The organism is Streptococcus suis (assembly GCA_002831545.1).
Classification (GTDB): Bacteria; Bacillota; Bacilli; order Lactobacillales; family Streptococcaceae; genus Streptococcus; species Streptococcus suis_P.
The window spans coordinates 519,043-576,713 of record CP025095.1 but is presented as its reverse complement, the minus strand read 5'-3'; the positions used below and the strand labels follow the sequence as shown (position 1 = coordinate 576,713).

General features: G+C 39.6%; 52 protein-coding genes (2 of these 52 only partly in view). 9 read left to right on the top strand and 43 right to left on the bottom strand.

The window, feature by feature from the left end; all coding sequences use genetic code 11:
- A protein-coding gene (locus tag CWM22_02940; protein ID AUC90937.1) for an exodeoxyribonuclease VII large subunit crosses the window boundary here: on the bottom strand, positions 1-1,212 show its 5' portion. 132 nt of this gene lie to the left of the window's left edge; the window shows 1,212 of its 1,344 coding nt (coding positions 1-1,212); it begins with the start codon at positions 1,210-1,212; its stop codon lies off the left edge, out of view.
- Between the two features lie 165 nt (positions 1,213-1,377).
- Between CWM22_02940 and CWM22_02935 the strand changes: the two genes are divergently transcribed.
- Positions 1,378-2,286, top strand: a complete 909-nt coding sequence (locus CWM22_02935; GenBank protein AUC90936.1) for a neutral zinc metallopeptidase — start codon at positions 1,378-1,380, stop codon at positions 2,284-2,286.
- 208 nt (positions 2,287-2,494) lie between these two features.
- Here the strand turns inward: CWM22_02935 and CWM22_02930 are convergent, their stop codons facing one another.
- Positions 2,495-3,046, bottom strand: a complete 552-nt coding sequence (locus tag CWM22_02930) for a hypothetical protein (GenBank protein ID AUC90935.1) — start codon at positions 3,044-3,046, stop codon at positions 2,495-2,497.
- A gap of 388 nt (positions 3,047-3,434) precedes the next feature.
- Here CWM22_02930 and CWM22_02925 point away from each other — a divergent pair, with 388 nt between their 5' ends.
- On the top strand, positions 3,435-3,668 hold the full coding sequence (locus CWM22_02925; GenBank protein ID AUC90934.1) for a hypothetical protein: 234 nt from the start codon (positions 3,435-3,437) through the stop codon (positions 3,666-3,668).
- Here the strand turns inward: CWM22_02925 and CWM22_02920 are convergent.
- The gene (locus CWM22_02920; protein ID AUC90933.1) at positions 3,652-5,022 is read right to left on the bottom strand and encodes a sensor histidine kinase; all 1,371 of its coding nucleotides are present in this window, start codon (positions 5,020-5,022) and stop codon (positions 3,652-3,654) included. The two genes, CWM22_02925 and CWM22_02920, sit on opposite strands and share 17 nt — an antisense overlap.
- Before the next feature lies 1 nt (position 5,023).
- Positions 5,024-5,674 carry a DNA-binding response regulator gene (locus CWM22_02915; protein AUC90932.1) on the bottom strand — a complete coding sequence of 217 codons (651 nt, stop codon included), beginning with the start codon at positions 5,672-5,674 and terminating at the stop codon, positions 5,024-5,026.
- 228 nt (positions 5,675-5,902) lie between these two features.
- On the opposite strand from CWM22_02915, the gene CWM22_02910 reads away from it, so the two are divergent.
- Positions 5,903-6,604, top strand: a complete 702-nt coding sequence (locus CWM22_02910) for a CAAX protease family protein (GenBank protein ID AUC90931.1) — start codon at positions 5,903-5,905, stop codon at positions 6,602-6,604.
- Positions 6,605-6,855: 251 nt separating this feature from the next.
- On the opposite strand, the gene CWM22_02905 is transcribed toward CWM22_02910, so the two are convergent.
- The 3 genes from CWM22_02905 to CWM22_02895 are packed head-to-tail and all read right to left on the bottom strand — an operon-like array spanning position 6,856 to position 8,268.
- Positions 6,856-7,548: a hypothetical protein gene (locus CWM22_02905; GenBank protein ID AUC90930.1), complete on the bottom strand. Its 693-nt coding sequence runs from the start codon at positions 7,546-7,548 to the stop codon at positions 6,856-6,858.
- 53 nt (positions 7,549-7,601) lie between these two features.
- On the bottom strand, positions 7,602-8,096 hold the full coding sequence (locus CWM22_02900; protein ID AUC90929.1) for a hypothetical protein: 495 nt from the start codon (positions 8,094-8,096) through the stop codon (positions 7,602-7,604).
- Between the two features lie 31 nt (positions 8,097-8,127).
- Positions 8,128-8,268 carry a hypothetical protein gene (locus CWM22_02895; GenBank protein AUC90928.1) on the bottom strand — a complete coding sequence of 47 codons (141 nt, stop codon included), beginning with the start codon at positions 8,266-8,268 and terminating at the stop codon, positions 8,128-8,130.
- A gap of 145 nt (positions 8,269-8,413) precedes the next feature.
- On the opposite strand from CWM22_02895, the gene CWM22_02890 reads away from it, so the two are divergent.
- Positions 8,414-9,449 (top strand): IS630 family transposase gene (locus tag CWM22_02890; GenBank protein AUC90927.1). Its coding sequence is split into 2 segments (ribosomal slippage): positions 8,414-8,910 and positions 8,909-9,449, totalling 1,038 coding nucleotides; the frame shifts between segments, so codons are not numbered across the junction.
- Positions 9,450-9,615: 166 nt separating this feature from the next.
- Here the strand turns inward: CWM22_02890 and CWM22_02885 are convergent.
- The 4 genes from CWM22_02885 to CWM22_02870 form a co-directional block, all read right to left on the bottom strand.
- Complete coding sequence (locus CWM22_02885) at positions 9,616-10,464, bottom strand: bifunctional methylenetetrahydrofolate dehydrogenase/methenyltetrahydrofolate cyclohydrolase (GenBank protein AUC90926.1); 849 nt, start codon at positions 10,462-10,464, stop codon at positions 9,616-9,618.
- A gap of 233 nt (positions 10,465-10,697) precedes the next feature.
- Complete coding sequence (gene glnQ, locus CWM22_02880; GenBank protein ID AUC90925.1) at positions 10,698-11,432, bottom strand: amino acid ABC transporter ATP-binding protein; 735 nt, start codon at positions 11,430-11,432, stop codon at positions 10,698-10,700.
- Complete coding sequence (locus CWM22_02875) at positions 11,425-12,114, bottom strand: amino acid ABC transporter permease (GenBank protein ID AUC90924.1); 690 nt, start codon at positions 12,112-12,114, stop codon at positions 11,425-11,427. The genes glnQ and CWM22_02875 overlap by 8 nt, the downstream gene beginning before the upstream one ends.
- Positions 12,115-12,239: 125 nt before the next feature.
- Positions 12,240-12,470 carry a DUF1797 domain-containing protein gene (locus tag CWM22_02870; GenBank protein ID AUC90923.1) on the bottom strand — a complete coding sequence of 77 codons (231 nt, stop codon included), beginning with the start codon at positions 12,468-12,470 and terminating at the stop codon, positions 12,240-12,242.
- Positions 12,471-12,693: 223 nt separating this feature from the next.
- Here CWM22_02870 and CWM22_02865 point away from each other — a divergent pair, with 223 nt between their 5' ends.
- The 3 genes from CWM22_02865 (at position 12,694) to CWM22_02855 (ending at position 15,931) form a co-directional block, all read left to right on the top strand.
- Positions 12,694-14,922 (top strand): ATP-dependent Clp protease ATP-binding subunit, encoded by a 2,229-nt coding sequence (locus CWM22_02865; protein AUC90922.1) that lies wholly within the window; start codon positions 12,694-12,696, stop codon positions 14,920-14,922.
- A gap of 178 nt (positions 14,923-15,100) precedes the next feature.
- Positions 15,101-15,568, top strand: a complete 468-nt coding sequence (locus CWM22_02860; protein AUC90921.1) for an NUDIX hydrolase — start codon at positions 15,101-15,103, stop codon at positions 15,566-15,568.
- Between the two features lie 54 nt (positions 15,569-15,622).
- Positions 15,623-15,931, top strand: coding sequence for a DUF1827 domain-containing protein (locus CWM22_02855; GenBank protein AUC90920.1), 309 nt, complete (start codon positions 15,623-15,625; stop codon positions 15,929-15,931).
- 492 nt (positions 15,932-16,423) lie between these two features.
- Here the strand turns inward: CWM22_02855 and CWM22_02850 are convergent, their stop codons facing one another.
- From CWM22_02850 to CWM22_02805, 10 genes are all read right to left on the bottom strand, one after another.
- Positions 16,424-19,213 (bottom strand): isoleucine--tRNA ligase, encoded by a 2,790-nt coding sequence (locus CWM22_02850; protein AUC90919.1) that lies wholly within the window; start codon positions 19,211-19,213, stop codon positions 16,424-16,426.
- 10 nt (positions 19,214-19,223) lie between these two features.
- The gene (locus CWM22_02845) at positions 19,224-19,664 is read right to left on the bottom strand and encodes an N-acetyltransferase (protein AUC90918.1); all 441 of its coding nucleotides are present in this window, start codon (positions 19,662-19,664) and stop codon (positions 19,224-19,226) included.
- Positions 19,665-19,897: 233 nt separating this feature from the next.
- Positions 19,898-20,587, bottom strand: coding sequence for a cell division protein DivIVA (locus CWM22_02840; GenBank protein ID AUC90917.1), 690 nt, complete (start codon positions 20,585-20,587; stop codon positions 19,898-19,900).
- Positions 20,588-20,595: 8 nt separating this feature from the next.
- Positions 20,596-21,387, bottom strand: coding sequence for an RNA-binding protein (locus tag CWM22_02835; protein AUC90916.1), 792 nt, complete (start codon positions 21,385-21,387; stop codon positions 20,596-20,598).
- 2 nt (positions 21,388-21,389) lie between these two features.
- Positions 21,390-21,653 (bottom strand): YggT family protein, encoded by a 264-nt coding sequence (locus tag CWM22_02830; GenBank protein ID AUC90915.1) that lies wholly within the window; start codon positions 21,651-21,653, stop codon positions 21,390-21,392.
- A gap of 4 nt (positions 21,654-21,657) precedes the next feature.
- Positions 21,658-22,224, bottom strand: coding sequence for a DUF552 domain-containing protein (locus CWM22_02825; GenBank protein ID AUC90914.1), 567 nt, complete (start codon positions 22,222-22,224; stop codon positions 21,658-21,660).
- 16 nt (positions 22,225-22,240) lie between these two features.
- Positions 22,241-22,912 (bottom strand): YggS family pyridoxal phosphate-dependent enzyme, encoded by a 672-nt coding sequence (locus CWM22_02820; protein AUC90913.1) that lies wholly within the window; start codon positions 22,910-22,912, stop codon positions 22,241-22,243.
- 6 nt (positions 22,913-22,918) lie between these two features.
- Complete coding sequence (locus CWM22_02815; GenBank protein ID AUC90912.1) at positions 22,919-24,148, bottom strand: cell division protein FtsZ; 1,230 nt, start codon at positions 24,146-24,148, stop codon at positions 22,919-22,921.
- 25 nt (positions 24,149-24,173) lie between these two features.
- A complete protein-coding gene (ftsA, locus tag CWM22_02810) occupies positions 24,174-25,553 on the bottom strand; it encodes a cell division protein FtsA (GenBank protein ID AUC90911.1) in 1,380 nt (459 codons plus the stop codon).
- A gap of 510 nt (positions 25,554-26,063) precedes the next feature.
- The gene (locus tag CWM22_02805; protein AUC90910.1) at positions 26,064-27,227 is read right to left on the bottom strand and encodes an IS30 family transposase; all 1,164 of its coding nucleotides are present in this window, start codon (positions 27,225-27,227) and stop codon (positions 26,064-26,066) included.
- A gap of 332 nt (positions 27,228-27,559) precedes the next feature.
- Here CWM22_02805 and CWM22_02800 point away from each other — a divergent pair, with 332 nt between their 5' ends.
- Positions 27,560-29,167 carry a transposase gene (locus tag CWM22_02800; protein ID AUC92827.1) on the top strand — a complete coding sequence of 536 codons (1,608 nt, stop codon included), beginning with the start codon at positions 27,560-27,562 and terminating at the stop codon, positions 29,165-29,167.
- A 147-nt stretch (positions 29,168-29,314) separates the two neighbouring features.
- Here the strand turns inward: CWM22_02800 and CWM22_02795 are convergent, their stop codons facing one another.
- From CWM22_02795 to CWM22_02750, 10 genes are all read right to left on the bottom strand, one after another.
- Positions 29,315-30,397 (bottom strand): cell division protein FtsQ, encoded by a 1,083-nt coding sequence (locus CWM22_02795; GenBank protein ID AUC90909.1) that lies wholly within the window; start codon positions 30,395-30,397, stop codon positions 29,315-29,317.
- Between the two features lie 5 nt (positions 30,398-30,402).
- On the bottom strand, positions 30,403-31,467 hold the full coding sequence (locus CWM22_02790) for a UDP-N-acetylglucosamine--N-acetylmuramyl-(pentapeptide) pyrophosphoryl-undecaprenol N-acetylglucosamine transferase (protein ID AUC92826.1): 1,065 nt from the start codon (positions 31,465-31,467) through the stop codon (positions 30,403-30,405).
- A 2-nt stretch (positions 31,468-31,469) separates the two neighbouring features.
- Entirely contained in the window at positions 31,470-32,819 is a 1,350-nt protein-coding gene (locus CWM22_02785) for a UDP-N-acetylmuramoyl-L-alanine--D-glutamate ligase (protein ID AUC90908.1), read from the bottom strand.
- Positions 32,820-32,979: 160 nt separating this feature from the next.
- Positions 32,980-34,356 (bottom strand): IS5/IS1182 family transposase, encoded by a 1,377-nt coding sequence (locus CWM22_02780; GenBank protein ID AUC90907.1) that lies wholly within the window; start codon positions 34,354-34,356, stop codon positions 32,980-32,982.
- Between the two features lie 121 nt (positions 34,357-34,477).
- Positions 34,478-34,768, bottom strand: coding sequence for a DUF3165 domain-containing protein (locus CWM22_02775; protein ID AUC90906.1), 291 nt, complete (start codon positions 34,766-34,768; stop codon positions 34,478-34,480).
- Between the two features lie 17 nt (positions 34,769-34,785).
- Positions 34,786-36,633 carry a translational GTPase TypA gene (gene typA / locus CWM22_02770; protein ID AUC90905.1) on the bottom strand — a complete coding sequence of 616 codons (1,848 nt, stop codon included), beginning with the start codon at positions 36,631-36,633 and terminating at the stop codon, positions 34,786-34,788.
- Between the two features lie 133 nt (positions 36,634-36,766).
- Complete coding sequence (locus CWM22_02765; GenBank protein AUC90904.1) at positions 36,767-37,759, bottom strand: aspartate--ammonia ligase; 993 nt, start codon at positions 37,757-37,759, stop codon at positions 36,767-36,769.
- Between the two features lie 83 nt (positions 37,760-37,842).
- The gene (locus CWM22_02760) at positions 37,843-38,901 is read right to left on the bottom strand and encodes an MmcQ family protein (protein AUC90903.1); all 1,059 of its coding nucleotides are present in this window, start codon (positions 38,899-38,901) and stop codon (positions 37,843-37,845) included.
- Positions 38,902-38,921: 20 nt separating this feature from the next.
- Complete coding sequence (locus tag CWM22_02755) at positions 38,922-40,412, bottom strand: DNA mismatch repair protein MutH (GenBank protein AUC90902.1); 1,491 nt, start codon at positions 40,410-40,412, stop codon at positions 38,922-38,924.
- A 196-nt stretch (positions 40,413-40,608) separates the two neighbouring features.
- Positions 40,609-42,330: an IS1634 family transposase gene (locus CWM22_02750; protein ID AUC90901.1), complete on the bottom strand. Its 1,722-nt coding sequence runs from the start codon at positions 42,328-42,330 to the stop codon at positions 40,609-40,611.
- 199 nt (positions 42,331-42,529) lie between these two features.
- Here CWM22_02750 and CWM22_02745 point away from each other — a divergent pair, with 199 nt between their 5' ends.
- Positions 42,530-43,795, top strand: a complete 1,266-nt coding sequence (locus tag CWM22_02745; protein ID AUC90900.1) for a DNA (cytosine-5-)-methyltransferase — start codon at positions 42,530-42,532, stop codon at positions 43,793-43,795.
- Positions 43,796-43,973: 178 nt separating this feature from the next.
- Here CWM22_02745 and CWM22_02740 read toward each other — a convergent pair whose 3' ends face one another.
- The 12 genes from CWM22_02740 to CWM22_02685 all read right to left on the bottom strand — a co-directional run.
- Positions 43,974-44,825, bottom strand: coding sequence for a hypothetical protein (locus CWM22_02740; protein AUC90899.1), 852 nt, complete (start codon positions 44,823-44,825; stop codon positions 43,974-43,976).
- Positions 44,826-44,828: 3 nt separating this feature from the next.
- Positions 44,829-46,967, bottom strand: a complete 2,139-nt coding sequence (locus tag CWM22_02735; protein AUC90898.1) for a molecular chaperone Hsp90 — start codon at positions 46,965-46,967, stop codon at positions 44,829-44,831.
- Between the two features lie 10 nt (positions 46,968-46,977).
- A complete protein-coding gene (locus CWM22_02730; GenBank protein ID AUC90897.1) occupies positions 46,978-48,141 on the bottom strand; it encodes a DNA cytosine methyltransferase in 1,164 nt (387 codons plus the stop codon).
- 203 nt (positions 48,142-48,344) lie between these two features.
- Complete coding sequence (locus CWM22_02725) at positions 48,345-51,044, bottom strand: DEAD/DEAH box helicase (GenBank protein ID AUC90896.1); 2,700 nt, start codon at positions 51,042-51,044, stop codon at positions 48,345-48,347.
- A 95-nt stretch (positions 51,045-51,139) separates the two neighbouring features.
- A complete protein-coding gene (locus tag CWM22_02720) occupies positions 51,140-51,946 on the bottom strand; it encodes a cell filamentation protein Fic (GenBank protein AUC90895.1) in 807 nt (268 codons plus the stop codon).
- Between the two features lie 81 nt (positions 51,947-52,027).
- Positions 52,028-54,679, bottom strand: a complete 2,652-nt coding sequence (locus tag CWM22_02715; protein ID AUC90894.1) for a valine--tRNA ligase — start codon at positions 54,677-54,679, stop codon at positions 52,028-52,030.
- 59 nt (positions 54,680-54,738) lie between these two features.
- Positions 54,739-54,936, bottom strand: coding sequence for a hypothetical protein (locus CWM22_02710; GenBank protein AUC90893.1), 198 nt, complete (start codon positions 54,934-54,936; stop codon positions 54,739-54,741).
- The gene (locus CWM22_02705) at positions 54,923-55,954 is read right to left on the bottom strand and encodes a hypothetical protein (GenBank protein ID AUC90892.1); all 1,032 of its coding nucleotides are present in this window, start codon (positions 55,952-55,954) and stop codon (positions 54,923-54,925) included. Before CWM22_02705 ends, CWM22_02710 begins: the two co-directional genes overlap by 14 nt.
- Positions 55,955-56,055: 101 nt before the next feature.
- The gene (locus CWM22_02700) at positions 56,056-56,445 is read right to left on the bottom strand and encodes a bleomycin resistance protein (GenBank protein AUC90891.1); all 390 of its coding nucleotides are present in this window, start codon (positions 56,443-56,445) and stop codon (positions 56,056-56,058) included.
- Positions 56,446-56,685: 240 nt separating this feature from the next.
- A complete protein-coding gene (locus CWM22_02695; GenBank protein AUC90890.1) occupies positions 56,686-57,072 on the bottom strand; it encodes a helicase in 387 nt (128 codons plus the stop codon).
- Between the two features lie 14 nt (positions 57,073-57,086).
- Positions 57,087-57,341: a DUF1912 domain-containing protein gene (locus CWM22_02690; protein AUC90889.1), complete on the bottom strand. Its 255-nt coding sequence runs from the start codon at positions 57,339-57,341 to the stop codon at positions 57,087-57,089.
- A 121-nt stretch (positions 57,342-57,462) separates the two neighbouring features.
- Positions 57,463-57,671, bottom strand: partial view of a galactose-1-epimerase gene (locus CWM22_02685; GenBank protein ID AUC90888.1) — the end only. 793 nt of this gene lie beyond the right edge of the window; 209 of the gene's 1,002 nt are visible here — the last part of the coding sequence; the start codon falls outside the window, past its right edge; it ends in the stop codon at positions 57,463-57,465.

The following is a 57,671-nucleotide window of genomic DNA, read 5'->3' as shown; positions in this document are numbered from 1 at the left end:
GGCATAACCACGGGCTACGATGCGACTGGTATCCAGCATAGTCAAGGCCTCAATCAGCTTGTCCGCCTTGGCCATCTTATTGTCATAGATATTAGCCATATTGCTCTTCAAGAGTCGTTCCTGCTGGATAATTCTCTCTTGGAAACTCTCTACTTTACGACCTGGATGCACACCTTGTAATCGTTGCTGTAGTAAGAGACTAGCCTGTTTCTGCTGGCTGTAGAGTTCTTTCATCCGTGTCTGCAATTGATTGGTCAAGCGGTCTAATTTTTGTAAATAACCATCATACAAGCGTTCAGGCTGGCGGAACATGACTGACTGGCTAATTTTCTCAAGCTGACCTCTTAGGAATTTCAAACGATTGGTCATAGCCTGATAGGCTCTATTTTCCTGCTGATTGAGGTAGCCCAGTAAGTCTGCCTTGGTCACAGGTGTTGCTAATTCTGCGGCAGCTGTCGGAGTGGCTGCCCTACGGTCTGCCACAAAGTCTGCCAGAGTCGTATCCGTTTCGTGACCCACACTGGAAATGATAGGAATACGGGATTCAAAAATAGCCCGAACCACAATTTCTTCATTGAAAGCCCAAAGGTCTTCGATAGAACCACCGCCACGACCAACAATCAGAACATCCAAGTCATCCCGTTCATTGGCTCTTTGAATATTAGTAACAACCTCCTGAGCAGCACCATCTCCTTGCACCTTGGTCGGATAGAGAATAATCTCTACGCCTGGAAAACGTCGGCTAACGGTTGTAATAATATCCTGAATAACGGCTCCACTTGGACTAGTAATGACACCGATTTTCTTGGTAAACCGTGGCAAGGCTTGCTTGAATTCTTCTTTAAATAAGCCTTCCTGTGTCAGAGCTTGTTTGAGCTGTTCAAACTTGATTGCCAAGGCTCCAATACCATCTGGCTCAGCTTTTTCAATGACAATGGAATAAGAACCATTTGGTTCATAGAGCTGAATGCGCCCAATGACATTGATTTTCATTCCCTCTTCAAGTTCAAAGCCCAGATTCTTATAGACTCCCGCCCACATAGTCGCCTGGATGACTGCCTTGTCATCCTTGAGCGAAAAATATTGATGGCTAGGGCGTTTACGGAAGTTGGACACTTGACCTGTCAAATACACCTTCTCCAAATACGGATCGCGGTCAAACTTTAATTTTAAATACTTAGTTAGATGACTAACCGATAAATATTCAACCATGTCCACTCCTTCTATATTGTATCCCTACTATTATACCAAATTTTGCACTTTTATACAGAACTATGCCTATTATTTCCGATAGCTTTCCTGTGTTTTTTCAACAATTTGCTATATAATAGTTTGTGAGAATATAAGAACTTGTTGACAGGTTCTAAGGAGATTTATATGAAAATTGATGATTTACGAAAAAGTTCTAACATTGAGGACCGCAGGGGACAATCCAGTTCTAACTCATCTTTCTCGTCTGGTTCATCTGGCGGAAATGTTCTATTGGGACTACTCTTTTCACGACTTGGTTGGAAAGGAAAACTACTTGTTCTTGTCCTTTTATTAGCCTTCGGAGGCATGTCAAACCTTGGTGGGCTGCTTTCCCCATCAACTGGGACTAATCCTTACCAATCGAGTCAAGTCACAAGGACTGGTACAGATGTGTCTGATGCAGATGCTGAATTCATGAGTACGTTTTTAGGATCGACAGAAGATTTTTGGGTCCAAGAATTTAAAGCCAATGGTTTAACCTACAATGCACCGACTATGGTTTTCTATACTAACCAGACCCAAACTGGATGTGGAGTGAGTTCCGCCCAAGCCGGTCCATTCTATTGCTCTGCTGACCGCAAGATTTATATTGATACTTCTTTCTATCAAGAATTGTCTAGCAAGTATAAGGCTGCTGGTGACTTTGCCACGGCTTATGTCATCGCTCATGAAGTTGGTCACCATGTTCAAAATGAATTAGAAGTTCTTGGGGCCTACCATCAAAAACGGGCTCAACTATCCGATAAGGAAGGCAATGCGCTAAATGTTCGCTTAGAATTGCAAGCTGACTATTATGCAGGAGCCTGGGCCAAATATGTTGATGGACAAGGCATCTTGGATGCTGGTGATATTGACGAAGCCATGAATGCTGCCCATGCAGTTGGTGACGATACTCTTCAGCAGGAAGCCTACGGCCGTACTGTTCCAGACAGTTTTACCCACGGCACTTCTGAGCAAAGGAAAAAATGGTTTAACCTCGGCTATACCTATGGTGACCTTGCCCACGCCGATACATTCTCCGTAGAGAAACCGTAAACATCCATAGCCTCTCGTAGCAATAAAGAAACTCTTACAACATACACTTTTGCAAGAGTTTCTTTATAATATACAACTGACAGAAGCCAATTTACACATACGGTACCACTTTTAAATATGAAAACTGAATCATGTAAACTTACTCATCAACTCTAATTAGAGCGGTATCCTAGTTTCAAACAATATCACAATTATTATTTAGCAAACTTTAATTATTTCCAGTTATCTCTGCTGCAGACTGCACAGTTCCGTTTGGAATAATCACTGTTTTCAACAAGTTATTTTCCTCGTGAATACGTCTGTATAAGATAACCATGTAGACTGGAAATAAGATGAGAAAACTATATTTTGCATGACACAATAAAGCTAAACCGATTAATTCTGGTATAATATTTAGGAAATAGTTAGGATGCTTTACAACACGAAACAACCAATGATCAACAAAACGATGATCTTTTACCAACATGAGCTTAACTGTCCAAATATCACCTAACAATCGTGTTACCCAAAATAACATTCCCATTGAAAACAGCAAGAATATCAAACCTAAGCTACTAAGCGTATCAAACTTGGCGTGTCGCACTACTGCCTCAACCAAACATGATAAATAAAATAGAATATGTACAACTGTTAATAATTTAGTATTTTGAACACCAAATTCTGAACCGCCGTTTTTCAAAATCCGTTTTTCGTTTTTAATGGAAATCTTCAAAAAATAGATTCTCACCAAAAAAATACAAATAACCAAAAAAACAACCATAAATCCCTCCTGTATTTTAATAGATTTTATCAAACACATTCATTATACAAGGTTAGACTGTCGCCATTCTATTCCTCTCCTGTTTTTTTCCTATTTTCCATTTTTCCATTTGAGACTACAATAAAAGAGACCTGTTTTCAAAAATGGATGAAATCATGTCTCTTTTATAGTCTTTTAGTTTACTTTTAGTACTCGCTCCAAAGGTTTGGGGAACCTTTGGAGGTTGGAGATAGGGCGAAGCAAGTTCGCTTCAATAGCTGCAGACAGCTTGTACAGTCGAGTGACTGTGCAAGGTTGGAGATAGCACTTGCGGAGCAAGTCACCCCTGCAGAGTACAGCAAAGCGAGTTCAAACAATCCAGTGGAATGTTTTAAGTTGGAAATAGGGAGTGGGAAAGAACTCGACCATCCATAGAAGAGTTCGTTTTCCCACCCCCGCACAGTTGATTAGGTCAGATTTGGAGTGTAAAACACGAACAAATCTGCCAATCAACCACTGCGCTGAGATGTTGACACAAACCCTGAGAAGTGGCGCTGGACTTTTTGCCCAGCCTCCTTACGTCGAAGTAATAAAAGAAAAACTAAATGTCTATATTATAATTTTACCTATATCAATTCATTAGATTGCAAATGAATCATAAAGCGCATAGTTTGTGTATCAGAAGCATAAAAAGTGTACGGAAAGCCGTGTTTTTCCAATATTTTCTGTACAATAAACAAACCAATCCCTGTACCACCATCTTTCTTATCACGGCTGTAGTCTGGACGATAGAATGGACGAAAGACTTGATCCAATTCCTCGTCACTTAAAACACGTTCAACCTGATTTTCGATTATTAATTGATTTTGGCGCAGTACTACACGAATAGTAGCTTCTTTACATGAGTACCGAAAGGCATTATCTAAAATATTCTTAATAGCTTTTAAGAAATAATCAGGATTTCCTTCAATGAGAACCGGTGATAGTTCTACTTCAAATTGATATCCCTTAACCTCTGCCAAACTCTGATAACTTGTTAAAGAGGAATCAATCAACTGATCTAATCGGATTTGTTCTCTGCTTTCCTTTAAAGCCATATCAAGATTTGTAGCTTCTAAAATAGAATGAACTAGCTCAGATTGTTCCTGCAAGATTTCCTTGCATTTTTTTAAATATGTATCATGGTCCTTAAATGGCCCCACATTATAAATCATGCCTTCGACTAACCCCAACATACTAGCTATTGGAGTTTTTAATTCGTGTGATGTGATACGGAGGAAATCAGACTTCTCCTTCTCACGTGCCATAGCACGTTCATTTTCCGTTCTTAATTCATCGATACTTGACAATAACTTGCTATACAGGCTGTTAATATCCTGAGCCAATGCTGTTATTTCATCTGTTCCTACAACAGCACAACTGATTCCAGACTCTAACGATTGCATCCGTCTTGTTGTTTCTGAAATTCTTGCTATTCTACGAGTGGACAGCCTACTGTAAACAAAAGCTACCGAAACTGCCAGAACAATAATCAACAGCAATATGAATGGATAAAAAGTTACCAATGTTTGACTGACATCCGATAATGAGTGGAATCCATAATTAAATAACAGATAATATGTAACTCCTTCTGCCGATGTTATCTCGACGCCCCCAGAACCAATTTCATCAAAATCTCCATTTTCTAAATACTCTTTCTCATACTTTTTGGCCATTTCATCATTGGGGTCTGGATAAATAATTTCTCTATCACTCGAAAAAAGACTAATAATAATCTTCGGAGTTTTTCTGTCGTAATCATCAATCTCAGATATAATCTTAGCTTCTGGCATCCCATCCAATTGTTTAGCCACAGTCATATAATCATGTCTCAATTCCTGTTTCTTAACCTGATTATAATATATAGGCATAGCATAATACAATAACCCTAACAATGTTACAGAGATGAAAGAAATCATCACAGCAACAACTATGAAATTTTTTCTAGCAATCCCCATATCAAGTATCCTCTATTTGATAACCACGACCAACAACTGTCTTCAAAGGAAGTGACGGCAATTTTTTACGTATATTCTTGATATGATTATCTAAGACACGACTATCCAATTCCGTATATCCCCATATTCCCATCATCAAGTTATCACGACTAACAATTTTCCCACGTCGTTTAGCTAAATATAGTAAAACTTCATATTCTTTTTTTGTTAATTGAACTTCTTCTTCTTCCATATAAACTGCCCCACTAGTTGGTTGAATAAGAATTGTTCCTATCTCAATGCTATCTGTATCTCCTTTTCCTCTCAAAATATTCTCAATCCGTTTTACCAATATAGTTGGTGAAAATGGTTTAACAACATAATCACTTATAATCTGATTAAAACTAATAAGCTGTGTATATTCGTCACCCATGGCTGTCAGCATCAAAATTGGAATCTGAGAAGTTTTGCGAATTTCCTTCAGTACTTCCAAACCTGTCATAGACGGAATCATGATATCTAAAACAATTAAATCGAATTGTTCTTCTTGAAACCTTTCTAAAGCAACCTTTCCATCAAAAACAGATTCTACCTGATAACCATATTCTTTTAAAAACTCACAAACAACTTGACTAATAACTATGTCATCCTCGACAACCAAGATCCTTGACATTTTTATACCTCCTCGTAAAGTTCTATTATAAAATATTATTATACAATTATATACCGATTCGTACAATGGTGCAACTCTATCATAGATAAATAGAGCATCATGTTCTGCTATTTCAGCTTTCTTTTGACTTCTTCTGTTTAAAACAGATAAAAAACAGATGAAACCAAGGACATATATAGATTTGTTTGATAAACTGAACTAAACAAAAATGAAAGGAGCTATCCCATTATGTGGAGTCCAAAAAAATTAACCGTATTAAAATGGTTTGATATTCTCATTCTAACAATTATTTTATTTGGAGATGGAATCATCAACTCTACTCTCCAATACATAGCCTTACAAAATCAAACTACAACTCTTCAAGAAAATTTGACATTTTCAACAATGGACAATTATAAGGCTTTGGCTCTACAGTTAGTTTGGCTCACAATAGCCATCTTCTATCTATTACTCCGAAATTTTGATTTCTCAATTTGGAAAAAACATATTTTTATTACTCCTTGGGTTCCATTACAAGCTGTTGCCTTATTCATTTTCTCTGCATTATGCTTGGATATCTATCATTTAGTATCCTATCAGTTTCTAGCTTCCAACACTCCATCCATGTTTCAATTATTTCCTAACATTGATTTATCACTGATTTTGTACTCATTGTTGAACGGATTTTATGAAGAAATTTTCTTCCTTAACCTGTGCTTACTGGTTAACCCTAAATATGCAAAATGGGCATTTTTATATTCATTAATTATTCGATGCAGTTTCCATACCTATCAAGGTTTAATTAGTGCACTCGGTTTAGGCTTAATTCTAGGAACTATTTTCTATCTACTTTATCAAAAAATAAAACCTAAAAATTTATTACCATTTTTCCTAGCACATGCGGTGGCTGATGTTATCGGTTTAACTATTCTATCATATATTCTATACTAGTTATCTAACAGATAATTTGAACACAAGCTATCCTCATATCACCAAAGACTGAGTGGATACCTACTAGTCATGACCACCCGTGAAAACGGGTGGTTTATTTTATGTAATTTAGAGAAAAGAGTGCCAAAAAACGCATAAAATCGTGTTGCTAAGAACGTTGATTTTATACATTTTATTATCAATATTTTTTTGAAATTTATATTTATGCCCAACTATACTTCTCAGAATCAATATCCATATCTCATCTCAGCCTATAGATTGACAGACTCTAATTTATAAGTAACGGTCTGTACATCTCTGCGGTAGTCTCGAAAGAGAATTTTTGAGAAACGATTTTCTTCCTTCCATTTATTAAATATAGCATTGTCCATAAACCCTGCAGACCGACCCCATTGCGCATCAAATTCTCCCTTTCCATTTTCAAACGCCCTATACTCATCCCCACCAGCACCTTCTGACTTATAGTGATTTAAAATATCCGTGTTACTCTGATCTACTAACTTAGTTAGTTTTAAGCCATCTGGAATGATAAAATAGTATCCACCAATTGATTCATAAAATGCCCAATCTCTAGATTTGAAAGTCACTTTCCACTCAATTTTTTTATCGGTTACGGAAGTTGCTTCTATCAAAACGGATTGCTGTACTTGAAATGGTTTGCCTGGATAGTTTGTATCTTGGATGTAAGCCAGTTGTTTCTCATTCGGCAATTCTGGAGTAACAGGGAGGGATTCCATATCCAAATTATTTTCAGCTGACCTTACAGCACGCGGTGTAAATTCAGAAAGGGTTGAATCCTCAACCTTTGGCTCTGGGGTTGCTTCAGCCTTTGGCTCAGAAATGACATTCTCGATTTCCTCTAGGTTAGCAGACTGGTTTGGAACTTTATCGGCTTGATTTTCTCCATTCTCAGCTCCTTTTATATCTTGTTCTTCAACTGTCAATGGCTATTCTTCTAACGTTTGGTTAGATTCTATTGTCACAAGGCTTGCATCGGTTAATGCCTCCGTATCCGCCTTGATATTTGATCTGATTGTATTACATTATTCTTATCATCTACCCATTTCGAAACCCTGTAACCTTTTTTTAGAATAACATCATTCGGTTTTCGATCATTATCAAGCGGAGCTTCTTTAATAGCAATTTCTTTCAAAAATTCTGCTAACGTTGTCCCTGCAGAAATTGTTCTTTGGAAATTACCTTGATAAATATAATAATAGAAATCCAAATCCGTAATTTCTGAATTTTCCCCTCCTTTAACTGTAACGGTAATCTTATCTTTTGATTTTAAACCTTCTATAGGAGCTTCAGTTTCTTTGTCTACCTCAGGAACTGAAGGTGCTTTCTTTTCTGGTTTCTCAGTGTTTGGATTTCTAAAATCTAAATTATTCGACTTTGGATTTACCTGCTCTAACTTCTTAAGAGTCAATTCTAAACTAGCAACCGAAACGATTTGCTTAAATAGATGATTCTGATGATCAAAATTTTTCATTACTGCAACTAGTGAAATATTTTTCAGTGACCTATCTAAAATCTTTCCTTTTAACCGATAAGTTACTTTCATCAACTTTTACAACTGTTCCAAACCACATAAGCGCAATCATAACAGAAGCTAATCCAACCTTACTCTTTCTCAACGAAAAAATTTCAGTCTGTCTATTCATTTTTTCTCCTTGTTTTCTATCATTTAATACTCAACACACACAGTGCCTACTCTAATTATAGAAAACCAATCTCACATAGTATTATGTTTCGTTTGTTTTTTATCTAATACTATTCAAAAAACAAAAACTAACCTATAATAGATTTATGAAACTTACTATCGAACAAACGAAAGAATTAAAAACTTATTTGAAAGATAAAACCTATTCTCCATTTCATAGACGACTTCAAGTTATCTTGTTCAGAGCAGAAGGTCTTAGCTATAAGGAAATCACTAACCTCATCGGCTATTCAAAGTATACAATCTGGTCCTTACAGCGCAAGTACGAACTTGAGGGGATTTCAGCTCTAGTAAGAGAAACGCGAGGTGGACGGAACCGTCAATATTTAACCCTTCAAGAAGAGGAAGCGTTTCTAAAAGAACAGTTAACAGCCTCACTAAATGGCGAATTTGTGACGATAAACTCTCTCTATGAAGCTTATCAGAAACGGGTTGGACACCCTACGACCAAGGAAGGATTCTATGCCATTCTTAAACGCCATGGTTGGCGCAAAGTGACGCCAAGACCAGAACACCCTAAAAAAGCAGACGCCGAAACGATTCTAGCGTCTAAAAATAAAATCTTCATTCACGAAAACAGGAAAGCGCTTCAAGAATAGTCGTCGCTATCATAAAGTCAGGCTAATGTATCAAGATGAGGCGGGTTTCGGTCGGATCAGTAAAATTGGGAAGGCCTGGGCACCAAAAGGGGTGAGACCGCATGTACATAGTCACTATATTCGTGAGTATCGCTATTGCTATGGTGCTGTTGATGCCCATACAGGAGAGTCCTTCTTCATTATCGCTGGGGGCTGTAATACAGATTGGATGAATGTTTTTCTCAAACAACTATCTGAAGCTTATCCTGACGATTATATTTTATTAGTGATGGACAATGCCGTTTGGCATAAATCAAGTACCTTAGAGAAACCACATAATATTGGTTTTGAGTTTATTCCTCCCTATACTCCTGAAATGAATCCAATTGAACAAGTTTGGGCTGAGATTCGAAAGAGAGGGTTTAAGAATAAAGCTTTTAAAACACTAGACGATGTGATAAACAAGCTTCAAGAAGTAATACGAGAGTTAGATTGGTCTATTTTAAAACCAATTGTTAGTAGACAATGGTTTAAAAACACTTGACTGGTTTGCTTTTGATTTTTGTTGAGTATAATCTGCCCATGCTCATTCCTAAGAATATGCCTCAAAACAAAGCTGGGCTCAAGCCCAGTACCACTTCTCTGATTTCGGCTTCCCGTTCCCAAAATAAAAAATACCAGCTACACCACATAGCTGATATTTCAAATAATTATTTTGCACTTCTGACACAAGCCTCGTAAGTCTGCTCCATGAGCATGGTAATGGTCATCGGACCAACTCCACCTGGAACAGGGGTAATATGACTAGCAACTTCTGATACCTCATCGTATTTGACATCACCGATTAGCTTGCCATTTTCATCACGATTCATACCAACATCAATCACCACGGCACCTGGCTTAACAAATTCCTTGGTCACAAAATGACCACGACCAATGGCAACAACAAGAATATCGGCCTGACGAGCAAGCTCTGGCAAGTTTTTGGTACGAGAATGCGCAATCGTTACAGTAGCATTGGCATCCAACAGCAGCTGTGCCATCGGTTTACCAACAATATTAGAACGACCAATAACTAAAGCTGACTTCCCTTCCAGCTCAATCTGATATTCCTTGAACATTTCCATAATTCCTGCTGGGGTAGATGGAATCATAACAGGATGACCTGACCAAAATTTCCCCATGTTAGTCGGATGAAAACCATCCACATCCTTATCTGGGTCAATGGCCAACAAGACCTTCTCCTCGCTGATGTGGGCTGGTAAGGGCAATTGCACCAAAATACCATGCCATTCATCATCCTGATTATAGCGCTCAATCAAATCCAACAAGTCTGACTCAGAAATCGTATCTGGAACGCGAACAACCTCACTCTTGAATCCAGCAGCCAGAGCTGACCGCTCCTTATTCCGTACATAAACCTGACTAGCAGGATTTTCGCCAACTAAAATAACTACAAGACCTGGTACCAACCCCTTTTCTTCTTTTAATCGAGCAGTTTTCTCCGCCAAGGCAGCCTGCAATTTTACACCTAGTGCTTTCCCATCAATGACTGTCATACCTACACTCCTTTTGTTTTTTCTATTATACCCTAAAATTCTCCGACTGACTATACTTGTACAAAGTAGACTATAGCATATAGCAAAAAACTCCGAACAATGTCGGAGTCGTACTTATTTGTTCATTTACAGTCATTTGAATTAACTTTGATACATCGTCACTTTCGACTTGCCGTACTTTAGTACAGCCTGCGCCTCAGTTCCTTGTCTGAAAGCTAATTCATTCGACTATATTACAAGACCTTAGACAAGAAATCCTTGGTCCGTTCTTCCTTGGTATGTTCAAAGACTTCTTCAGGCGTTCCATCCTCCACGATGACACCGCCATCCATAAAGATAACCCTGTCAGCTACCTCACGCGCAAATCCCATCTCATGAGTCACGATAACCATGGTCATCCCCGACTTGGCTAAATCCTGCATAACAGCAAGAACTTCACCAACCATTTCAGGGTCTAGTGCAGAGGTCGGTTCATCAAAAAGTAGGACATCTGGGTCCATAGCCAGACCACGTGCAATAGCGATCCGCTGTTGCTGACCACCTGAAAGACTTTGTGGATAGGCATTCGCCTTATCTGGCAATCCTACCTTTTCAAGTAATTCCTTAGCCTTCTTCTCAGCCTCATCCTTTGCAATTCCCTTTGTCTTAATAGGTGATAAAGTAATATTATCTAATACCGTCATATTTGGAAAAAGATTGAACTGTTGAAAAACCATTCCCATCTTTTCACGCATCTTGAAAATATCATTTGACTTGTCAGTAATATCAACACCTTCAAATGTAACAGTTCCCTTGGTTGGCACTTCTAAGAGGTTCATTGTACGTAAGAAAGTCGATTTCCCTGACCCTGATGGACCGATAATAACAACCACCTGACCTTGTTGAATATCTAAATCAATTCCTTTTAGAACCTCATTCTTTCCGAAGTACTTATGTAAATCCTTGATAGAAATAATCGCATTAGACATGGAACTGCCCTCCCTTGTTCAACTTTTTCTCAAACGACTGAATAATCACTGTTAGCACCGTTGTCATAATTAGATAATAGCTCGCTGCAAATACAAGTGGTGTTAAAGGAATATAAGAAGTGGATTGAACTGTCTGAGCACCGTTCCATAATTCCATCACACCGATGGTTGACAAAAGTGAACTATCCTTAACAATAGTCACAAATTCATTTCCCAAGGCTGGAAGGATATTCTTGATAGCCTGTGGCATGATAACGTAACGCATCGCCTGCTTTGGTCTAATACCAAGCGAATAAGCTGCTTCCAGCTGTCCTTTTGGTACAGCATTAATACCTGCACGAACAGTTTCAGATACATAGGCACCCGAGTTCATCGAAATAACAATGATACCTGGAATCAAGCGCGTCAAATCAACCGTCAAAATTCCTAGCTGAAAAGTTGGTGCTACAAAATGTGTCATCGCAAAAGCAATCATAATCTGGACAATCATCGGTGTCCCACGGAAAATCCAGACATAGATATTGGCAGTCCAAGCTAAAACTTTATACTTACTACGCTGAGCAAAGGCAAGCAACACACCTAAAATACTACCAAAAAATACTGAGAAAAATGCAATAATGAGGGTAACAATTGCCCCGTAATTAAAATAAGCCCAATACTCAGGCAAAAAAGAAAAATTCATTCATCTTACTCCAATTCTGTCATTTAGAGTCTATTATATCATTTTTGAATATTTATGCAACACTTTTGTTTATAATATTCAATTTACACAAGAAAAAAGCACCCTTAGGTGCCTCTCACTTCTTCTTAGTACAATAGCTCATAGATTTCCATTGCAATCAAGTCGATGCTGTCAAACGCGTACGTTTCACGAGCAGCAACATCACGCAAGGTAAATACTGAACCATTTTCCTCGTCATAGCTATAAGCCACTTCTGCAACAACAATACCATCACGTTCGAAATTACGTTTCAACGTACCGCCGTCATTAGCCATAGCCTCCAGACGATTGATAATTCTCACCAAATGTGATTCCATATTCGTTCTCCTAATCCTTTTTATAGGAATATTTTACCACATATTGCCAAAAAAGTCTTATTTTTTCCCTATTTTCTTCCTATCGTCCTATTTTTCATAGAAAGTTTTTCCAAGCGTAGCAGTTTCTTGATTTTTCTATGAATCTTGTTATAATAAAGCTAGAACTGACCTTTTTTGACTATTTAACAATAGGTCACATTTTTTCACAGAAAGAGGTAGAATTATGCTCTGCAAAAATTGTAATATCAACGACGCAACGATCCATCTCTACACCAACTTAAACGGTAAACAGCAGCAGGTAGACCTCTGTCACAACTGCTACCAAATCATGAAAACAGACCCTAATAATGCCATCCTACGTGGGTTGGGAGATTTAACAAATCCTAACAATATGGATCCCTTTAGTGAATTCTTCAATCACCTAGGTGGCTATCCTGGCAATACCCCTGCTGGAAAAAATCGCGAACAGACTCCTCCCACTCAAGCCGGTGGGCATAATGGACGTGGTGGACAGACCCCTCCTCCGCAACAACCCCAACAACCAAATGGGCTCCTTGAAGAATTTGGTATCAACGTTACCGAAATTGCCCGTCGTGGGGATATTGATCCAGTAATCGGTCGCGATCAAGAAATTACCCGTGTCATCGAAATTCTCAACCGTCGTACAAAAAACAACCCTGTTCTTATCGGTGAGCCTGGTGTAGGTAAAACAGCGGTTGTTGAAGGCTTGGCTCAAAAAATTGTCGATGGCGATGTCCCACAGAAATTACGCGACAAGGAAGTCATTCGTCTGGATGTTGTCAGCCTCGTACAAGGAACAGGTATCCGTGGACAATTTGAAGAACGCATGCAAAAACTCATGGAAGAAATCCGTAATCGTCGCGAAATCATTCTTTTTATTGACGAGATTCACGAAATTGTCGGTGCTGGCTCTGCAGGCGATGGTAACATGGATGCAGGCAATATCCTCAAACCAGCCCTCGCACGTGGTGAAATGCAGCTAGTCGGTGCAACAACGCTCAACGAGTACCGTATTATCGAAAAAGATGCCGCCCTAGAACGCCGTATGCAACCTGTAAAAGTTGAAGAACCAAGTGTCGAAGAAACCATTACTATTCTCAAAGGTATCCAAAATAAATACCAGGATTACCATCATGTTAAATACTCCGATGCTGCTATCGAAGCGGCCGCAGTACTGTCCAACCGCTACATTCAAGACCGTTTCCTACCAGACAAAGCCATTGACCTTCTGGATGAAGCTGGTTCAAAAATGAATTTGACCCTCAACTTTATTGATCCAAAGGAAATTGACCAACGCCTGATTGATGCTGAAAATCGGAAAGCACAAGCTACACGGGATGAGGACTATGAAAAAGCGGCCTATTTCCGTGACCAAATTGCTAAGTACAAGGAGATGCAAAAGGCAACTATCAGCGAAGAAGATATTCCACTCATTACTGAAAAAGAAATTGAGGCCATCGTTGAGCAAAAAACAAATATCCCAGTTGGTGATTTAAAAGAAAAGGAACAGTCCCAGCTTGTGAACCTCGCTAGTGACTTAAAAGCCCATGTTATCGGACAAGATGAAGCAGTTGACAAGATAGCTAAAGCCATCCGCCGTAATCGTGTCGGTCTCGGTGCTCCAAATCGTCCAATCGGCTCCTTCCTCTTTGTCGGACCAACCGGTGTCGGTAAAACAGAGCTGTCCAAGCAACTAGCGATTGAACTCTTCGGTTCGGCTGACAGCATGATCCGCTTCGACATGTCCGAATACATGGAAAAACACGCTGTCGCTAAACTCGTCGGTGCCCCTCCAGGTTATGTAGGCTACGAGGAAGCCGGTCAGCTAACGGAAAAAGTCCGTCGTAATCCTTACTCACTCATCCTCCTTGACGAAGTTGAAAAAGCCCACCCAGATGTCATGCACATGTTCCTTCAGGTCTTAGACGATGGGCGTCTGACAGATGGACAAGGTCGGACAGTCAGCTTCAAAGATACCATTATCATCATGACATCAAATGCTGGTACTGGAAAAGTTGAAGCAAGTGTCGGTTTTGGTGCGGCTATAGAAGGGCGGACTCAATCAGTCCTTGGCCAACTTAGCAATTTCTTCACACCTGAATTTATGAACCGATTTGACGGTATTATTGAGTTCCAACCACTGAGCAAGGAAAACCTACTTGAAATCGTCAGCCTCATGCTAGACGATGTAAACAAACGCCTTTCTCACAATGGCATCAGCCTCCATGTAACAGATAAAGTTAAGGAGAAATTAGTGGATCTTGGCTACGATCCAAAGATGGGAGCTCGTCCACTACGCAGAACCATCCAAGATCAGATTGAAGATGCTATCACCGACTTCTACTTAGAACATCCAGCAGAAAAAGACCTACGTGCTGTCATGTCAAGTAAAGGTACAATTCAAATCAAGGCACAAACAAAGACAAAATAAGAAAATAGAGCTGCTCTCTACGAGTAGCCTATTTTACTGTTTTGATATTCTATTTTTCTAAATTTTCCCCATCTCCATCCTATAAAAAAACTTTACTTTGTAAAGCCTATCACAAGGAAAAATAATAAAAAAGTGGTATAATGTATACAACTCATTCCAATTATGAAAGAGGATAGAATTGCCTATGGAGAAAATTGCTGTATTTGGAGAAAAGAAGGCTGGCGTCAGCTACCAGAGTCGCTTTGGTGTTTACGCAGTTATCCCAGATGAAAAGAAAGAACAGATTATACTCGTTCAAGCACCAAACGGAGCTTGGTTTCTTCCTGGTGGAGAAATTGAAAAGGGAGAAAATCACCTCATTGCTTTGGAGCGCGAATTGATGGAAGAGCTTGGATTCACCGCTGAAATCGGAAAATACTTTGGTCAGGCTGACGAATACTTCTACTCTAGCCACCGCGATACCCATTTCTATAATCCAGCCTACATCTATGAAGTAACTAGCTACCATCAAATAGGACAACCACTAGAAGATTTCAACCATATTGCCTGGTTCCCAGTCAATGAAGCCATCGATAAACTCAAACGTGGTAGTCACAAATGGGGCATTGAACAATGGAAATTGCAAGAAAATTCATTCAATAACTAGTAAAAACACTCTAATCGTGCTATAATGTAGCCAAAGAGATAGAGGAGGTTCCACATGAAAATCATTAACACGACAAATAGTCATCCCAATCTTGTCCAAAGCCAGTTGGCTAATACTGATGCTTTCCTAGTAGAGACTTATTCTGCAGGTAATACAGACGTTATTTTCACACAGGCACCCCGTCATTATGAACTCTTGATTAGTAATAAATACCGTGCAGTACAACAAAATGAAATCGAGCAAATTCGTGATTTCTTCCTTCATCGAAAAATTGATGAACGAACTATTAACAAGGCTGCCATTCAAACGATTCACACAGACCGTTTGATTGAAATGTCTATTCCCATTATCGCAGAAGTGTAAGAAGCCAGATGGCTTCTCAGATTGAAGAAAAGGTCCATTTTGGACAATTTTCTTCAATCTTTTTTCTTTATGTTGAAAATAAAAAACTCTCAGAAACACCGCAATATCAATGGTTCTAAGAGTTTAATATAGTCGAGTGAATTAGAAACAGGACATATCTAAGTTTGTCAATTTAAGAACTCTAAAGTTATTTTAGGAGTTGGTTATTAACACTATAACTTAAAACTGTCCTTTTCCTAATTCAAACCACTATAACTTGCTATCTTTCGCAAACCTCTTCAATTTTTTATATTTTTAGAAGTTTGTCTACGTTCTGTAAGAATCCAGATGGCTTCTTTTTTTCTATTTATATCAAAAGTAGCCTAGGAAACGAAGCCGAAGATAGAACTGGAGTTCATCAAGGCTCTTGACAACGAATAATTTTGATTTTCGAAGAGTATTACAAAAAAAAGCCTATCGCTAGATAGACTTTAACAAATGTATTGTGATTGCTTAGGCTTCAAAACCTTGAGCTACTGCTTCAGCAAAGTTTTCTTCCACTACGCTTGCACAGTGGTCACAGATTGTCGCACCATAGCTGCGCTTTGCAACACTAGTATCAATACGGCGGCAACGGTCACATACTTCACCGCTTGCACGCTCTACAGTAAAGGCAACTTCTTCTACCAAAACAGCACTTTCAGGAGCTACTTCCGTGGTTACTGTCAAGTTTGAAACGATGAGCAACTGAGCAAGGTCTGCATTCAAGCTCTCCAAGAAGGACTTGGTTTCAGCTGAGACATAGGCAGTCAAATGAGCTTCAAGTGACTTACCAATCACTTTTTCATTACGCGCTTCTTCCAAGGCTTTTTGTGCTTGAGTACGGAAGTTCATAAAGTTTTCCCAGTCAGCCAAAAGCTGCGCTTCATTAGCAAAGTTTTCCACCTCTGGCATTTCCGCCAATTGTACAAACTCTTCTGCTTCGTGTTCCAAGTATGACCAGATTTCTTCTGCTGTATGTGGCAAGATTGGGGTCAAGAGCTTGGTAATTTTCACCAAGATGTCATAGAAGACAGTTTGCATCTGACGACGAGAAAGTGATTTAGCACCATCGATATAGACAACGTCCTTGGCAAAATCCAAGTAAAAAGCTGACAAGTCAAGTGTTACAAAGTTTACGACAGACTTGTAGATAGCCATGAAGTCATAGTTGTCGTAGGCTTGACGGATTTGAGCTACCAATTTATTGAATTTCACCAAGAGATACTGGTCAACAGAACGAAGTTCTTCGTATGCCACCGCATCACTTGCAGGATTGAAATCAGAAGTGTTAGCAATCAAGAAGCGAAGAGTATTACGGATTTTACGGTAGGTTTCAGAAACCTGTCCAAGAATATCCATAGACACACGTACGTCGTTTGAAGTATCCACAGAAGTTACCCACAGACGCAAGATTTCTGCACCAAATTGTTTCTCAACATCACTTGGTAGAATGGTATTTCCTAGAGATTTAGACATCTTCATACCTTTGCCATCTAAGACAAAACCTTGTGACAAGACAGCTTTATATGGCGCATGACCATTTACGGCTACAGAGGTAATCAAGGATGAGTTAAACCAGCCACGGTATTGGTCTGAACCTTCAAGGTAGAGGTCTGCTGGGTAGGCAAGGTTTTCACGAGCGTTCATGACACCATTCCAAGATGAACCAGAGTCAAACCATACGTCCATGATGTCTGTTTCTTTGGTAAATTCGCCATTTGGTGAACCTGGATGAGTGAAACCAGCTGGCAAAAGATCTTTGGCTTCAGATTTCCACCAGATGATAGAACCATGTTCTTCAAAGAGAGCTGCAACGTGGTCTGTCACTTCCTTGGTCATAATCGCTGTACCATCTTCTGCATAGAAGATAGGGAGTGGCACACCCCAAGCACGTTGACGAGAGATGACCCAGTCACCACGGTCACGGATCATGTTGTAAAGACGCGTTTTACCCCAAGATGGATTGAAAGTTGTTGCTTCGATTTGGTCCAAGATTTCCTGACGGAATTTGGAAACAGAGGCAAACCATTGCGGTACCGCACGCCAGATGATTGGCTTCTTGGTTCTCCAGTCAAATGGGTAGGAGTGATTAATCACTTCACTAGCAAGGAGCAAGTCGCCTAATTTTTCCTTAACCGTTGGTACAACCTTGTCATAGAATTGCCCTTCAAAATCAGGACCCGCAGCTTCATTCATCAAGCCACGCTCGTTGACAGTTACCGCAACTTCCAAGTTATATTTGACGCCGACATTGTAGTCATCCTCACCAAAGCCTGGAGCCGTATGGACGATACCAGTACCTGAATCCGTTGTAACATGGTCACCCAAGATGACCAATTCATCCACTTCTCTATCCCATGGGTGTTCGGTCACAATATATTCAAACTCAGCACCCTTGTGTTTTGAAATCACTTCGAAGGATTCCCAACCGAATTTGGCTGCCAAGCTATCAACCAAGGCTTCTGCCAAGACATACTTACGGTCAGAGCCAGCAGGTTGAACCAAGACATAGTCAATGTCTGCTCCCATTGTCAAACCGCGAGAAGCCGTTACCGTAAATGGAGTGGTTGTCCAGACAACAATGTAGCTATCCGTATCCAAGAGCCCCTTGCCATCTTTGACCTTGTTAGCATAGTAGAGAGATGTTGAGTCAATGTCGTGGTATTCGATTTCAGCTTCTGCAAGGGCAGACTCAGATGACCATGACCAATAAACAGGCTTAGCACCGCGGTAGATATAGCCCTTGTCTGCCATAGCACCGAAGACACGGATTTGAGCTGCTTCGTAGTCTTTAGTCAAGGTGATATATGGATTTTCCCAGTCTGCAGAAACACCCAAGCGTTTAAAATCATCACGTTGCTTGTCAACTTGGCTAAGAGCATAATCACGACACATTTCAAGATATTCAACTAGGTCCATTTCCTTGCGTTTAACACCTTGTTTTGCCAAGACTTGCTCAATAGGAAGGCCGTGTGTATCCCAACCTGGTACGAATGGAGCACGGAAACCAGACATTGACTTAGAGCGAACGATAATATCTTTAGAAATCTTGTTCAAAGCATGTCCAACGTGGATATTTCCGTTTGCGTATGGAGGGCCATCGTGTAGGTGGAAGGCTGGCTTGCCTGCGTTGAGTTCTTGACGACGAGCATACAAGTTTGCTTCATCCCAAGCTTTTTGCCATTCTGGCTCACGAGTTGGCAAACCTGCACGCATTGGGAAGGCTGTCTTACCTAAATTGAGTGTTTCTTTTAGTTTCATCATAACTCCTTTATCTTATAATTAATTCCATTTTCATTTCTTGACCTTCTAAACCAACGGATTGAAAACCAAGTTTTTCTAAAATGTACCTCATTTTATGATTGCCGATTACATAATTCATGGTAATTGTGTGGCAACTTGGATCTTCCTTAGCCAGACCAATCACTTGTCGGATGACTTCCTTACCATAGCCTCTATTTTGATAATGTCTGTCTATTAACAAACGCCACACATAGTAGCTCTTGTCTTCTTGTATAGACAACAATACAAAACCTACGATTCTCTGCCCTGATTTGACAGCATAAGGAAGCAGATGTCCCTCCTCCCGATAGAGCCATGCCTGAGCTAAAGAATATTCAACCGATGCTACTCGGCGTTGGTCCTCAGGTGCAAGTTGAACTTGTAACACTGCTTCAAAGTTGTCCTTGTTTACTAATTCTAATCGTATCATAAAAAATATAAAAAAACTCCCGCCAAATAAGGACGAAAGTTCGTGGTACCACCTTAGTTTAGATAGAGTTTCCCCTATCCCTCTATGTTCGTAACGTGAACGGGCGTCTTTCCTTACTATTTTCAGGAAAAATCAAACAAAGTGATGATCCATAGAAAGAGATTGTAGGGCTTCCACCATCTCCTACTCGCTATAAATATTTCTACCGACCGTGTCTCTGCTTATGATCTTTATTATTCTTCTATTGAAATTTCTACAGACTCTCCACTCTCAAAAGCCACTGCCTGACGAGTTAATTCTGCAATTTCTTCTGGTGTCAATTGACGTGTATAATCCAAACTTTCTTCTTCAACAGGTAATTCTTCATCCAAAGCCTTATGAAGAACATCACGAAAGGCTTCGTCACTTGTTTGAATGTAACTTGCTGTTGGGCGGAGGATTTCCTCCCATTCAGATGAATTAACCAATGATAATTGGCTTTCTACTGTTGATTTCAGACGCTGATGGAAAATACGTGTCTTGTTTTTTAATTCTTCAGTCTCAATGACAACTTTTTTCGCGTTGTCAGTCGCATTACGAAGAATTTCATTTGCCTTATCTTTAGCTTCATGTAACAATGTTGCCGCATCATAGTCAGCTTGTTTAATAATATTTACCGCTTGATCTTCGGCCGCAACCTTTACTTTCTCAGCTGTATCTTGAGCTAAAAGAACTGATTTACTCAATGATTCTTTCATCTCATCAAAATAAGCCAAACGTTCCCGCAAATTTTTCAATTCTAACTCTTGGTCATGATTTTTACGAATTAAATCCTCATAATCACGTGTTACAATGTCCAAAAAGTCATCAACTTCATCTGCGTCGTATCCTCTAAATTTTGTAGCAAAGGTTTTATCTTTTAATTCTAATGCTGTAAGTGCCATCTTTCCTCCTAAGTTTTAACAATGTCTAACTTTAATTTTATCTTCCCTTGCTTAGAAAAACCTAAAAATTCATTTAGGCGAACTCTACCATATCTCCTAACACTAATTAATTGCCCTATTTCAACTAATTTACTGGTTTGTTCTGTCAGAACATAATCCAACTTCACATGTCCAGCCTCAATCAACTTATTTGCAGTTGCCCTTGAAAGATTAAATGCGACCGAAATCAATTTATCCAATCTCATACTGGAAACCAACACATCCTTTGAACGCCATTCCTGTCCAATCGGTAATCGAACAGTCGTCCATTCTTCTTCCTTTCCCTTAACAGGGACACGAGCAACTTTAGTGATAGATTGTAAGGCAATCTGCCCAAATTTCTGATCGATAAAGACAATCAATCGTTCATCATCAATCAAAATATCACCCAAATACTCCCTTTTAATCCCTAGTTGATTGAGAAAAGTTCCAAGAACTTGTGAATGGGATAAGGTGTGAAATTTTCTAGCATAGGACAAATGAAGAGCAGTTAACTCAAAGTCCTTGATGTCCAACTCATAATAAGCCGGGGCAATAATAACCCGCGAATGTTCAGTCGAAACAAAGTCCCGACTAGAAAATGTTTGTAACTGGTAGTAGTTAGCAATTTTGCATACAATTTCATCTTGTCTAGGATGTAAAAACTGAGTTAATCTGTATGAATACGTATCTTCAACTTGCTGACACATATCCATTATTTTCTCTACAAACTCTCTTTCTTCCCTAGAAAAATGTTGCAATAAGTTTTTGTCATTTTTCATAACTATGCTAACAGGAGCAATAATTGAACCAAGAAGCGTGTTCCCATATTAAGCGCAATCATGGCTGCCATTACGGTCCAATCCAACCCCATAAATTGCAGATTAAATCGCCTAAAGGGTTTTAAAATCGGTGCTACCAGCCATTGAATCAAACGTCCAATCGAGCTTGTGTATAGGCTAGGAAACCAACTTAGCAAAGCGTATGCCAATAAGAGATAGGAATAAATTTCTACAATTTTTAATAGTAAAAAAATCAAAATTTGCATAGCGTTACCGTTTTATATCAAAGTCAAAATTTGAATCAGCCACACCAGTAGTTGTTCCAGCATTGCGCAATTCTTCAATATTGACTGTGACATTTACTGGAGTTAACAGCCACATGGTATTTGAGACCTTTTTCAAATTTCCAGATAATACTGAACGAGCACCATCCAAGTAGTCTAGGCAACGTCTAGCTTGTTGCTCCGACATATATTGAAAATCAATGAGAATACTCGCATTATCTAATAAAAGATTTACCATCTCTGGTGCATCTTCATAACGTTTTGGAAACTTAATATCAATTGTAGTTTTGACAATCTCTTTTTCGTTATTATTAGTCATCAATTCTTGCTGCCTTTCATGTAGGCGTTGAAGTTGACTTTCTGAACGTGCTTCCCGACGCGTCTCTACTTTTGGCTGCTGTCCGCGCACAGGTGCAACTGTAGTGGTATTGGCAACACGCATTTTAGGACGATCATTAGGCATTGAATAGGCATCTGCCTGTTCTTCAACTTCATTGACTTCGTCAACTTCAAAGTAATTAAATAAGTTCTTAAATGTATCTTTTAATGCCATATTTTCCTCCTCTCCATTATTCAAAGAATGCTGAGCCAATTCTCACATATGTAGCTCCGTGAGCAATGGCGCGTTCAAAGTCCCCACTCATTCCCATACTTAACTCTGTAAAGGGCATACGTGGTAAGTTCCTTGTAGCTAGTTCTTCTTGGATTTCCTGCATTTTAGAAAAGATCTCATCTAATTCATCATCTGTAGCATCAATCGGTGCCATCGTCATCAATCCAACAAGTTCAATGTTCTCCAATAAACTAATTTCAGCAAGTGCCGCATCAATCTCAGATACTGCAAAGCCATGCTTACTCTCCTCACCGGAAACGTTGACTTGGAGGAAACACTTGACTATTTTAGTCGCACGTTTATCTATTTCCTGAGCTAGTTTGACAGAGTCTAGGGCGTGGAAATAATCAACAAATGGAATAATGTCCTTGACCTTTCTTCTCTGTAAAGTCCCTATCAAATGCCATGTCAATTGTTTGTCTGCTAGGGCACTATACTTTTCTAAGAACTTATCGACTCGATTTTCTCCAATATGGGTAATCCCAGTATTCACTAGCTGATTAGCAATAGAGCTGTCAACATATTTGGTGACAGCTATTACCTTTACTGATTCACTCGGACGACCTGCCTTTTCAGCAGCTTTTGCCACTGCTGAAAAGATAGCATCCTTATTCTTTTGAAAATTCATTTTAGTTTAGCGATTACGGAAGAATGGTGGTGTATCCAATTCATCCTCATCTTGATCCATTGTAAATTTTTCGACTGAAACAGTGGAAGTTGGTTCTGTGTCAGTTGGACGAATCAAGTTTTCGCGACGCAAATCCCACTCTCCGAAGGCAGAAGCTTTCGGTGCTTCAGTTTGTTGTGCAGCACCACGAGTTGGTGCTGATGCTACTGAATGATCAAAGCGTTGAGAAGGGCGTGGTGAAACAGCTTCCGTACGATGGCGGGCTGGTTTATCAGCAGTATCTTGACGAACACCCGTAGCCACAACAGTCACACGAATCTCATCTTTCATTGTTTCATCAATAGATGTCCCCAACCAAATGTTAACACCTTGACCCGCAGCCTGATTAACGATTTCTGAAGCATCTTCTGCTTCTGTCAGAGTCATGTCATAACCACCTGTAACATTGACAATGACATCCTCTGCACCATCAATTGTTGTTTCAAGAAGAGGAGAATAAATCGCCTTACGAGCCGCCTCAATCACTCGGTCCTCACCAGTACCGATACCGATACCCATCAAGGCGTTTCCTTTGTTTTCCATAACTGTCTTCACATCTGCAAAGTCCAAGTTAATCAAACCAGGATTTGTAATCAAGTCTGTAATTCCTTGAACACCTTGACGAAGAACATTATCAGCTTCGCTTAGTGCTTCTAAAAGCGGTGTTTTCTTATCAACAATTTCAAGAAGGTTGTTGTTTGAAATAATTAAGAGTGTATCTACTTGTTCGCGAAGACCTTCAATTCCCTCAATCGCAAAGTTTCCACGTTTATTACCTTCAAAACCAAACGGACGAGTCACAACTGCGACAGTCAACGCACCCAAGTTTTTAGCAATACGTGCAATAACAGGAGCCGCACCAGTCCCTGAGCCACCGCCCATACCAGCAGTGATGAAGACCATATCTGCACCAGTTAATACATTAGTCAATGCTTCTTCGCTTTCCTCAGCAGCTTTACGACCAACCTCAGGTTGACCTCCAGCACCCAAACCACGAGTCAATTTAGGACCTAGTTGGATAACTGTTTCAGCTTTAGAGCTACTTAGCGCTTGTACATCTGTGTTTGCTGCAATGAACTCAACCCCAGCAACACCTTCTTCAATCATACGGTTGATCGCGTTCCCGCCACCACCGCCGACACCGATTACTTTAATGACAGCACCATGACTAGCTGCTGCTTCAAATGAAAATGCCATAGTTTAAATCACCTTTTCTTTTCTCTTATTCAAACATGCTGCCAAACAAACCACGAATGCGATCTGTGATGTTTCCCTTAGCAGCTGGACGAACTTCTTCTTCCTCATCATGGTAAGTAGGAGCAACTTGTTCCTCTACCTGATCAACTGTGTTCAATTCGTTCACGATTTCTCTTTGAATTGGCTGACTAATCCGAGGACGAGCAACAGGAATTTCAACTGGCTTATGTCTCAAGGTAGTTTCGCCATTTACTGCATGTTGGGCAATATTTTCTACATCTTCTAACTCACCAACATACTCAACAAAGCTAATCACACTTGCAAATGCTGGATTGCGGATACCAATTTGATTTGGAACATAAAGTTTAGTGTTAACACCAAACACTTCTTGGGCCAATTCTGTAATTCCTGGTAAGATAGCACCACCACCTACAATAACAATGCCTCCTGGTAAATCTAGAGCACGTGTACGCTCCAAATCTTGTTTCACACGGTCAAAAATCTGACGCAGACGTGCCGCTATCACTTCTGAAAGGTAGCGCTCGGTCACTTCAACTGGAGCGTTTTCTCCAATCACGTCAACAGTGAATTTTTCCTTATCACTTGCATCTTGCGGATAGGCAATGCCGTAGTTGTATTTCAAGTTTTCAGCAATACTCTTTGAAGTTGTCAATACTTTTGAAATATCGTTTGTGATATAATCTCCACCTTCTTGGTAGATGTTTGTGTATTGCAACTCTTGGCCACGCATAACAGCCACAGTCGTTTGACCACCACCAAGATCAATGACAGTCGCACCAAACTCACGTTCACCTTCATTCAATACAGAGCGAGTTAGTGCCAACGGAGAAATTACAATATTTTCAACTTGGACACCTGCACGCTCCACCGTTTTACGAAGATTGTGAAGAATGGTACGTGGTCCTGTGTACAGCATACCACGCATTTCCAAGCGAATTCCCATCATTCCACGAGGGTCCTTAATGCCTTGGAATCCATCGACAGTGAACTCTTCTGGAATAAATGAAATCACTTCACGTTCCGGAGTCATACTCTTTGTCAATGCTGATTTTACAACATTTTCAACATCTAAGTCTGTAATTTCTTGTGAATCCGTTGTAACAGGAATCATCCCTTGAGTCGGTTCAATCTGAAGAAGGTTGGCAGGTAATCCAACATTTACCTTTTCAATGCGGATACCTGACTTTTCTTCTGCCTGCTCGATTGCTTTTTTAATCGCTCCAGCAGCCACCTCAATATTTACAATAATTCCATCTTTGACACCAGCACTTTTTACATTGCTGACCCCAATCACATTCATTTCGTTATCAATATATTCTGCAACCAAGACTTTAACGGAGCTTGTACCAATATCTAATCCCGTAAAAAAGCCGTTCCTAGCCATTCTATCAGTCCTCTCTTACTTCCAACTTTAACAAATCATCTTCCATTTTGAAAAATAGTATAATTAGTCATCATTCATTATACCATATTATATCGAATTATGGTGTTTTTAAAGGATTTTTTTATTACTTTTTCTTTACAAAATTATCTATTTCAGCTTGCATATCTATAAATACCCGGGAGTTTGACAGTTTGAAACCACCAAAAGTGTCACAAACGTTGATGTGACGCTATTTTTTTGGTAAATTCTCAAAGTAAGTTCTAGTTCCCGTCCTTCCAGAAGTTACTCTGAGAAAACTGCATAAAACCAACAGAATTTAGTCTCAGACTAAGTTCTGTTTTTGACTAAAAATGTTGATAATAGTGAGTTTTAAGGTTGAAAATGTTGAAAAAAAGGGTACACTAAAGTTACTGGCTCTGAGACGTCTCAAAGTAAGTTCTAGTTATCTGGAATTTGGGATGGGACAAGTTCCTTTCTATTTTGAAATTATTTTCTGATAAAAACTAGCGATTACTTATCTAATAATCGAGGTGATTGGATGACGTTTTCAGGGTCAATTTTAGAGATACCCAAAAGTGTTGCCAATTCTTCACCGTAGGTAAATGTAAAGAGTTCATAGGCCGATTTTCCGTTGAAAGAAGCCCGTTTGACGCTGTTGACATGCGAACAAACTAGGTTGATATCCTCCTGTGTCAAGTTGTCAAAACTAGTTCCCTTAGGAAGAATGTCTCTGATAAGTGTGTGATTCTTCTCAATTCTCCCCTTCTGGTCAGAACGATTTGGGTCACAGAAGAAGAGTTTAGATTCTCCCCGAACATCCATTTCGATGTCGTCCACTCTGGCGAATTCACCGCCATTATCGGTCAGAATGACAGGAAATAGTTCGCAGAAGTCCATCTCTTTCTGATGTAGGTCATTCTTGATAGCGTAGAGATGTTTAGCGACCTCATTAGCTGTTTTATTATCAAGTAATCGAGCGAAGATAAAGTTACAGAAGGAGAGGTTAAAGGTGAGAAGTACCTTTCCTCCAATCCGTCCAGTAACGGTGTCCATTTCTAGCCAATAGCTGATTCCTTTCTCTGTGAGAAAGCGTTGGAAGTCCTCGTAAGACCGTCCTTCTTTGGCAGTTTTAGGAATGGGTTGTAGGTTTCTGGTTCTCCGCTTTCTGAATTTCACGACACGGGGGAAATCAATGGGCTTTGTGGACAGATAGCCTTTTTCAAGGTATCTGTAGATAGAAGCTCTGGATGCCGAAAGTTCGTTTGAGGCGATGATGTGGTTGAGGTGTTGTCCCTTTTGGATGGCTGAAGAGACAATCTCGTCCATACGATAGAATTCTTCCTTGTTTAGTGCAACACCTGTTCTCGAGTCTGAGAGCTTAGCTTCATAATCAAGCTGAGCTCTTTTTGCGTAGTAGAACTGTTTCTGGTATCCGCAGTTGCTTCTCTTTTTCGGACAGGCATTACAAACGTATGGAGCCTTTTTGAGTAAAGGGCAGGCCTCACAATTGGAAGTACTAGAGTTCTCTTTTATCACTCTATTTCTCCGAACTTCTTTTGAAATTGTGGACGGGTCTTTTCCTAACTTAGCTGCTATAGCTGAGAAGGTCTTAAGTTGTTCAATTCCTATTTGAATATCATTGCGATCAGAGAGAGTTAAGTGTTTGTTTTTCATTGTCAGTTACCAACTTGTCCCATAGTAAGTTCTACCTTATTTCTTTGTCTCAGTCTAATTTCCAGTTTTTAAGACAGACTAGAACTTACTTTGGGAATTTAGCACGCTATTTTTTTGTCAAATTCTCGCACATTTTTATTGCGTACTTTCTCGTACTGTGGTATAATAGAGTGAGGTGCGAATCCATGAGAGTTAAAAAATCAGTATCTAAAAATACTATCAACTATGCCATTATCAAAGATATCAAGGTCGGAAACAAACGGACATCAACCATTGTCGAAAATCTCGGCAATCATGAAACTCTTCAACAGCTACATCCCGAAATGGAACCAATGGAATGGGCAAAATTGCGGGCTAAAGAGTTAACCGAACTTGATAAAGAAGATAAACAAGAAATATTAGTCAAACTTCATGAGAATAAACAGTTGAAACAAAATCAACGAAATGAATATCATGGGGGATATTTATTTCTACAGAATATCTATTATCAGTTGGGATTGGATAAAATCTGTCAAGATATTCAGAAGAGGTATCACTTTAGTTTTCACTTAGATACCATTCTTTCTCGTCTCCTCTACGGCAGAATCCTATTCCCATCCTCTAAACGGTCTACTGCTCATTTTTCACAAACTCTCCTAGAACCTAAAACTCTGGAACTCCAGCACCTCTACCGAGGATTAGAAATTATTGCCAAAGAAACTGACTTTATTCAAGAACAACTCTATAAAAACTCAACTGCACTTTCCTCTCGTAAAACTGATGTCCTCTATTACGACTGTACAAATTTCTATTTCGAAATTGAGGAAGAAGATGAGGAGGGGCAACTGAGACAATATGGCTATTCTAAGGAACATCGACCGAATCCAATCGTTCAAATGGGGCTGTTTATGGATTCTCAAGGAATTCCATTAGCTTTCTCCGTCACACCTGGTAATACGAATGAACAAACGACTATGAAACCTTTGGAGAAGAAGATTATCAAGGATTTTGAAAAAGCTCAATTTGTGGTCTGTACAGATGCTGGACTATCTTCTATTGGAAACAAACGCTACAATAATATCAGCGGGAGAGCCTTTGTCACAACTCAATCTATCAAAAAGTTAAAGAAAGAAGACAAAGACTGGGCTACAGCTTCTACAGGTTGGCGGTTGATGGGAGATAAGTCCGAGACATTCTATGATATTTCTGCACTAGATGAAAGTAATCAAGACTTTCTCTATAGACAAGTCTTTTACAAAGAATGCCCCTTACCACAAGATGGGCTAGAAGACCAACGATTGATTGTAACCTTCTCAGCTAAATACAGAGATTACCAAAGAAAGATACGCGAACGCCAGATTCAACGTGCCTCAAAATGGATTGGAAAACCAGCTGACTACAAGAAGAAACAATCTACAGATCCTAAGCGTTTCCTAAAAGTAACAGAGACAACAAGGGATGGAGAAATAGCTGAGAAAACGTTTATTGAGTTGGATGAAGAACGAATTGTTTCTGAAGCTAGATTTGATGGAATTTATGCGGTAACAACAAACTTAGACGATACGATTGAGACCATTGTTTCCATTAATCAGAGAAGATGGGAAATTGAAGAATGTTTCCGTATTATGAAGCATGAATTGAAAGCTAGACCAGTTTATTTAAGTCGAGAAGATCGCATTTCTGCTCACTTTACAACTTGCTTTCTTGCTCTTATACTCTATCGTTACTTAGAGCTGGCGGTTCAGAAGCAATTCACATGTACTGAACTCATTGAAACCTTACGTTCATACACCTTTAAGTATCTGCCTGGTTTTGGTTATCTACCTAACTACACTCGGACGGCTATTACTGACCAGCTGCATCAGACATTTGGATTCAGAAGTGATTATCAAATTCTAAGCGAAAAAAAGATGAAAAAAATTTTACAATCGTCAAAATCGAGAAAAAGTACGCATTTTTGATATAAAAAGAAAACCTCGCTAAACCCTTGATATGCATAGGGTTAGGGAGGTTTTTTGTCTTGTAAAACTGTCAAAGACGGGATTATATCGAATTATGGTGTTTTTAAAGGATTTTTTTATTACTTTTTCTTTACAAAATTATCTATTTCAGCTTGCATATCTATAAATACCAACTTCCATATCAATTGTCGTTGGAACTGTCACTTCTGCCGCTATTTTTGTATAGTAAGGCAACTTCTGGCTAATCTCACTCAATGGAACTAAAACCGTGTTTCCATCTGCCATATTGAGTGTCAGCAAATCCGCGGTCACTTTACTTGGCGTTAAATTTATTGTCTGAATAGCAGAACGAATTCCTGTATCTATTTTACCCAATTCAATGGCCAGTTCCTTGATTAATTCCTTGTCGGATAAATTAATCGTTGTGTAGCCTTCTGGCAAAGAATCCTGTGAAATCGGCTCTCCGCCAACCACTCCACTAGACAGTACTGGATACCACTGACTTTGTTGCTGAATGTAGCCTATGATAGCGTATTCTTTGATGTGAATGGTAAAGGTAGCTGGAAACTGGAACTTGATTGTTGCTGTCTCTACAGACGAACTATTCTTCTTAATATTCTTTGCGTAAGCATCTGCATGCAGAGCTATGGTTACAATGTAATCATCCGGAGAGATAAGGCTATAATTTTCTACTTGCTCCGCAGTTAGTCGCTCATTTCCGACAACCTCTATTTGTTTTTTCTTGCTGGTTGGAGAAATAAAATACAGAGCCAACGCTGCCAATAACAAACTCGTCACAAGAACCGGAATAGCTTTCCAGACTACTTTGGAAGGAATATCAACTTTTAAAGGCTGGACCTTTTTCTCTGTTTCTGTCTTGGATTCCGGACTCTCTTGTCTTCTGTTTATTCCCTGAAAAAGGACCCTTTTACTCTTTTTAGCTTCTGGGTTCTTCTGTTCTGTCTGCCCCTCGTCAACTGCCTGAATATCTGCGTCATCTTTATGAGCAAGGTAGGCTTGGTGGCGTGCTTTCCATTGTTCGAAAAAGGCACTTTTTTCATCATCCGAAGCAGTCATCTCAGGTATGTCTACATCCGTAGAAAGCCCTTTTTCTTCGGCTAATACAGATTCTTTCTCTGCTGGTGAAATTTGTTCCGAATCCAATTCTACTTGGGATGCCTGTTCCGCTTCTAGCACTGATTCTTCTACATTTGAATCTTTTTCCGTCATAGAACCTACCTTCCCATATCTTCTCTAAGCAAATTGTAAAAACTATCTACTGACTGAATTTCATTAGAATTTGCCATGTTTTGGATATAAAATTCCTTATTTTTCAATAGCTCATCGACTTCTACTAACAGGCTGGCAAATGTCAATTGACTTTCATCAATCTGCTTAGAATATCCTTTTTTCTCTGCATAGAGAGCATTTTCAATCTGATCCCCTCGACTGGCCTGTCGTCCTAGAGGCACAATCAAATGGAGTTGTTGCATGGCAATCAACTCAAACAGAGTATTGGAACCACCACGGGTAATAACGACATCCGCTAAATCCATCAACGGTTGATAAAGTTCTGTCACATAGTCAACTCTATATAGGTTTTTATCTAATTGGTTGAGACTACTGTCCCCTGTCAAGTTGATAATATTGAATCGTTCGGTCAGAGCTGCACTATTCTGACTGATTAAATCATTAAAGACTTTAGCACCGCCCGAACCACCTACAAACAGTAGGGTCGGCAGACTTTTATCGAAGTGACTGAGAATTTCTGGCAACTGGATTGGTGTAACTTTGTCATTCGTTTGCCCCACTTTTGTAACCGCACCAACATGTTTTACTTTAGTCAAGCTGGCAGGTTGCTCAAAAGTACTATACATGGTTGTCGCAAATTTATAGGCTATTTTATTTGCCAGTCCCATTGTTAAGTCTGATTCATGGATAAAGACCGGAACCCGCAGCAAATTAGCAGCAATAACTGGCGGAACCGATACAAACCCACCTTTTGAAAAAAGAGCTTGCGGACGAATTTTAGCAATAATGGCCAAGGATTGAAGAACACCAAAACCAACTTTAAACACGTCCAACATATTTTGGAAAGAGAAATAACGGCGTAATTTCCCAGTCGAAATAGAATGAAAATGGACATCTAAACCTGATTTCACAACCTGTTCATGCTCAATCCCATTCCCATCACCAATATAATGAACTTCCCAGCCTTCTTCCAAAAATCGCGGAATCAAAAGGAGATTGAGCGTCACGTGCCCAACAGTCCCTCCGCCTGTAAAAACAATTTTTTTCATGATCATTTCAACTCCTCAAAGGTCTGTAAGAAGACGTCGCCACGCACTTCAAAATTGGCATACATATCCCAGCTTGCATTGGCTGGACTTAAAAGGACAATATCTCCTTTTTCCGCAATGGCAAAGGCTTTTCTAGTCGCATCCGCAATATCGAGAGCTTCTATCGTTTCCACCTCTGCTTTATCAGCAGCACGTTGAACACGGGGAGCTGATTGGCCAAGGATCACCATTTTCTTTAGTCCGACCAAATCAGGGACTAATTCATCAAATTCATTACCACGGTCCAAGCCACCTGCAATCAAAATGACCTTGCTATTGTCAAACCCTGAAAGAGCTTTTTGAGTCGCCAAGATATTGGTAGACTTACTATCATTGTAGAAGGAAACTCCGTTGACCTCACCTACAAATTGCAAGCGGTGTTTGACACCTCCAAAAGCAGACAAACTTTCCTGAATCGCTTGGTGGTCTACTCCCAACAATTTTGCAACCACAATTGTTGCCAAGGCATTTTCAACATTGTGTGAACCTGGAACACCAATTTGGTCAGCGTCCATGATGTATTCACCCTTGAAATAGAGTTTTCCTTCTGCCAAATAAGCTCCATCAACTACTTCCAGCGTAGAAAAAGGAACGACAGTTGCCTTGGTCTGTCCAGCCAATTCCTTAGCTTCTTTCTGGTTGAAGTTGAGCACTACAAAATCCTCAGCCGTCATCTGACGCTGAATCATCCATTTGGCTGCTACGTAGTCTTCAAAAGTCCCGTGATAATCAATATGACTGGCAATGAGATTGGTCACAACGGCGATATGCGGATGGAAAGATTCTGTCCCCATTAACTGGAAAGATGATAATTCCATGACCAAGGTATCCTCTGCAGTCGCAGTTTGAGCGACCGAAGATGCTGGGTAACCAATATTTCCACATAATTTTGCAGGTTTATTTCCAGCATTCAAGACTTCCGCAATCATGGTCGTTGTCGTTGTCTTGCCGTTCGAACCTGTTATCCCCACGATTGGAGCATCTGATACCAAGTAGGCCAATTCAACCTCTGTCCATACTGGAATTCCTTTGCCAATTGCTTTTTCAACCATAGGATTATCATAGCGAATTCCTGGATTTTTTACCATCAAAGCGAAATCTTCATCCAATAATTCCAAGGGATGGCTCCCGCAAATTACACGGATACCATCTTCCAACAAAGATTGAGCAGTCGGATTTTCTTCAAAAGGCTTTCCATCGTTAACAGTGACGATAGCACCCAATTTATCTAGGAGACGGGCTGCAGATTCCCCTGATTTAGCTAAGCCTAGCACTAACACTTTCTTATTTTTTACAATATCAATCATCTTCATCTCAAATACCTTTACTTTCTAACACCTTATTTTACCCTTTACGAAGACCTTTTTCAAGCCAGAGGACAGAAAAACCGACGCAAAGCGTCGGTTACAGATTGCAGACAAACATCGTTTTGGTGTTTGTCTTTTTTACTGTTTTTAGAGAAAAATGGCTGTTTTAATGCTGAAACCACCCCATCTGGACAAAATAAAAAGGCCTTCTTGCCATCCTTTTAGCTAGTTTTTTGAGATTTAAGCACGCCAAAGTCAGTCCAATCTTATCCTCCATTTTGGACTTGCCTTTTTCTCTCGTGTAGCGCAGATTATGGTATTCCTTGGCTGTGCCAAATAGCCGTTCAATCGTCTCTTTCCGATGTTGGTAGAGTTCCTTCATCCCTCTTTGATGACGAATATCCTCGCACTGTTCCAAATACTCCTTCCAAATATGCCGCGTGACAACTTTTTGATGGTTCTTACTGGTCGTACATACTGATAATAGGGGACAGTTGGCACAAATTGCTGGATCGCTTTTGTATTCTCGGTAGCCTTCTCGGGTAGTCGTGCGATAGGTCAAGGCCTGATGTTCAGGACACAGGACACAATCGAAGTGTTCGTCATAGACAAAATCTTTAGGACGAAGTTGTCCCTTCTTCCCACGGGGACGGGTGTAGGGAAGGACAGGAGTGATTTCCTTATCAATTAGAAACTTGGCAATACTGGGAGTTTTATAGCCCGAATCTGCAATGATATACTCTGGTTTCAAGGGTTCAAGCTTGGCGAAAAGTGCAGGAAAAGCCTGACTGTCATGGATATTACCAGCCTCAACACTATAAGCAAGTGCCCAGCCATACTTATCACAGGCAACTTGGGCAGAATAAGCGAAAACTTCCTTATGATCACCTTTGTGGAACCAGCCACTTTCTGGGTCGGTTGTGGAGATTTTCTTAGCGATGGGCTCTGGCTCTTTGGCGGGCCCGAGCGGCTTTTTTCCGTGCTTTACCCGATCTTGATTAATTTCGATTTCCAGCTGTTCACTCATGAATTTGGCCTGCTTTTCCACCTCTTGGTTGATAAACTTACGATTATTGGCCGCAGCTTTAATATGAGTTCCGTCTATGAAAATCTCCGTCGGGTCAATTAGGCCTGCATTGATACACAGCCCAAGAATATGCGTGAAAATGGACTCAATCAACCCTTTCTCTTGAAAGCGACGGGAATAATTTTTGCCGTATGTCGTGAAGTGAGGCACCTTGTCATCTAGGGTTAAACCAAGAAACCAGCGATAGGCAGTATTCACTTCAATATCCTTGATGGTCTGACGCATGGAACGAATACCATAAAAGCACTGAATCAGAGGAATTTTAACTAACATGACAGGGTCAAGACTAGGACGACCATTATCAGACGAATAGGTATCTTCTACTAGGTCATAAATGAAGTCGAAGTCAATCACAGCTTCCACTTGGCGCAGGAAATGATCTGCAGGCACAAGCTGGTCAAGGGTATAGAAACCGTACTGATTGCGGTTATAGTCAGGTTTTTCTTTGTGTAGCATAGGAGAACCTCATAAGTCCTTTTTCTTATATTATACTCCTAAATACGAAGAAAAGCCCTTAGAAAATCAATTCTAAGGACTTTGTCTTCAGTCTGAAACCGACGCAAAGCGTCGGTTAATTTCATCTATATCTATAAGGACCAGGTCGCTCTGTTCTCCTCTGCCTGTCTTTCGGTTCTTTATCGAGATAATAAATATCCCGCATCGCCCAAAAACCAATCAGAATCATTAGTAGACCAACCCAAATTTCCTTTGAAAATTGCATGATTCTTAAAAATCCAAGTACCAAGGCAATCGCTAATGCTACCAGTAAAAATACTGCCGCAATCAAATTCATAGTCCCCTTAATATTGCGAGGTGCCACAAATATATAAAAAAGTACTAACATGATGGCGAGGATTAAATAAAACATGCTTCTTCTCCTAGAAATTATTCCTCAGTCGCTAATTTTTTCTTCTTCGCAGCCTTATCACGCTCTGCCTTGTTCAAGATTTGCTTACGAAGACGGATAGACTCAGGCGTTACTTCCATGTACTCATCATCGTTCAAGAATTCTAGTGATTCTTCAAGAGTCAAGATACGTGGTGTCTTGATAACTGACGTTTGGTCTTTGGTAGCTGAACGAACGTTGGTCATTTGTTTAGCAGTCGTAATGTTAACGGTCAAGTCATTTTCACGTGAGTTTTCACCGATAATCATTCCTTCATAAACCTCAGTACCTGGGTTAACGAAGATTGTACCACGCTCTTCGATACGCATGATTGAGTATGTTGTTGCCTTACCTTGATCGATAGAAACAAGGGCACCACGGTGACGACCACCGATCTCACCTTGAACAACTGGCAAGTATTGGTCGAAAGTATGGTTCATGATACCGTAACCACGAGTCATTGAAAGGAATTCTGTTGAATAACCAATCAAACCACGCGCAGGAACAAGGAATACAAGACGAGTTTGACCATTACCTGTCGCAACCATATCCAACATATCACCCTTACGCTCAGATAGAGATTGGATAACAGAACCTTGGTATTCTTCTGGAGTATCGATTTGCACGCGCTCGAATGGCTCCATTTTCACGCCGTCGATTTCCTTGATGATAACTTCTGGACGTGATACTTGAAGCTCATAGCCCTCACGACGCATGGTTTCAATCAAGATAGACAAGTGCAATTCACCACGACCTGAAACAGTCCATTTGTCTGGCGAGTCTGTAGGGTCAACACGGAGAGAAACGTCCGTTTGCAATTCCGCCAAAAGGCGCTCTTCAATTTTACGTGATGTTACCCATTTACCTTCACGACCAGCAAATGGTGAATTGTTGACCAAGAAAGTCATTTGAAGAGTTGGCTCATCGATACGAAGAACTGGAAGTGGCTCAACCGCATCTGTCGGAGTCACAGTTTCACCAACGAAGATGTCTTCCATACCAGAAACGGCAATCAAATCACCAGCTTTAGCTTCTTGGATTTCCTTACGCTCAAGACCGAAGAAACCAAAGAGTTTTGTAACACGGAAGTTTTTGGTTGTGCCATCTAGTTTAGAAAGGGTAACTTGATCACCAACTTTAACAGTACCACGGAAGACACGACCGATACCGATACGACCTACGAAGTCATTGTAGTCCAAAAGGGATACTTGGAACTGCAAAGGTTCATCTGAGTTATCCACTGGTGCAGGGATATGCTCAATGATGGTATCAAAGATTGGTGCCATTGTTTCTTCTTGGTCCGCTGGATTGTCAGACAAAGATGAAGTTCCGTTGATAGCTGATGCGTAAACCACTGGGAATTCCAACTGGTCATCATCTGCACCCAATTCGATGAAGAGTTCAAGCACTTCATCCACAACTTCTTCTGGACGAGCAGATGGCTTGTCAATTTTGTTAACAACGACGATTGGTGTCAAGTTTTGTTCAAGGGCTTTTTTCAATACGAAACGGGTCTGTGGCATGGTACCTTCGTAGGCATCGACAACAAGGACAACACCGTCAACCATTTTCATGATACGCTCAACCTCACCACCGAAGTCCGCGTGTCCCGGTGTGTCCATGATGTTGATACGTGTACCGTTATAAGCTACAGCAGTGTTTTTAGCAAGAATAGTGATTCCACGCTCTTTTTCGATGTCGTTTGAGTCCATGGCACGCTCATCCAACTGCGTACGTTCATCAAGTGTTTGGGATTGTTTCAATAATTCATCAACGAGGGTTGTTTTTCCGTGGTCAACGTGGGCAATAATGGCTACGTTACGGATGTCTTCTCTAAGTTTTGTCATAATATCCTCTATATATTTTAATTTAACTAAAAAAGTATATCATAGATTAGCGCAAAAATCACAGATAATCTTGTTGTAAATGTTTTCAGGTAGTTGATTGGAAGAAAAAGAAAAGAGATTGAAAATCAACCTCTTACAAAATATTTTCAAAACTATCTCGCACTTCCTGTGGCCAAACACTGGACTGCACTTCTCCGATATGTTTCTTACGAAGTAAGAACATGGCCAAACGGGATTGGCCGATACCGCCACCGATAGACAGCGGGAAGAGTCCATTCAAAAGGGCACGATGCCAATCAAATTCCAAACGGTCCTCGTCACCTGTAATAGCAACCTGGCGCTTCAGCGCTTCTTCATCCACACGAATCCCCATTGAGGACAACTCAAAGGCTGATCCAAGTGCTTCGTTCCAAACCAAGATATCACCATTCAATCCCTTGTAGCCTGGCTCAGAAGGGCTGGTCCAGTCATCATAGTCTGGTGCACGTCCATCATGTGGTTTACCATCTGCCAGTTCACCGCCGATACCGATTAGGAAAACCGCACCGTATTCTTTGGCAACCACATTCTCACGCTCTTTTGGTGTCAAGTCTGGGAAGTTCTTCACCAAATCCTCCGTGTGGATAAAGGTGATTTTCTTAGGTAAAACAGACTCAATATCATAACGAGCTTCAACTGCAAGCTCTGTCAATCGAATGGCCTTATAGATTTGTTCGACCGTTTCCTTCAAATAAGCCAAGTTGCGACGACCATCAGGGATGACCTTTTCCCAGTCCCACTGATCCACATACACCGAGTGAATCGGATCCAAGGAATCCTCATCTGGACGCAAGGCTTTCATATGTACAAAAAGACCTTCTCCTTCGTGAAATCCAAAGCGAGCCAAGGTATGACGCTTCCACTTAGCAAGTGAGTGAACCACTTCATAGGTCGCATCTGGAATCAGCTTCACATTAACAGTAACCGCATTCTCCACACCGGACAAATTATCCTGCATACCATCCCCGACACGACTCAAAATCGGTCCTTGCACTTCTACGATTTCTAGCTTGTCTTTCAAATACTGAGTGAATGTATTTTTGACGAAAGAAATCTCCTCTTGCTGATGAATGAAGCTTTTCTTCATACCTTACCTCCTTAAAATTTATACACCTTATTATACTCTTTTTTACCTACTTGTAAAGTCTTTTTATTAAATATTCTGATAATTTAATAAATGTTTTTAACCACCGATATCAGGTATCGAATAAACTCTTCTGTCAACCGTCTAGGACCACGCACCGCCTTGACTCCCAAGTCCATCATGCGCGCTCTCGGCAAAACATCATCGGAAAACTGAGCGAGCAATTCCACCTGCATGAGTTTCTTTTCTGTCGGAATATCTGACTCTCCATGATTTTCCAAGTTTGCTCCTAAGACATGACAAACATAACGAATGGCCTGTACCGGCGCTGTAACATAGATGGCTACGATGTCCCCGGCTTGAATGGTTGATTTTTGTGGCCAATAGACTACCTTATTTTCCGCAAATTCGGTATCGATATCATAGACCCTGGGATTGGCTGGAATAACCCAGTAATCAGGCCCTTGCACCGCCTTGTAGGATTTCGGTCCCACCAAATAACGACTTTTCTCAAGGAGGGCAAACACCGTCTGGTCCTCCACCGTATCATCCAGCAAGACCGACACCCAGGTCTTCTTCGACATATGGTAGGCAGGGAAGATGCCCGACTGACTCAGCAGCTCTGCTATTTCCCGACCGTCAACCTTGAGATTGACAATCTCCACCTCTTCTTGAGACCCGCTCCCATCCAGCTTGTCCCTCGGAATCTGACTCACCAGGGCGTACCACTTGTCATTGGCAGGGTGGCGAAATGCCCCATAGGTCGGCAACTTGGCAAAGGGATAGTCAGGCAGGTCCCCCCACTGCTCCTTGATGAGCTGGGCTATGCGGTTGCTTTGGTCTTTGGTAAATGGCAGAGCGATGCAACATGCCTCCTCTACCCGAGCCAAAATGGACTGATAAGCCTCACGCACCTGCCCCACAAAAGCCCCTGCTGGCGCAGTCACCAGATGGGCGGTATAGACCTCCTCCATCTCACAATCCCAGACATAGGACGACAGCTGACCAGCCTCATCGACTTCCACCACCGCCTCAAACTGCCCCTCCATGAAGACCTCACGGTAGGTGTAACGATTGTTGGAGAGGATGAAACCGAAAGGGATGAGGGAGGGGAGGTGGATTTGGTAAGAATTAGTTTTGTTCATAAATGCCTTTCACTAAATAATTAATCCCACTGACCAAGTAATATCTCCTTCAAAAATTTTTTAGGAATCCAAAATGAGTGTTTCGTTATTCTTCTTCCGTCTGGTAGTTTGTCAGTATCTGATATTTTACCCTTACCTACAAATTCATTTGGTCGGATTTCGTAGTAAGTATTTTGAGCATGAATTTTCGTGAATAAAATTGTATTGACTTTACTCTGAGGAAAGTTTGTCGAGACTTTATTTCCATTTAGCTTCAGTTCAACTCCATCTCGAATAATGTTTCGGGTTTCATTCCAAACTCGTTGAATCTCAGGAATTAGCCTATCCGGAAATCCCCAAAACTTTATACCATCTAACACAAATAACTTATCCGATACTTCTTTAAAAATGACAAATAAAAACCGTTTATTGCAAATTTCCAAAAATGGATGTGATTCCTCCCAAATATCATTCCTAGCCAATTCTTCAAATTGATAATTTTTAAAAGGAGAATCTTCTTTAGGCAAGCCATTTTTATCTACACGAATAACGCGTAAATTCATATTGGCTTTTTGAAATTCTTGTGTCTTTTCAAGGTCTCCAGTCAGCCCCAATATATTTTTAACTAGAGTGCTATTTTTCCCTTTTGCTCTAGGATTCACGTCAAATCGACTATATAATTCTTCCTCAGAAAATCCTTTATAGGCTAAAATTTTGTCTGCAATAACCTGTGTAAATGATTTTTTCTCGCCTCTGGCAGTTGCTAATATACTTTCTTGATCAACTTGATTAAATATCTTGTGATTGATCAAGTAGGTCATATAGCTAGATTTTAATTCCCAAGCCCTTTGTTTTGCTAGAGTGTCACTAAACGGCTGGATACGAAAATCTTTTCCTTTCCCTGCACCTTTTGTACAGGTAGACAAGTAGTTTCCATCTGATTCGGAAAGTTCATGGGCTTTACCTTGCTTAATCTTTTCTACAATACGATTATAATCTTCAAGGATAACTTCCATATCCTCTTCAAACCATTCATACAAAAAGACTTTTTCAATGATATAATCTGACATAGTCTGCCCTGGAATGAGACCATTGTAAAACAGTAAAAGTATTTTAGAACATTTTTGCCATAGATGAGTGGAGTAAAAGTCATCTAGATTTTCCTCCATATAGTTTAATATTGTTAAAACTAATCTCTCTTTTGCACTAATTGTTCCATTCTTGTTTACTTTAAATGGTGTTACTTTTAATTCTACTCCAACCTTATCAAAGTCAGCAGCAGAATCACTATTGGGCTGATAACCATAGAAATACTTTTCTATGTAATTGCCATATTGCCCTTTAGATTTCATGCTGATTTCTTTATCAACAACTTCTGAAAGCGTACCCTCTTTAAAATCTCGATAAGTTTTATAAGGTGAAACTTGGTATTCCGCAATAATCTCTCCAAGTGATCTATCTAATAAATGTTGAGAATAATCTAGAATACTTTGAATATCTGTCTCATCATAATTGAATAACTGCTTTTCCATATTAATTTCCTTGCTAAATTCTTATAGCTCTATTATATCAAATAAAAATCCTTGATCGAAATTGTTTTTTACGTTATAATAGATAATATTAAATGAACTTGAGGAGAAAAAATGAATATTCCCAAGTTTATCACTTAAAAAAGCATAAAGAACAGCTAACCCCTTGTCTATCAAGGGATTTCACTGTTCTTTTCTCTTATTTTTTTGTTGTGTATGGACGTTTCCCATACTTCTTAAGCGTTTCAAATTTGACAATTCCATTGGTCCAATCAAACCCCAAAAGCTTATTTAACTCCTGCATATCGGAATTCTCTTGAAGCCTATAGTAATCATCCCTCAATCTTGTGGCCTTTGCACTATTTAGAGCAGAAGTAATCCGTTCTGGACTCATTTTCCAGTCAATCTGATGTTGGAGTAAGCGTAAGTGAACCAAGGCAATAAAGCATGTTAAAAAGTGTGCTTGAATATGTTCTTCTGTCCAAACATAGACTGGACGACTTTCTAACTCCATCTTAGTTACACGGAAGCAATCCTCAATTTTAGACAGTTCCTTGTAGGAAGCAAGCATAGCCTCATCGCTCATCTCAGTCTCACTGGTCACAAGGACATGAACTCCATCAAATTGAGCATCAAATTCGACCTGTTCTTGGTCAATTCGGATAAGTGGCGAAAATGGTTTAACCTCTCCGGTTTCCTTATCCAAATAGCTCAATTCAAGATATTTCTTTCCGCCCTTCTTACTCGTTTGTCGAAACAATTCCGCATCAGTTAGCTTATTGGCATAGTCAAGAGCCCCTTCACGTCGAATCCGTTCTCTATCTTCATATTTCTTTGACCAGGTCATTAGTACTTTTTCTCTAACGGTTGGAGAATCCTTCTTGGTCCCAAGTTTTCTCTCTCGAATGTAAGACTTTTTAGCGAAAGTGATCTCTTGATTAAACTGCCAACCAGATTCTTCCAATATTTTTTCTTGAATATCCTTCGGAGCACCACGTTTCCCACGGTGCTTTTGTGAGAAGATCCAGCCATCTCCTTGCTTCTCCATAGCTGAAACATTATTTTGACTATTCATTGCCTTATCTGCCACAACTACAATTCGTTCAATCCCAAATTGTTTCTTTACTTCTTCAACAGCAGGAAGATAAGTCACAGGGTCTGTCTGATTGCCTCTGAATAATTTATAGCTGATTGGAATACCGTTGGTATCCATAAACAATCCCAGTTGCACTATAGGCTTAGGTCTGTGTTCCTTACTCGGTCCCCTCCTACGCAAGCCCTCTTTGAGAATTGTTCCGCTCTCTGATACCTCTTCACTATCAGGGATATCTGTTTCAAAGTAATAGTTAGTAACATCATAGAAAACCAGACGAGCTTCACGCTTTGTCAGTCGACTTACTTCCTTGTGCAGATGTAGTTGAAGGTCCTCTTTTAGTGAGTTCAAGAGATCCAAAGAACGGTAGATAGCATTGCGACTAACTGACCAATCTCCAAACAAATCACCCTGAGAAGCATATGTCGCAAGTTTACTATTCGGATGTAAGATACGCTGAAAGACAAGTAGCTTTAGCACTTGAACCAAGTCGTAGTCAGCCTTATGAGGTCGGGATTTTAAAAAATGAGATAACTCCAATTCCTCAAACAAACCATCTAGTACCATCCAACCATAAGACTTATCTGGTTCATACATAGGAGCAAGCAAATCATAGTCAACTGTTAGAGTTTTCTTATCTGTTAAAATCCCTTGCTTAGCTTCTTGTTTTAATCGGTCAAGAATAGCGGGATCGTCTTTTTCAAGTTCGTCCAATAAGCCATATTTTTTTAGGATCCGTTGTTTGACCTTGCCATCTTTACGATATCCCTCGACTAGGTAGACATGGGTCCGACCTTCTTTGTTCGTTGTTGTTTTGATAAATGCCATAGTTACATTATAACATACATAACCATATACAACAAGAATAATGATAAAAATTATTCAAAAAATTCAACTATATCAAGCACTTATGGCATTTTTTTGAAAAAATAAGTGAGAAAGTCGGGATTATATCAAATAAAAATCCTTGATCGAAATTGTTTTTTACGTTATAATAGATAATATTAAATGAACTTGAGGAGAAAAAATGAATATTCTCGAACTCTTTGCCGGTGTAGGCGGTTTTCGCATCGGTCTTGAAAATGCTGACAAAGATTACTTCCAAACAAAATGGGCAAATCAATGGGAGCCTTCTCGAAAATCACAGGATGCTTTTGAAGTTTACGATTTGCATTTTCCAGATAGCGAAAACATAAATATTAGTATCTCAGAAATTTCTAACGACAAGTTTGCTGAGATGAATCCAGACATGATTGTTGGTGGTTTTCCATGCCAAGACTATTCTGTTGCACGAAGCAAGAAGAACGAACAAGGGATTGAAGGGAAAAAGGGAGTTCTCTTTTGGGAAATTATCCGTGCTACTCGTATCACCAAACCTAAATATCTTATTTTAGAAAACGTTGACCGTCTTCTAAAAGCACCTTCTAAACAAAGAGGGCGTGACTTTGCCATTATGTTGACAGCATTTAACAATCTTGGTTACTCGGTTGAATGGCGAGTTATCAATGCTGCCGAATATGGACGAAGTCAACGCCGTCGTCGTGTATTCTTCTTTGTTTATCGAAATGATACCACTTTTGCAAAAAGACTTGACGAACAATTTGAAAACACTGAAACTGTGTTTAACGAAAATCGCTACAATGAGTATCTATTCCATTCAGGTTTGTTTGCAACCCAATTTCCAATCAAGCCAACACCTGTAAAAAATCGTCAAGTTTATTACGAATTAGCAGAAGATATTGTTGAAGTATCAGACAATTTCACAGGTACAGTTTGGAATACAGGTGTCATGAGACACGGCAAATACTATTCCGTCGATACTCAGTGTGACTATAAAGGTCAACCAATCACTCTTGGAGAAATCTTACAAGATGAAAAAGATGTACCTGAAAAATACTTTTTGACAGACCCCGCTAAACTAGAAAAATTCCAATATCTACGAGGTCCTAAAAAAATTGAGCGAACTTCGGCAGACGGTCACACCTATACCTATTCCGAAGGTGGAATGTCACCAACCGATGATCTAAATCTTCCTGGACGAACCATGTTGACTTCCGAAGGTACTGTCAATCGCTCTACTCACTTTATCAATGTGAATAATCGATACCGTTTGATTACACCTATAGAAGCTGAGAGATTGCAAGACTTCCCAGATGATTGGACAAAGCAGAAAAAATTAGCAGATGGCTCCATTGTAGATGTATCCGATAAAATGCGTATGTTCTTTATGGGAAATGCCCTCGTAACTGAAATTGTGAAACAGATTGGAGAATATATAAAAACACTTGATTAAAATTCAACTGCTCAAATTGACTTAGTAACCTGGCTCTTTAGTCAATTTACTCTCCTAAAAAGTTAGACTTATAATCATTAAAAGGACTTAGCTCGATACTACAATTAGTTAAGTCCTTTTAGTGTTACTTTATAATTAAATTCTTAATAAGAGTATATTCTAGAGCTCCCATGACAGTCTATCGTCTAATTCGCCTTTGATGAGATTTAACTATATCTCTAACTCTATCTGCCAACTCAATTAACTTTCTTCTCTCCTCGTCAATCTTACTTTCTAAAATTTTAATAGAATTATCTTCTATAGCCGATATAGCAAAACACCCATCATCCTCCAAAAATACTTCCTTCGAATGTGCGAGTGCATTTCGTTTATCAATCATACCGTACCATTCTCTAAGCAAAGAGGAATTAGCTTCTTGATCTCTGAGACTTAAATAATATCTTTTAAATTCATTATAATAAGACTTATAGTTTCTACTATCATTTGACGGAACCTTTAAAATTGTTTTTAGTTCAAATTCAATTTCAGCGTTCTCACTCATATATTCTCCTCTAAGTGCGTTGAGTTCATCCCATTTAGATAAGCTAATTTCAACAGCTTTCTGAAACTCTTTTTTTATCACTTCATCACTTGGCGAGGATAAATCAATAACCATCGTATTATTTAATAGAGCTAAATTATCATCATTTTTAACTTTCTGAATTATCTCTTTCTTAATATCTTCATAATTCTTCGAATAAAGTATAAAAAACTGTTTATATTTACCTTTATTTCGCACTGCTTCCAAGAAATCTATCCCGTTGTTTATCTCTCCTCCTTCCTCTTCTCCTAAGTTATAATCAGAAATAAAAAAGTCAATTCTCTTTGAATTATCCTCTAATATTTCACGTGCTTCTTCTATGGCTTCACACGGCTTAACAGCTGGTTGATAGCCTTTTTGTCGAATCGCTCCCTCTACAGTCTTCAAATTCTCTGAAAAAGCATCTTCCATTTCATCCTCTAACCAAACTACATTAATTTCTTTCCTCACAAATCAATTCTCCCTTAATTCAATTGTAAAGTATGTCTCTTTATTATTTGAACCAACACTGATATCCCACTTAAATTTTTTACAAATTTCCTTAACAATATACATTCCTACCCCGGTTCCATTTTCTTTTGTGGTAAAACCCAACCTAAAGATATCATCTTTATTTTTGATTTTATTTGATAAAGGTTTATTAGACGAGATTATTAAGATATTGTTTTTGTCATCAAATCTAAAACAAATCTTATCCGCCTCTTGATCCATAGCATTTATTAGCAAATTATCAATTACTACTCCTAAATCAAAAATATGAACTCGCGATTTATGGGGAATATTTGAAAAATCCGTAAAGATTTTTATTTTCACATTTTCTAAAGTTTCAAGGTAACTTTTGATATATTTTTTTATATCTATATATTGCTTCCCCTGAACTTCGGATGTATTAAGCTTTAATATTTGATTTTTTATTGTAAATAATTTTCCAGATGATTTTTTTAGACTCACAACATACTTACTGACCCTATCAAAATCACCTGTTGATTTAAAATCATTTGCAATATTTTTATTAACTGAATCAATATTTCTGTATATTCCAGTTAACTCATGTGTTAATAATTTTTGTTGTGCTGAATTATTACTCTGTAACAGAATGTCTTTTCGATCGTTTTCTTTTTTCAATTCTTCTGCAGTTTTTTCAGCTTCTTTTCTCCGTTGCTCTTCCTCTTTTCTTGCTATTTCCTCTTCTCTTTGAGCCAACTCCGCCTCTCTTTTACTCTGCTCCGCAAACTTTCTAGCCTCAATTTCTCTTATCCGTTCATCTTCGGCTTGCCGTTTCCGTTTTTCTAGTTCAGCCTTTTCTTTATCTCGAATATATTCAACCTCTTTACGTACTACGGCACCTATGTTCGCACGCTCACTAATCAACTTATTAACAATAGGTTTCAACAAGTTAATTAACAAAGTAATACGTTCATCGTTTCCCGAGAGACCTTCTCGATTAGTTGTCGAAATATCTTCCAATCTATCATGATCCAAAACGTCAAATGAAATTTCCCCCTCTATGTAAGCACCAAATGCTTGAGTATTATTTAACAAGGGCATAAAATCTGAAACAGCTAATTTATCACGAACATATAATCTCAATTGATTAGCTTTATAAACTTGATTCCTTATAAATCTGTCCTTTGTATCCGTTCCAGTATTTTCAAGAGCTTCAGACATATTGATTGTACTATGGATACCAATCCATCCTGTTAGCTCGTAAGTAATTTCTTCTAGCTCTCCATCAATATTCAGAAATTCCTCTTTACCAGTTAAACTAATTCTTGATATCTCAGAAGGATATATTCTTTTTACCTGACGCAGTTTATTTGACACTTCCTCTAAATCCGCACTTATCTTTACCGAATCATTTAGCAGATCCATATTGACCACTGTTTTATCTGTTTGAAAAAAGGCATAAAAATTTTTAAATCCAATGACCTTAGAAACTTTTGAAAACTCTATAGCCTGATTTACATCGGTCCTATACGCTACTTCAATGTCTGCCCCAAGATTATCCAAAAGATAGTAGTTTGCCAAAGTCATCTTCAAAGACTCTAGTTTCCCTTCAGCAAAACCCGCTAAATTGACACCAACAGACTTGATTAGCGTACCGCTCTCAATTTCATCCCAGATTTTTGTATTCTCAATATGTACATCATCGATAGGTACTCGTACTAGTTCAGGTATGTCACTATCTAATGCGTCAGTTGAATCTAACATCCATGCACTTGCAATGCCATCTTTCTTTGAGACTATATAATATTTTTTAGAAAGAAATAGCGTTGCTAATTTTCCGATTCCTTTCCTCCCCTTTGTTTTTTCAGATAAATCTTCACTTGATAGACGTTTATTCCGACCAATCAGAGCATATTTTGTAGATAAATCATCATAGTCCATTCCACTACCGTTATCAATAATTTCTAAGATAGAATTTTTTTTATCAATAGATTCAATATAGAGATTTACCTTAGTAGCACCTGCATCTAGTCCATTTGCAATTAATTCAGATATAGCACTCCATCTATTGGTATACATTTGCTTTCCCAATAAATTTAGTGCATAATATGAAAAATTAAACTGAATTTTATCCTTTTCAATCATAACAATTCCTTTATAAATTATTCTCTCTAAAAAAATCAGCTATTCTATTTGCTAAATGTATACTTAGAATTGGAGGGACTGCATTTCCAATCTGTGTATTCACTGCTTCAAACCCTCCAATAAAAACATAGTCATCAGGAAAAGATTGAATCCTAGCTCCCTCTCGTGCGGTTAGAGCACGATTTTGACTGGGATGAATACATCTCAACGATGATGGGGTTGATAAATTATTAGTGATTGTGGTTGAAGGTCTGTCCCACCACAGTCTTCCATATGTATTACTATACCCCGAAGTAAGAAACAATTCTTTGGGTAATTTTCCTTCTTCAACCATACTGTTTATATCATCTTTTCCTTGCCCTTCTTTGAGAGCCTCCATAATTTTTATCATTCTATCACCATGTCGTCTACTAGAATGATTTTTTAATTCTATCGTGTCCCCCCTCATTAATTGCTGATAAACCGTTTCGGGTTCTCCTTGATAGCTATTCATAGTCTCATTATTTCCTAAAAGAGGCAAATCACTTATCGCTTCTCTTAATGTTATAGGATGTTCATTAGCTATACTATTTGGGAATCGCCACTCTACATCTAATTGTAAATCATTTCTCACACCAATAATAAAGACACGTTCTCTATTTTGAGGAACTCCGAAATCTTTAGCATTTAGCACCTGAATATGTAGGTTGTAGCCATTCGCATCATTAAAGTCAGAAAAATCTTGAAAGCTCTCTTTTACATCTTCCAAAACAGGCTTTTTATCATCATTTTTCATTGTCAATAAGCCTAACACATTTTCAAAAACAAACATCTTTGGTTGCAAAAATGATAGCAGTCTTCTATACTCCTTATACATTTTTGCTCTATTATCAAATTGTCTCTTTCCAACGGTACTAAATGATTGACATGGAGGCCCTCCAATCACCAAGTCAACATCTTTTATATTTACTCCTATATTAGTCAAGTAATCAATATTAAGATCCGCTATATCTCCTTCTATCATTGGGATATCAGGATAATTCTGCCTAAATGCTTCAGCTGCATTCTTATCAAATTCGTTGGCAAAATTTATTTTAAAATCATCTCTCCTAACAAAAGAATTGTCAACAATTCTTTTTTGAAAACCAAATGTTAGTCCTCCCGCACCGGAGAATAAATCTACAACATTAATCATAAAATATCCTTACTTTTACAGTGTAAATAACTTGTTTATTGTCTTATCAAAGCATAAAACAACCCCTATTTTAGATTATACCACAAAACCCAGCCATTTTAGGCCGGGCATTTATCATATTCTACCTACTTAACCAGTTTCTTAATCTCTTCAATCCGCCCTACTATCACACCACATTTAGTGTGTCATCAATCTCGAAATTTTTACTCTTCAGTAAATTTTTCAAGCAACTCCTCAGCAATAGCTTGACTTTCCAATCTCAATAAACTAGCTTGATTATCCGGCTGATATACAGAAGGTGAGAGATTGCCATACCAAACGAGATTACTATCTAAGATAACTGCGGTCGTACCAATCCTTTCTGGTACAAGCTTCACCTTTACATTGTCACTGTTTAACCCCATTAGCCACTCACTTAACTTATGATTTTTGGAAACATGAATAACTACTTGTTTTCCTTGTAACTGCCCCAATAGTTCTTGAAACTTACTAGAAGTAAGCGTATGTAATCGTAAATATGCTTTTGAGCAAGTGTTCCGCAAATCCTCTCTAAATTTCTCTTCGTAATCCCTACCACTATATAATACTTGGGTTTGCTCCTTTTCTCCAACTTGGTATGCCATTTTTCGATAGGCTATCTGACGTTTCTGATACATTCTTTCAAGATAAGGAACGTGTATATCTAGATAATCGACTATTCTCACCTCAGATTTACCTCGATAGGGACGGTGAAGCCGCCCTGCATACTGTATGAGGTTATTTTTCCAAGACAAAGGAGCTGCCAAAATTAGTGTATCCAACTTTGGCATATCGAAGCCCTCTCCAATAAATTTTCCTGTTGAAATGAGGACAAATGGACTATTCTCATCTAGCTCACTGATTCTTTTCAGGAGTTCTTTCGTATCTCTTCTTTTACTCGCTCCACTTAGACAAAAAATATTGGGCATTTCTTTTTCAATAAGTAGTTTTTCCAATAGTTCTATATGTTCCCGTCTATTGACTAAGACAAGGATGTTTCGCTTTTCTTGATATAGTTTGAAAATATCTTGCACAATCAAAGTATTGCGATGTAAATCTTTGGCAAGCCAATCATTAAGGGCTGAAAAGTTCGTACTATTCGACTGTTCCAAATCCAATTTCCCAAAAGATGTTAGACGGAGTAGCAACCTCTTTTTAAAATCGTATTTACCTGATTGAGCAGTATGTAAAATTGGACCAATCCGTTGAAAGACAATCGGTTGATGTCCATTTTTACGCTCTGGCGTTGCTGTTAAGCCATATAAATATTGACTAGCAAATTGAGCAACTACTTTTTCAAACTGCAAAGCTGTCACATGATGGCATTCATCCACAATCATCATATCGTAATTCGACAAAAAGTCGGAAATATTGTCCAATTGGAAGAGAGATTGAATCATAACCACATCCACCAGTTTGCTCCTCCATTTTTTAGAAGCCCCGTATTGTCCGATGTGCCCTATTACTTTTACACGCCCTGAAGGAGTATAGCGAACCGCCTCTTTCTCTTCAATCTCTAAAAATTCACCCAACCTTTCCAACCACTGCTCCAACAGTTGACGATTGTGAACTAAGATAATCGTTCTACATTTCCTCTGGGCAATCAAGGCTGCACCTAAAACTGTCTTTCCGAAACCTGTTTCAGCACATAGCAAGCCATTCTCACTAGCTAATAGATCTGCCAAAGCAAGTTCCTGCTCAAAACGCAACCTCCCTTTGAAAGAAATCTGAATCGGAGATAAACTGTTGCGATTGTCCCTAATAGTTACTGTTTCAAATATTTCTTGTAAGCTTGCAAGTATTCCTCTTGGAAGATGCAATGCTTCATCCGTTTCTTCAAATAAATAGATGCGTTCTGGAGTCTGATAAGTTGGCTGTCTAGTCGCTTGTTTTAAATAAAATTCAGGATTAGAAAAAGATGCCAGCTTTCTCAATAAATAATTTGTCTTCGAAGAAATAGTCCTCTTCTCAACTCGAATAACGTTTGATAAGCTACAATCTAACACTGTATCATCTACAGAATCTGAAAACTCCTGTCCTAAGAAATCTAGTATTTTCTTCTGTTCAATTTTCTTAATCTGTTGAAGATAACTCCATTGTTCCAAATAGGGCTGAAAATGCCTATCAACAAAAACGGTTCTTCCCTTCTTGAAAGCTTCCCCTTGTAAGGGCAGTGCGATAAGATTGCCAAATCCTCCCTTGGGCAGAATATCTTGATTTGGAAACATACGGTCAAATGAAGAAAAGCGAATATCTTTTGACTCCTGCATAGCCAATTCCAGCAGTCTTTTTCCAACATTTCTCGCCTGCTGACAAGCAATTTCTTCCTCGAAGAAAAACCAGAGATGAGCACCATTGCCCGAACGAGAGATTTCGATATGCCCCTCAAAACCATGTTGTTCTGCTGTATCTCTTAGAATGGAGACCTCTTCTCTCCAATTATTTTTATCAAAATCAATCGCCAAAAAGGAACACGTGTCTGATAAACTCATTGGAAAAATGCCAATACTGATTTCGCCACGTAGGTGAGCCAACAATATCTGTTTGGTCAAGGGTTGACAAGTTCTCTTTTCAACAGGAAGTTTTTTCCAACCATAGTTGTAAGAAGGAAAATAGTTGATTTTTCCATTTTCATCAATATAGGATTTCGCATAAACATCTACACGTCCCTTAAATAGGCTGAACAGAATGGAGAGTTTTTCATCGGTACTTAGTTGATGTTTTTGTTCTTCAAAGTAATCATACAAATGCTTATCACTTACCAGAAATTGCTGATTGTTATCTTGAAATTGCATTAAATTCAGAATCTTATCGGTAGCATAATAGGGAAAACGAGCAAGATGCTTCGCAACCTTACCCGTTGATTTTTCATAATAATAGGACATGTGAGTTCCTCCAAATTGCCTAACAAGCTTATCAACGAAAAGTCAAAAGCCCAAGTATTCACTGGTCTATTTCCGGATTGAAAACTATCCTGTCTTTATTGATATTCATCTATCCCCAACTCCTCGTACATCCTCTCACTTGATAGATCATTCTGACCGTTCAAGAGGAGATTTTCAAAGAAGGCGGTTAAAAAGGCTGAGCGTTTATTGACTAACTTAGCATTGTCAAGTACAAGGGCATCTCGAAAGTATTTGGCATGTTTTTGAAAAGGTTCGTTGTCAATGTCGAAACCAAGTGAGCGAAGGTATTTGATGAGAAATACTGTGATTGTTCTAGTGTTCCCTTCTCGGAATGGGTGGATTTGCCAAATTCCTGAAATAAAGGATTGGATATGGGCAACAATGGCTTTTTTATCTAATCCAGCATAAGAAAAATCCCTTTCTTGCTGGAAATCATAGTCCAAAGTGGCGGCGATTAGTGGAAAATCTGAATAAATCACAGTGTCCCCCTTTAAAACTGGCTCGTTTTTTGTAATGTTAACCGTTCGATACTCACCAATTGGAACACTGCTATCAAAAATATCCTGAAAGAGCTCTTTGTGGATATGTAAGAGAGTGGTTGGTCGGAGGCTAAAACCATTTTGAGAAAGCATTTCAACAATTCGGAGAGAGACGATATCTGCTTCTTGCGTACTGGCATCAGTTGACTGGTGGTATTTCGTAATTTCCTCGTACACCTGCTCATAGGTGTACTCTCCACGAGCTTGCCTATCCGCCAACTCCTCCATATAAACAGACGGAGTCAACCCATCCACTTTTTGAAGACCAAAACCAGTTTCCCAGAGTTCTTGCTTGGCTTCGTAGGAAAGATTGGGATTATCAATATTGTAAGTTGCTTGCATAGACTCCTCCTGTTTGAATTTCTAGCCTTATTATACCACAAAACCCAGCCTTTTTAGGCTGGGTGTTTTATCCTATTCTACCTACTTAACCAGTTTTTTCATCTCTTCAATCCGCGCTACTGTCGCATCATATTTTGCTTGGTAGTCGGCTTGTTTTTCTTTTTCTTTTTCAACGACTTCTGGTTTGGCGTTGGCGATGAAGCGTTCGTTGCTGAGTTTTTTACCAACCATGTCTAGTTCTTTCTGCCATTTGGCAAGCTCTTTGTCCAGACGAGCCAACTCTTCTTCGACGTTGAGGAGGTCGGCTAGTGGCAAGAAGATTTCAGCACCGGTGATAACGGCTGACATGGCTAATTCTGGTGCAGCAATGATTGAGCTGATTTCCAACTGCTCTGGGTTGGTGAAGCGTCGGATGTAGTTTTCATTTGCCTTGAAGAAGGTTTCAAGCTCGCTATCTGCCGTCTTAATCAAAATGGTAATCGGCTTAGAAGGAGCAACATTGACTTCTGCTCTGCTATTTCGCACCGAACGGATCAAGTCCTTGAGGCTTTCCGCACCCTTATGTGCTTCCGCATTTTCAAAGGCTGGGTTGACAACAGGGTAAGCTGCCACCACGATAGAGCCCTCTGCATACTGGGCGAAGATTTCTTCCGTCACAAACGGCATGATTGGGTGGAGGAGGCGAAGGATTTGGTCCATCGTGTAGAGAAGGACAGAGCGGGTCATGACTTTCTCAGCCTCGTTATCGCTGTAAAGGACCTCCTTGGTCAGCTCGACATACCAGTTGGCGAACTCTTCCCAGATGAAGTTGTAGAGGATGTGACCAGCCACACCGAACTCGAACTTGTCAAAGTTTTCAGTGACCTTGGCAATGGTTTCGTTAAGGTTGTGGAGAATCCAGCGGTCCGTCACGTTGCCAGCCTCACCAGTTGCGACTTTGGCAACATTTTCACGCGCCGCATCCAAAGTCAAGCCTTCATTGTTCATGAGGATGTAGCGGGAAATGTTCCAAATCTTGTTGATGAAGTTCCAAGAAGCGTCCATTTTCTCATAAGAGAAGCGGACATCTTGACCAGGAGCAGAGCCGTTTGACAAGAACCAACGCAAAGCGTCCGCACCGTATTTCTCAATGACATCCATTGGGTCAATCCCGTTTCCGAGCGACTTGGACATCTTGCGACCTTCTTCGTCACGGATCAAACCGTGGATCAGCACATTCTTGAAGGGCTGACGGCCTGTGAACTCAAGCGACTGGAAAATCATGCGTGACACCCAGAAGAAGATGATGTCGTAGCCCGTTACCAAGGTTGAGGTTGGGAAGTAACGCTGGAAGTCAGCTGCGTTTTCATCAGGCCAGCCCATGGTTGAGAATGGCCAAAGGGCAGAGCTGAACCAGGTATCTAGGACATCCTCATCCTGTACCCAACCGTCCCCTGCTGGAGCCTCTTCTCCGACGTACATTTCGCCAGATTCGTTATACCATGCTGGAATTTGATGCCCCCACCAAAGCTGACGCGAGATAACCCAGTCGTGTACATTTTCCATCCATTGTAGGAAGGTGTCATTGAAACGTGGTGGGTAAAATTCTACCTTGTCAGCTGTGTCTTGGTTGGCAATGGCATTCTTAGCCAATTGGTCCATCTTAACAAACCATTGGGTTGACAAACGTGGCTCAACTACGACACCTGTACGCTCCGAGTGACCAACTGAATGCACACGATTTTCGATTTCGACAAGGGCTCCCAGTTCTTGCAACTTAGCCACCGTTGCCTTACGTGCTTCAAAGCGGTCCATGCCTGCAAATTCGCCTGCTAACTCGTTCATGGTACCGTCGTCGTTCATGACATTGACTTGTGGCAGATTGTGGCGTTGACCGACAAGGAAGTCATTTGGATCGTGGGCAGGCGTAATTTTCACAACCCCTGTACCAAATTCTGGATCTGCGTGCTCATCCGCAACGATTGGGATTAACTTGTTAACGATTGGCAGGATAACGTTTTTGCCAATCAAGTCCTTGTAACGTGGATCTTCTGGGTTAACCGCCACCGCAACGTCACCGAACATGGTTTCAGGACGAGTTGTCGCAACTTGAAGGGCACGAGAGCCGTCTTCCAACATGTAATTCATGTGGTAGAAGGCACCTTCGACATCTTTGTGAATAACTTCGATATCAGAAAGGGCTGTGCGAGCTGCAGGGTCCCAGTTGATGATAAATTCGCCACGGTAGATCCAGCCTTTTTTGTAGAGTTCCACAAAGACCTTGCGAACAGCTTTTGACAAACCTTCGTCCAGCGTGAAGCGGTCACGTTGGTAGTCCAAAGACAGACCCAACTTGCCCCATTGCTCACGAATAGTCGCTGCGTATTCATCCTTCCATTCCCAGACTTTATCGAGGAATTTTTCACGACCCAAGTCATAACGGGTCACGCCTTGCTCCCGCAAGCGTTCCTCAACCTTAGCCTGTGTGGCAATCCCCGCATGGTCCATACCAGGAAGCCAGAGGGTATCAAAGCCCTGCATGCGTTTTTGGCGGATGATAATATCTTGAAGTGTTGTATCCCATGCGTGTCCCAAGTGCAACTTACCGGTTACGTTTGGCGGTGGAATGACGATAGAATAAGGCTTGGCTTCCGTATCGCCTGACGGCTTAAAGACATCTTGGTCCAACCAAGTCTGGTAACGACCAGCCTCAACCTCGGCTGGATTGTATTTTGGTGACAATTCTTTTGACATTAGTTTTTCTCCTTAACTTTTTTATTAACTAAGTACAAGTTTTGTTACATGCAGATAAATCAAAGATTGTCTTTATCTGATCCAAAAAAATGTTTAATAAGAGCTACCCCAACTAGCGATGAGAATCCTCCAAAAATCCATTTAAAAATTGTTTTTTCTTTGTCATCTTTTTTATTCTGGCAATCAAAACAAAGTTTTTTATCATCCCCTAACTCTCTCTTACATTTTTCACAAAAATATATATTAGTCACAGTCATCAAGTTCCTCCTTATTTTGAGATATGATAAGTTGTTCTGGAATAAAATGAACCTCTAAAAAATCATCATTATTGGCAATAAATTCTGTTAAAGATTTTGTTGATTCTAGCACCTCACTCGAAAAATACTTAAATGGATTTTTTGAGTTCGGAATAAATTCGTCTAATAAAAGTGCATCTCTCCCAGAGAAATCATCTAATATAATATTCTCAAAATCTAGTAAACAATAAAATAACGCCTCATATTCCTGCAATTCCGTTAAACATCCTATTTGAAAACTAAAAGTATCTTTCAAATACTGTAAATTCATTAAACATGTTTCTGCTAATTCATTAGCATCCTTAGTATAACTTTTAGATGTCCATTTTTGAAGCTGATTTCTATTTCTATACTCCTCGTACTGTTTTTCAATTTTATACCTAGAATCATAAATCTGTTGTAATAACAGATTTTTAGCGTTAGTAGCCTGAGAATAGGCTTCCCTTAGTAATTGTTTTCTTGTATCCTCATCTTGAATAAGAAGGGCGGTCTCATATTTTTCTTTAGCAGATAAAACTTCGGCATACCTGTTTAAGTCAAAATTTCTATTGACCTGATTTATTTTACTTTCTAGCAAATCCAATTTTGCTGAAAGATCTTCTAGTTTTTGGCTAAGTCCAGCTGTAGCTATACTTGAACCAAGTTCTACCGGAACTGATTTTATTGGCACTTGAGCAAACATTTTACCTGTACTAGAATCCACTAGGGTCGCCAATGACTCTCCAGTTTTATTTTTTCTCATGAATCGAATAGCACCAGTGGCAAGCATTTCAGAGAACTGAGTCATATCTAGTTCGTATCGTGAATTTTTCTGTAATTCTTCCAAAAATAGAGGAGCATTATTTAGTTGCGCCTTAATTTTTTTTACCAAGATATTTTCTTTTTGTTGGTTATACAATTCGACATTAAATGCACGTCTTCTTATTGGTGAAGGCGGGCTACTTTCGCTTGAAATTATCTCATTTTGTCTTGTAAACATATTTCCTCTACAGCACCTCAATAAATTTTATTCACTGTACATTTTTTTCCGAACAGTTGGACTTATGAAAATTTTACATAAATTGAAATTACTATCTTTATTCATATCCACTCCCCCACCAACTCAATCTTAATCCCATCCGGGTCTTCCAAATAGAGGGCGTAGTGGTCTGGTCCTCCTGCGTGGGGATAGCGGTCGTCGTAGAGAAGTTTGACTCGTCTGGTCAAAAATTCCTTCCGCCATTGGTCAACATCATCAGGTGTTCCCGCATGAAAGGCTAGATGATTGAGACCTATACGGCAACGGTGATAACCTGCCTCTAGGAAATCCTGTGGCGTTTGGACAAAGACCAGGTACTGCTCTGCTTTTTTGTAAGATAGCCCTTCCTCCCACTCCTGATAGAGCGAGTAGCCCAGCTTGGTCAGGAGAAAGTCGTAAAATGCACGCGAAGTTTCCAAGTCAGAAACGTAAATTTCAACATGATGTAGCATATTTCTCCTTTCCAAATGAAAATCCCCGCCTAGACTTGCTAGACAGGGACGAAGTTATTCCGCGGTACCACCCTTGTTCAGATAGATTATCTGCACTTTGCTTATTCGATTCACATCATCAGCAACCAGTTTTGACATTTGTGCGGATTTCTCAGTACCACCGCTTCCTGTGACAAATGGGGCTCAAAACACCTCTGAATGGCTTTATTGTAACAAATTGCACCTTGAAAAGCAAGGGATTTAAGCTTTCAACTCAATCCCTTTTTCCGTCAACTGCTTGATGGTAGCTGGCCCAATACCTTTAAGGGCCAAGAGCTCTTTTTCTGTATGGTTTGCAAAGTCAGACACAGATTTGATACCTGCTTCATAAAAGGTTTCCAAACGCGCTGCCGCAATGCCTTCCAATTCAGGAAGCGCCAAAAAGTCTTCCAATGAATTCACTGATGAAGTCACCTCTGCTACAATATCCTTAATTTTCTCAACAGCTTTTTCTACAATGGCAGCCGATTTTTGAACGACTGCTTCTGTTTGTTCACTTCCTACAACTGCACCCACACGACCAGCGCGTTTCAGATCTGCCAATTGTTTCTTCAATAATTTTTTACGATTGATTTTTTTCTTTGCCATGTTAACTCCTCTCCTTAATAATGTCTTTGGCCAAACAACTCATCTGGCAAATCATGAAAACCTTTGCCAGCATGGTAGTTGGCAAATTTCCCTTGAATGAATCGATAGGCATCCAGCTTGCTCTCATAACGAATATACGCATCCGCTGCCCGCTCATCCTTGTCTTCTTCCAAGACACGACGACTTTCTTCAACCGCCATCTCGTTTACCATGACCTGAGTGTTGACCCAAGCCTCAAATTCTTTTAAAAATTCTTGTTCTTTTGTCATTATTTTCCTCTTTCGCCTGCTTCGATTGAAACACACCGGTTTATTATACCATATTTTCTAGAAAACACAAGAAAACCCTAACTGTAACACAGTTAGAGTCCCCATTTTTTTACCCATTTTTTTACCAAGTAAAACGATAGGTCGTTTTAGACAAAAATTCTTCTCCTTGTTCTAACAAAATCGAACCAAATCCATCGACATTGCATGCATTTGGCAAGGCCTGACACTCTAAACTAAAGACACCATGGTAACAGGCCAAAGCTTCAACAGGAAAATTATATGTATATATAACGACCGCAGGCTGGTTGGTTTTGACACTGAGTCCAATTT

Coding starts and splice junctions, on each gene's coding strand:
- CWM22_02935 (AUC90936.1), top strand. CDS start 1,378: ATGAAAATTGATGATTTACGAAAAAGTTCTAACATTGAGGACCGCAGG.
- CWM22_02930 (AUC90935.1), bottom strand. CDS start 3,046: ATGGTTGTTTTTTTGGTTATTTGTATTTTTTTGGTGAGAATCTATTTT.
- CWM22_02920 (AUC90933.1), bottom strand. CDS start 5,022: ATGGGGATTGCTAGAAAAAATTTCATAGTTGTTGCTGTGATGATTTCT.
- CWM22_02915 (AUC90932.1), bottom strand. CDS start 5,674: ATGTCAAGGATCTTGGTTGTCGAGGATGACATAGTTATTAGTCAAGTT.
- CWM22_02910 (AUC90931.1), top strand. CDS start 5,903: ATGTGGAGTCCAAAAAAATTAACCGTATTAAAATGGTTTGATATTCTC.
- CWM22_02900 (AUC90929.1), bottom strand. CDS start 8,096: ATGAAAAATTTTGATCATCAGAATCATCTATTTAAGCAAATCGTTTCG.
- CWM22_02895 (AUC90928.1), bottom strand. CDS start 8,268: ATGAATAGACAGACTGAAATTTTTTCGTTGAGAAAGAGTAAGGTTGGA.
- CWM22_02885 (AUC90926.1), bottom strand. CDS start 10,464: ATGACAGTCATTGATGGGAAAGCACTAGGTGTAAAATTGCAGGCTGCC.
- glnQ (AUC90925.1), bottom strand. CDS start 11,432: ATGTCTAATGCGATTATTTCTATCAAGGATTTACATAAGTACTTCGGA.
- CWM22_02875 (AUC90924.1), bottom strand. CDS start 12,114: ATGAATTTTTCTTTTTTGCCTGAGTATTGGGCTTATTTTAATTACGGG.
- CWM22_02870 (AUC90923.1), bottom strand. CDS start 12,470: ATGGAATCACATTTGGTGAGAATTATCAATCGTCTGGAGGCTATGGCT.
- CWM22_02865 (AUC90922.1), top strand. CDS start 12,694: ATGCTCTGCAAAAATTGTAATATCAACGACGCAACGATCCATCTCTAC.
- CWM22_02855 (AUC90920.1), top strand. CDS start 15,623: ATGAAAATCATTAACACGACAAATAGTCATCCCAATCTTGTCCAAAGC.
- CWM22_02850 (AUC90919.1), bottom strand. CDS start 19,213: ATGAAACTAAAAGAAACACTCAATTTAGGTAAGACAGCCTTCCCAATG.
- CWM22_02845 (AUC90918.1), bottom strand. CDS start 19,664: ATGATACGATTAGAATTAGTAAACAAGGACAACTTTGAAGCAGTGTTA.
- CWM22_02840 (AUC90917.1), bottom strand. CDS start 20,587: ATGGCACTTACAGCATTAGAATTAAAAGATAAAACCTTTGCTACAAAA.
- CWM22_02835 (AUC90916.1), bottom strand. CDS start 21,387: ATGAAAAATGACAAAAACTTATTGCAACATTTTTCTAGGGAAGAAAGA.
- CWM22_02830 (AUC90915.1), bottom strand. CDS start 21,653: ATGCAAATTTTGATTTTTTTACTATTAAAAATTGTAGAAATTTATTCC.
- CWM22_02825 (AUC90914.1), bottom strand. CDS start 22,224: ATGGCATTAAAAGATACATTTAAGAACTTATTTAATTACTTTGAAGTT.
- CWM22_02820 (AUC90913.1), bottom strand. CDS start 22,912: ATGAATTTTCAAAAGAATAAGGATGCTATCTTTTCAGCAGTGGCAAAA.
- CWM22_02815 (AUC90912.1), bottom strand. CDS start 24,148: ATGGCATTTTCATTTGAAGCAGCAGCTAGTCATGGTGCTGTCATTAAA.
- ftsA (AUC90911.1), bottom strand. CDS start 25,553: ATGGCTAGGAACGGCTTTTTTACGGGATTAGATATTGGTACAAGCTCC.
- CWM22_02805 (AUC90910.1), bottom strand. CDS start 27,227: ATGAAAAACAAACACTTAACTCTCTCTGATCGCAATGATATTCAAATA.
- CWM22_02800 (AUC92827.1), top strand. CDS start 27,560: ATGGAATGGGCAAAATTGCGGGCTAAAGAGTTAACCGAACTTGATAAA.
- CWM22_02795 (AUC90909.1), bottom strand. CDS start 30,397: ATGACGGAAAAAGATTCAAATGTAGAAGAATCAGTGCTAGAAGCGGAA.
- CWM22_02790 (AUC92826.1), bottom strand. CDS start 31,467: ATGAAAAAAATTGTTTTTACAGGCGGAGGGACTGTTGGGCACGTGACG.
- CWM22_02785 (AUC90908.1), bottom strand. CDS start 32,819: ATGAAGATGATTGATATTGTAAAAAATAAGAAAGTGTTAGTGCTAGGC.
- CWM22_02780 (AUC90907.1), bottom strand. CDS start 34,356: ATGCTACACAAAGAAAAACCTGACTATAACCGCAATCAGTACGGTTTC.
- CWM22_02775 (AUC90906.1), bottom strand. CDS start 34,768: ATGTTTTATTTAATCCTCGCCATCATGTTAGTACTTTTTTATATATTT.
- typA (AUC90905.1), bottom strand. CDS start 36,633: ATGACAAAACTTAGAGAAGACATCCGTAACGTAGCCATTATTGCCCAC.
- CWM22_02765 (AUC90904.1), bottom strand. CDS start 37,759: ATGAAGAAAAGCTTCATTCATCAGCAAGAGGAGATTTCTTTCGTCAAA.
- CWM22_02760 (AUC90903.1), bottom strand. CDS start 38,901: ATGAACAAAACTAATTCTTACCAAATCCACCTCCCCTCCCTCATCCCT.
- CWM22_02755 (AUC90902.1), bottom strand. CDS start 40,412: ATGGAAAAGCAGTTATTCAATTATGATGAGACAGATATTCAAAGTATT.
- CWM22_02750 (AUC90901.1), bottom strand. CDS start 42,330: ATGGCATTTATCAAAACAACAACGAACAAAGAAGGTCGGACCCATGTC.
- CWM22_02745 (AUC90900.1), top strand. CDS start 42,530: ATGAATATTCTCGAACTCTTTGCCGGTGTAGGCGGTTTTCGCATCGGT.
- CWM22_02735 (AUC90898.1), bottom strand. CDS start 46,967: ATGATTGAAAAGGATAAAATTCAGTTTAATTTTTCATATTATGCACTA.
- CWM22_02730 (AUC90897.1), bottom strand. CDS start 48,141: ATGATTAATGTTGTAGATTTATTCTCCGGTGCGGGAGGACTAACATTT.
- CWM22_02725 (AUC90896.1), bottom strand. CDS start 51,044: ATGTCCTATTATTATGAAAAATCAACGGGTAAGGTTGCGAAGCATCTT.
- CWM22_02720 (AUC90895.1), bottom strand. CDS start 51,946: ATGCAAGCAACTTACAATATTGATAATCCCAATCTTTCCTACGAAGCC.
- CWM22_02715 (AUC90894.1), bottom strand. CDS start 54,679: ATGTCAAAAGAATTGTCACCAAAATACAATCCAGCCGAGGTTGAGGCT.
- CWM22_02710 (AUC90893.1), bottom strand. CDS start 54,936: ATGACTGTGACTAATATATATTTTTGTGAAAAATGTAAGAGAGAGTTA.
- CWM22_02705 (AUC90892.1), bottom strand. CDS start 55,954: ATGTTTACAAGACAAAATGAGATAATTTCAAGCGAAAGTAGCCCGCCT.
- CWM22_02700 (AUC90891.1), bottom strand. CDS start 56,445: ATGCTACATCATGTTGAAATTTACGTTTCTGACTTGGAAACTTCGCGT.
- CWM22_02695 (AUC90890.1), bottom strand. CDS start 57,072: ATGGCAAAGAAAAAAATCAATCGTAAAAAATTATTGAAGAAACAATTG.
- CWM22_02690 (AUC90889.1), bottom strand. CDS start 57,341: ATGACAAAAGAACAAGAATTTTTAAAAGAATTTGAGGCTTGGGTCAAC.